Here is a 55543-nt window from a genome sequence, read left to right as displayed (position 1 = left end):
TAATTTTGTTCTCTTCTTCATCATTTTTTCCTCCTGTTTCTATAAACTTACTTGGCTGTATAGCTGTTTTCGCCATCTGCCAAATGGGCATTTACTAAATTAACCAATTCCGTTTTCGCTGTTGCTTCATCAACACCGGTTGCCTGCATCGCAAAGCCTTTTACAACAACTTCAAACTTTGGCAATGTAAAGACATCGGTTTTTACAAGATCACCTTGCTCATTAGCGATGTAATAATCAACGCTAGTATTAACTTCTTCATTTTTTACATCAATCGGATTCTTATCTTTATCATAAATAGTCGTCGTTTCATACTCTGTTTTAATTACTTCTTTAATGCCGGTATTTACCTTTAGGGCATCAAACACTGTAGGATTAGTTGTAGTATGAGGTGCTACCTGCTGTGAAAACATATACACATCACTTGTATTATTGCTTGCTATTTTGATCCAAGCAGGATTTACACCATTCTGATAATTACCTTCAGAACCATAGACAATGCTGGCATATTTTTCAAACTCTGCTGCCGATACTTTTTTCTTGTCGTTATCTACATAATCCAACTTCACAGCTACCCAAATGCTTTCTGTATCACTATTGTTTACCATGCCCGGATTTTTTGTGATAACCTGTCCAGGATAATAATTGCTTGCGATATCGTCATGGAATTCTGTTTCGGTAATCTCCGTTTGAATATCCTTGCTACTTGTAAATGTATTGACTTTATCTTCTGTCACATGGTTTAAATACGCAAGTGTTGCTCCAATGCCAACACCACATGCTAAGGCTAATGCCAATGCTGTACCGAAAAATTTTTTATTTGCTTTCATTTTACTTTCCTCCCAGGATTTCCTTATCCTTGTGCTAATTCAATTAATGCCTGCCTAGCTGCATCTTCGCTGACTCCATCGCTTTGTACCGCATAGCCAGTTACCTTGATACTAAAAGTCGGCCACATATTCTTACTGTTTGGTGTTAAATCTTTATTAACAATAACGGATGAGAATAACGGTTCGGTTATATTCTTACCAGCAGTTGTATCCAATGTTCTTGTATACATATATAACTCTTCGATAGCCGCATGATCTGAAATTTTCACGAAATTAGGATTAACTTCGTCGTTTTGATAAGCGGTTTTCGCATATTTTTTCTGGAAATCAGCTTTCCCAATTGCCTTACCATTTTCATCAAAGTACTGTACTTTCATGGCAACCCATTCACTTAGACCATCGCTTGTGTTTTTAACCATGGGATCTTTACTGATTACATTCCCCGGCAGATAGTTCTCAGCCATCTGTAATCCGCTGTTTTCCATGCCCGGTTTTACACTTGTACCCGGAAGGATATCCGTAGGGTAGGTATCATCAAATGTATAGCCATCCCACTGTGGTTCACGCAGTTCCAATGACAAATTCTTATCAGATGCAAATACATTCGTAACACTTTCGGTTACATGACTTAGTAATGCAAATGTCATTCCTGCGGATAACGCTATTATCATAATCGTTGCGATTGCTACTTTATGTATTGTTTTTTTCATGCCCATCCTGTGACCTCCTTTCTTTTGACACTCCTATTATCCATTTAGGTAGTCACATAATGGTAACAAGAAAAAAGATTTTTATATTTTTTTCTAGAAAAAAACCACATCTTCCTTAGATATGGCTTTCTTTCTTATCTTATTTATACACGAATAAGCGTGTTTAAGATTGCTTTGGTATTTGCATCTTTATAAGATCAAGGGTTGTCGGAAGCTTTTGCAAAGCATTAAAATCCTCCATGCCCCAAACCTTGTTCATGGTAGCCTGATCCGCTTCAATCGCATCTGCTAAGACCTTAATTTCCACCTGATATGCAGATGGAACATCCGTAACTTTCACGCTTTTTAACAAATCTTGCGTCTTGGCATCAGGTGCTACTTTTTCCGTGTAATAAAACGTTTTTGTGGCCTCATCATATTTCCACAAGGATGAATTACTGAATGTGGCAATGACCTTAACCTTATCATCGTAGGTATAAGTCGCATCGCTCGTATTTTTCAAAGCCGTCACAAAGCGTACTCTTATGTAGGCAGCCTTTGTCGGATACTCTGTAGTATTCACATTCTGAATGCTTACTGCCTTTTCATAAGAACCATTGCCAATGGTATGTAAATTATTTTCTTCACCATCTTCATAACGCGTTGTTGCGCCATTTTCAAGAATAGCGATATTCACTTTCTGTTCAATAGCCGCTCCCCCGGTAAAGTTATTTACCGATGTCTGCGATTTTTGCGAAAGAAGGGCAAACGTTATTCCACAACTTACACACAAAAGAATGAGAATACCAATCAACCATTGTGTTTTTTTATGTAGATTCTTCATGTTAATTTGCTCCTTTCTCCTTTTTATCAAACAGACTTCCTATATAAGACAATACAAAGACCAAGATGATTGCGCCTATCAACAGAATGATTCCTGTTTGACTGCTTATGTAAACAGCGAGATATCCTAAAACCGGTATGGAGAAGGAAAATGCTTTGCCGACAAGATTCGCTGATGTCACCAAGCCTCCATCCTCACTATGATTCGCATCGCCCTTAGTTTTCAATCCTTCTTTTGTCACTTGTGTCACTCGATGCGTTACCACAGTATCTCCATTGCCAATCTTAAATGTTACGATATCATCCTTTTCAAAATCTGTGATTTCGGCATCTTTTACAAAAACTAAGCTACCCACATGAAAATGAGGCTCCATGCTTCCGCTCAACACGGCCATTGTCTGTATACCAAATAGTCTTGGGACGAAGAAGATGCAGGCAAGAATTACGACGACAATCAGTAGAAGCGTAGATAATATATTCGATATCTTTTTCATAAGTTTCCCCTTTTCTAGTTCAGTAAGTTGATAGCCGCAGCTACATCGCCTATTACATCTTTTAAGGTGTTGTTAAGATTGTTTGTAAAATAAGATTTTCTTGGATTATCTTTGATATCCGCTATCTTCGTACCTTCTTCAACACCGTAATACATGCCATGTTCTTGACCAATAAACAGTAATTCATTATTCGTTATATTCTGTTCATCATTATCCGATTGGGCAACCAACTGATACTTCCAGGACCAGTTCGTTTCTTCTATCACCGTATAATAGCCTTTTTTCAGACCTTTCACGGATATGGTTTTACTAGTTTCGTTTGTATTGGCAGAAAAATTAATTGCCTGATAGAATACCTCTACCGGTTTTTCATCTTCTTTTTTCAATCTTCTTTCAATACGGAAAATAAAGCTTTGATTTGCCTTTATTTGTTTCTCTGATGTATAAGCTTCTTTGATGGTTTTCGTTATATCCAACTGCCCTTTTACCTTCTTAAGCGTATACACCCATTTCGCACTGACACGATTGGTCGTGTATTCTTCATCAGACTCTGTATTCGGTATATACGTACATAATATCGTCTTACTATCGCCCTTGGTTTCAACCGAATACAGAAAGATACCTGCTTTTCGGTCATCAAAACTATAGGTTTTTTCAATCTTTGTTGCATCATCACTTAACAGTTGTTTAAATTCATCAGAAGTTAACGGTGGAATCGTTACCTCACCTGATGCGGTAAAGGCAGGCCGTTTATTTTCAAATATAGCAGCATAATCTTCTTCTTCACCATAGAAAATAATTTCACTATTCTCCCCACCCGTCAGCGTTAGCTCTTTCACATTTACCACCGGTTTATCAAATTCGATAATTTTTGTAGTATCGCCATCAGGTATTTCAATCTGGGAGCCATTGCCATTTGTCGTGACTTCATTATTCCCCATAAATGCATCTTTCGCCTGTACCTTAATATTTACTGACCAGGTACTATCTCCGGTAGTAATCAACTGATTTTCCCATGTGACAAACCAGCCGTTTTCATCCTGTCCAACAGTTCCGATAATGCCTTCACCACCAAGGATCTTATCGCCGACATGTAATGGGTTGCCTTGCTCATCAATCAAAGTGAAATGAGGATCAATATAGTCCGTTATTTTCGCATGAATTGATGCAGCTCCCACTTCATCACTGATAATTTGTAATAAATCATAAATATCCGTCATATTATCTGTACTTAAAAATTGATCAGGACTGGAAGCTATCTTATTTTTCATAAAATCTTTATCCGCTTCACCCGCACAAACAGCATAGGTTAAGCTTACTTTTTTCAAAGCTTTGGCAGCATCCACAGCCGCCTGTTCTGCGATATCCTTTGGTAAACTTGGCGCACCATCGGAAAAGACAATGCTATAACAGTTATTAGAAGAAGGAGTATTGTCAATTTGCTTTTTTGCCATCGTTAATCCATCTGCCATATTGGTTCCTTGATATGGTGTACCAGAGCATTTTAATATCGTCTGCAACAATTCTTCTTTATTTTTTCCAACATTAACAAATCCCTTTGTTACATCTGTAGCATTATTGCCAAATGTGATAATAGATACATTGCTATCCGCATTCATCCCTTTCACAAAACTTGATACTGCATCTATTAGAACACTGGAACGATCACAATACACTACGGGATATTTAGCAACGATCTCATTTGTCAGCGTTTTTGCACCACTGGTACTAACCGTCCCATTCTTCTTAATGTCGATGTATTTCCATTCCTCACTGGTATTGTCATAAAATAAAAGTGTATTATTATCTGTACTGATAACCCCATAAACATTTCCATTTTGATAAAAATGTGATGCTAAACACTCTTTAATCTGTTTCGTATATTCCGCTTCATTATCAAATGCGGTAAAAGTTATTCCCTGAGAATATTGTATATCCTGTGTCAATTTATATGGTTTGGTAAAATAAATGGCCTTTTTATTTAATTTGTTTACATCATTAAGTGTATGGAGAGGAGTTGCGGCATCTGTCGATAACATACTTCCTGAAGTATCTAAAACAAATTGGACATCCATGTTTTCTACCGTCGTTACCTCATTATTTTTATATCCTGCGCTTAAATGAATATTATATGTACGCTTCTCCCAATCGACAATCGTCGATGTCTTATTGTGTTCAACTAAATCATCAATGTCCAATCGTTTGTTTTTATACGTTATCATCGTTGGTAAGGTTTCGCTAGCGACAAATACCGTTGATTTTTTATCAGATGAAACCTTAAAGTTCTCATCATTCATTTTTATGCTAGTTTCATATCGCGCACCGCTTAATTGCTTGATATATACCTCTTGGCCACTGAATTTCGTAACATCAATTTGAAGTTCTCGTCCAACTTTCGCCCGCAAGATTCCATCATCTAACGTCGTCAAGGAAGTAGCTTTACCATCAATGATCAAATCATATGAAAGCATTTGTTTGATAGGCTCATTTGTATGCGCATCGAACAATTGATATTTATAGGTCTTTTTCAATTCTGTCTCTTGTTCTGCAGCACTCAATCCTGTAGGGTCTAACGCATTTTTTAAAATTAATGTTTTCTTGCTTGGATTCTTAGGTTTTACATATATATCAATGAAATCAGCGCCTTTATTATCTCCTGTAAGGTGCAGCGTTACCTTCCCTTCATTTACAGGAAGTAATGTTCCATTTGCAACCGTATTTTTATCATAGTTCATAAACCCAAGTTTCTTTGTTACAACTTTTTCGATTTCATATGTATTGCTCAATAGTCCCATTTCTAAAGGTATTTGCATATTATACGTATTGAATCGATAAAAACTACCATTGTTTGCAGGATACGTTTTTGTATCTTCCAAGCCATATACATGAATCTTGATTGAATTCGCAAATCCATAAGCATATATTGTGTAAGGATAATTACGCATTTCTATCTGCAGTGTCTCGATATCTCCGATGGGATCGGTGACTCTTGGCATTGGCGTTCTTAAAACATAGGTACTAAAATGTGTTGTTTCAAATGAAAGCGAACCATCCTTAGCCTGTATGGCCTTCATATTTTCAACGTTCTTATGATCAGGATCAACATGATAGACATCGACCTCTTGTGTTTGTTCGATATTCACAAAAGAAACCTTTACTTCTCCCGCCGGCTGTATGATATTTCCTTTATCATCTTTTAAGGTGATATCATATGCTTGAATTTCGCTTTCTTCTTGCAAAACAGTTTCTAAAACCGTATTCACTTTCACAAGCTCTGCTTTTGGCAACTCTTCAACCAGCACCTTTTTACCATTTGCCAACGTCACACTGTCTCCTTGAACGACAACTTTTACACCATTATGTATTTCTGATGTCAGTGTTACAGGCACCATCTGATCTTCCATTTCTTTTTCTTCTGAAACCGGCGTTACTTCCTTTGCCGCTTCTTTTGTATTTTCAGAAAGCACGGTTTTATCATCTGAGGTTTCTTCTGTTGCATCCGTTTGATCATTTACCGTCTCTTCCACAACCTGGGCCATTGCTTCATTGGCAAACAAAAATCCTTCACGATTGCAAAAGGCACTTAATATCATGACACAACTCATACATATTGCGAAAGAGCACAACAGTTTCTTTTTCATATATTACATCCTCCTTGCCATTCTTTACTATATATTTTACAAATATGGATATGATACTTTCTTACGCTATCATATTATCAAAACAAAGTCACAGAGCGGTCACATATGAAAGAGTGTTATGATATAACATACGAAAATCAGATGGCTGGCATCTGATTTCGGGAGGTATCTTAACTAAGTTCTAATTCTTTTACTTCACAAAGCAACTTCACTTTACAAGTTGGATCATAGATATGAAAATTCTCATTAATACGATTCATGACCATAATGCCGGTATCATAATTACATGTAGGCAATAGGACAATAAACTGGGTCATGCTAAATCGTGATATTACATCGCCACTACGCAAAGAAATGCTTAAAATATGCTGCAAGTTTTTCATTGCGCGATCAATTAAATTTAAATACATCTTACTTCCTTTAGGAATGTTGAGCATTGGTTTCACCGTAATCAAACCGCAATAAACAGAAATACCTAACCTTTTCGCCTGACGCGCTTGTAAGCTATAAATATTTTGGAATACGCCATACTCACAATAATACGCACCATTGGGAGAGCCTTCTGCTTGGATGTTGCTTTGAATCTTTTGCAAATCCAGCTCCTGTTCCTTTTGGTCTTTCAACATCTCCTGATAAAGATTTTTTAATTCATTATCCGGTTGTATACCTAACTGTGAATAAAGCAAATCTACCGTCTGTTTGTAGTGATGCATCGCCAATTTCTTCTTACCTTGACAAAGATAAGACTTAATTAGGTAATAATGAATCTTTTCATCTAATGTTTCAAATTTCAATGCCCGATTACATAGTTTTTCAATCGTGTCATATAAATGCTCTTCATCATAAATAGCGGACAAATCTTTAATAATGGAATGATACAACGATTGAAAATATGTTGCTGATGTAAGAATCACATGATCGCCGCTTAATTTAGGCAAAAAAGGGCCCCGATATATATTCACACAGCGCTCTAGATACTCCTTTTTTTCATCTCTGTCTTTTGCTGCCTTAGCTTCATGAAAAGAAGCTTCAAAAATTTCAAAATCTAATTCACACAAGATATCCGGATTCCATCCATAAGCCCCGCGTTTGGTAACGATAAAGTCATCTCTTTTTAAAGTATCTTTGAGCGTAACTCTTAAACGATATACTAAATTTTTCAGCGCTCCGATTGGATTGTTACTTTCTCCTTTTTGCCAAAGAAAGTCACATAACTCACTACCCTCAATAATTCGTGTATGATTCATCAAAAAATATACCAGCAATTTCGCAATCTTGTCCGAATGAAAATCATGACTGCTGACAAGATTTTGTCGATAACGAAGTACCAAATCCTCAAACATTTGTACTTTCACGACCTCTGTTTCAGGCATACCCATAATCATCCTTCTTTCATACTCCTAGCATCTGAATCCTTTTTCCATCTCGTAATATTTTATCATATATTCGTCATATTTTGAAAAAATATCGATAACTTTTTTAATATCTCTTTTCACGTTTTTAATCTTACCCATTAATTTTTTTTAATCTTGTGCGAAATCACCTCATTTAGCTAAAAATGTTTTCTTTTTGGATATAATATGAAATCAATTGTATGAAAGAAAAAGATTTTGACAACTTGTGAATTGTAAGAAATACTTCATAAGTAATTACAAGGATTATGGTATAATTTGCTTACAAATTTGATGAGGAGGACAACTATGAAATTAGGGGAAAGTATTCGCAATACGAAAAAAACCATCACGAGTATTCTTTTTTTAATGCTCATCATCGCATTGATCTTCTTTGCGGGAATGAAATTTGCCGACCGTAACAGTGAACCTGAAATATCATCAACCGCGCTTGCCCAGCAACTGCAAGAGGTCAATGAACTAGCTGTTTTAGATTATAATTATACGAAAGTAGGAAAATTCGAGAATTCGTTAAAACTGAATGGCTGGAGCATTCCACTTACTAAGAAAAGCTTTTTATTAACGTACGCAGGTAGAATACAGGCCGGTGTTGATATGAGCGCTATGGAAGTAAATGTGAAAGGCAAGAAAATTCTTGTAACACTTCCCGAAGTTCGCATTCTCAATAATGTTTTAGATGAAAAAAGTATCGAAGTCTATGATGAAACTAAAAATATTTTCAATCCTATCAGTATCAACGATTATAAAACCTTTGCTACTAAACAAAAAGAGCGTGTTGAAGATGAAGCTATTGAAAATGGCTTATTGAGCGAGGCTGCCACCAAGGCCCAATCCACAATTCGTAAGTTCTTACAAATGATTCCGGAAATTAAAGATGATTATACCATTGAAGTTACCTTTAAAAAATAAAACGCGTTTTCCTATATTGCTAAAAAGGAGCCGAACAAGATGACACATCTTATTGACTCCTTTTTTCTATTACACTGTACCATATGCAACATCTAAAGCTTGTTTAATATCTTGTATCAACGTATCGGGATGTTCTAATCCGGCATACATGCGAACGTGTGTTAATTTTAAGCCACGTTTTACTATATCCTCTTGATTTTTCCCTTTATATACCGGCAATGCCAAACTTTCAAAACCACCCCAGCTTACACCTAATGTAAATACCTGCAACGCATTTACGAATGTCTTTAATTTTTCTAAATCATCATCTGCTAAATCGATTGCAAATAAACTTCCATATCCGGTTAAATATTTATCCGCCAACGCTTTTTGTTTCGCATCTCCGCAATATGGATGATGAATTTTCTCAATGCGCTTATCCTCGCGTAAAGCATCAATTACCTTTTGTATCGTTTCATGCACATTGCGCATACGTACAGGCAATGTACGCAAACCACGCAGGGCTAAGAAAGCATTCATTGGACTGCATGTTGCCCCCAGATATAAATATCCTTTTTCTTCAATTTGCGAAATGATTTCTTTCCGGCTGATAATCGCCCCACAGACAATATCGGAATGTCCGCCAACATATTTTGAACATGAATGAATCACCACATCAATGCCATGATCTAAGGGATGCTGATAAAGCGGTGATGCCCATGTATTATCAATTACGGTGACGATTTCTTTAGTTTTTGCAAAAGCAGCTAATTTCTGTAAATCAATCATTTCAAATTTTTGACTGGATGGACTTTCAAAGTAAATCATGCGGGTATGTTCTTGTACACGCTTTATAATCTCATCTACATCCGTTGTATTCACAACCTCACAACTTACGCCATACTTTTCAAAATAGCGTACCAATGACACGGTTGCCCCATACACCGTATTAACAAGCAACACATGATCTTGGGCTTTGAGCAATGTGATAATGGCAGCTGAAATGGCACCCATTCCTGATGCGAATACTTTACAGCGTTCCCCATGTTCCAAGACTGCCAGTTTTTCTTCCAACAATCCTACCGTTGGATTTGTGCCTCTGGTATATACATAAGAATCAAATTCATTGCTGCAGCCATAGGCAAAATCTTCAAAGTCTTCAAAGAAGAAAGAAGAAGTCATCACAATTTCCGGAGCCATTGCATGATATTGACGCTGACGCTTTTCTACTTCATTACATATATTTTCTATATATTCCATACTCTTACGCCCCTTCGATACGATACATGCGTTCATGCAGATGAATAAATTTTTCAGCTAAGATCTGCACGGTTTCTGCTGCCATCATCTGATCTTCTGCATGAATCAAAAGCAAGCGAATATCGATTTTTTCCTGATTGGCTTCTTTGGTAATGAGCTGCGCATGAATACGATGTCCCTCATGAAAACAAGAATCCCCTTCTGCCATCAAGGCTTTGGCTTTATCGTAATCATCTTGCTCTGCAGCTCCTATGGCTTCCATATAACAACTTTTCGCACTTCCGGCAAAACTGATGATTTGAAAACAGACGGCTTCAATTCCTTCCATATTAGCCAATCTCCTTTTTCACAACTTCCAGCACACCTTTGCCATCCATCATGCCATACATTGCCATATCGATGGTCATGACCTTACAGCTCGCCTCTTGTTTAACCTTTGCTTCCTGGAAACGAATCTGCGGTCCTAACAGGATGATATCTGCACTATCTTTTACTTGATTTAATTCATTGATTGAATAAGCATGAATATCACATGCATACTCCATCTGCGCAGCCGCCTTTTCCATAGCTTTTACTAAGATGCTTGTAGATGCTCCCTGAGAACATAATAAGACGATTTTTTTCATTTATGCCAACTCCTTTTTCTCTGCTTCTTCTTTTTCTGCTTCTTCTTTGATAAACTGATGATCTAACGCTTTGGTAAATGGCATGTAAATCAATACAGTCAATGCAACGATAACGATCTGTACAACTGCACCTTGCCATCCGCAAACTAAGAAACCACTGAATAAGAATGGTGTTGCCCATGGTGCCTGCACATTAGTAAATAATGGCATAAATCCGATATTCATAGCTAGATAGACAATCAGACAAGATAAGACCGGTGTAAGAATCATCGGAATCAGCATAAGGGGACTAAATACGGTTGGCGTGGCAAAAGTAACCGGTTCAGAAATATTGAATAAGGATGGTACAAAGGCCACTTTACTTACCGCCTTCATACGTTTACTGCGTGCGGCAATTAACATAGAAATTGTTAAACCGATCATCATACCGGCACCGCCAATTGTTAAGAATTGATCCAACATTTGTACCGTACCATAACTTCCGGTTGCACTTGTCAGATTTCCGGCATCTGCCAATACTTGATTGCTTGCAGCATTGGCATACAATAATGGATAAATCAAAGAGTTGATAACAGTAGGATGAATACCTGCCCACCATAATAAACCATTTAACAAGGCTACGATTACCATGGCCCATGGCTGTGAGATGATGACCTGCAATGGCAGCTGAATCAAGCTGAAGATAGCTTCCGGTAAGGATCCGGAAATAACCATACAAACACCATTGATGATCAGCATGACAGAAACAATCAATACGCCTGGAATTAATGCAGTAAACGCATTGATTACCATGGTTGGTACACTATCCGGCATTTTGATGGTCGCATTCTTTTTAATACAGAAACGGAAGATTTCCACCGTGATAAACGATGTGATAATAGCAGTCAGAATACCTTTTGTACCTAACCAGTCAAATTGCAAGATTCTTGTCGCAACTTCACCGGATTCTAAGGTTAATGTTTTCGGTGATACGACAACATAAGATACCAGCCCTAACACGGTGACCGTTAGTTTATCAAGTTCATAACTTTCAGATAATTTGTAAGATAAGGTACCAGCTAATAATAACCCCATTAAATTAAAGGTTGCACGATATGCTGGAGAAATAAAATCTGCCCAGTTTTCTCCAAAGATACCATTCATGAATTCCGCATAACCTGGAATTGGAAAGTCAGTAATCAACATGAATACCGTACCAATGATTGTTAACGGCATCAGTGCAAAGAAAGCACTTCGAAAAGCTTGGAAATATCGTGTATTTGTAATGACAGCTACTTTAGGGGTCAGCCATCCTTCTACCCATTTCAAAATCATATAATTTACCTCCATATGAGTTGTTAAGCGCTTCCAACTGCCTAATTTATACAATGGATATAACAAATTGTAAATAGGGTTGACAGTTTCTGTAAATTTGTTACTTTTTTTCTTATAGGATTCGTTTTAATTGCGTAATTTTGTTACGCAACCTACAATACATTCTGCTATTATACCAACATTCATGGTATAATATGAAAACGATCACGATACATATACATATTATGAAGAAAAGCGGAGGTCCCTATGAATTTATATGAGGAATTAAGAAAAAAAGATAGTTTCTCCAGTGTTGAAAAAGATGTAGCAGACTATATTGTAGAGAATGGGGAATCCATTTTGGATATGCCGATACAGCAGCTTGCAGCAAATACCTTTACTTCTACCACTACCATCATCCGCTTATGCAAAAAACTAGGCTTTAAAGGCTTTCGGGAGTTTAAGATTCGATATTCGAAAGATCTGTTATCATATATGAACAGAGATACTCATGTAGATGTCAATTCTCCCTTTTCAGAAGGCGATTCTGCTGCCAGCATTGCTCAAAAAATCGCTTTGCTGACAAAAGATACCATCGCCTCAACACAAGCTACTTTAGATATGGATATTTTGCATCAAGTGGTGCAGCAACTTTTGAAAGCACGTAATATTTTAGCTATTGGAGTCAGTGACAGTTTTGTCCGCATCATCGATTTCCAAAATAAAATGCTGAAGATCAACATGTTTGTTAAAATTTCATATCTTCAACCCGATCAAGCTTATTTATGCACCCATGCTACCAGTGAAGATGTGGCTTTGTTGATTTCTTATAGTGGCAGAACGGCTGAAGTTATCAATGAAGCACGTATCTTAAAACAAGGTTGTGTGAAAACCATTGCCATTACCTCGAATGCAGCAAGCCCTTTAGCCCAATTGTGTGATACATTGATCATGCTGCCAAATGAGGAAGATATTCAAATAGCGACCTATTCCTTTTCCTCACAGCTTGCAATCGAATATGTTTTAAATGTCATCTATTCTTGTATTTATAAATCAAATTATGAAAAAAACAAAGAGCATTTATATCACTCTCGTCAAAAATATCTACACTTGTAACAGCTATCTTTTTAATTATATGGAAAAGGTGATGAAACAAATCTTTCTCACATAATTGCTTAAAAATCCATCAGATAAGGTTTAAAATGCAAAAGAATATGCTATAATATTAACTGCGATTTAGCACGAAAGTATGTTTTGTTTTTAAAAAAGCCCTCTTGGTGGAATGGATATCACGCCACTCTCCTAAGAGTTTGTTCCACCTCTCGCCTTTCGCAAAAAGGCGGGAGGTGCGTAGAATAAAAATATCCACATATTGCTAAATGTCTCTGTACCTCAGCAGGATAGAGGGTCCGCCTCCTAAGGGCTAGTTGGAGCAATCGCCTTTTGATATGATAACCAGATAAATTTGAATAGATTTTTGAAAATGTCCCAGTACCTCAGCAGGATAGAGGGTCCGCCTCCTAAGGTTATGCTCTACCGGCCGCCTTACGATGAAAAGTGATTGTTACCATTTTTAATTGAATAGATGTCTCTGTAGCTCAGCAGGATAGAGCGTTCGCCTCCTAAGCGAAAGGCCGTGGGTTCGAATCCCGCCAGGGACGCCAGCAAACACGCCGAAAACCTTTGATTTATCAGGGTTTTCGGCTTTTCTTATTTCTGCGGCTTTTGTGGATTTTTTGCAAAAAACCTTGGTTTGCTAACATTTGCTAACGAGATTTGGCCTTTTGCTAAGAAAGGCGGTAAGTCAGAGGTTCGATTTTTACCAAAGGAACTTGCAAACATTTGTTAGCAGAAATTAGAGGAAGTTGCAAACAAAATCGCGAATTTGCTAACATCGCTCAAAAATGCTTTCAGAACCTTGCTAACAAAAAAAGTGTTTGGTCACTGTGCAAAGTGGTTCAAACGAAGAAAACCTCTCACAAAGTGAGAGGCGTTCTTCTGAGGGAGGGACTTTATAAAGCTTTTGCCAGCTGCTTGAGCAGTGCGGCAGTTTCGGGATTTTTAAGCAGTTCCAGTATCTTCGCTGCATCACTTTCAGTGACGGCAGTATCCGCAGTTTTAGGCTCTGTATCTTCAACAGGATCAGGAGTCTTGGATGAGTAAAATGCTTCCTCCAATCGCTGAGCGTTTATGCAGCGATCCTCGTCGATGATGTGAGAATAGACATCTGCAACCATTTTTACCTGAGCATGACCAGAGTCGCCCTGGACGGATTTCATATCGCCGCCATTGAGTTTCAGCTTGTAGGTGATGCTGGAGTGGCGGAGAGAATGGAATACAACATGAGGCAGTCCGTTTTCTTTGATAAGTTTATTGAAAGCACGGTTAATCACCTGGCTTTCCATCGGACGGCCATTGCTGGAGCAAAAGACCAGGTTATTGTCGATGTATTCGTCTCCAAACAGATCCATCAGCTCGTCGATTTCTTTTTTTCTCTCTACCAGCATATAGGCAACTGTTTTCGGCAGGTACACGCGGCGAATACTGGTTTTGGTTTTAGGCTCTTTCAGGACCAGAGCAGTATGGGTACTGGCTATGCAAGGTGGAAACTTCTTAATAACACCTTTGTCGCTCAAATCGTCCAATGCACCTCGTGTAACCCGTTGCAGCTCTTTGTTGACGAATATATAAGCTGAACCATTTTCTATGCTCTGTGGTGCAATATCAATGCAGTCCCAGGTAAGGCCCAGCATTTCGCCAATGCGTAAAGAGCAGGAAAACGCCAGATTTAAGGCAAGGGAGAGGATAGGATCATCACAGACTTCCATCGCCTTGCTCAGCGTTTCGGCAGTCCATATATCCCGTTCTTTATGTTCTTCTTTGGGAAGTGTCGCATTCAGGACAGGGTTACGGCTGATTAGTTCCCAACGCACCGCCTGATTAAAGGCACTGCGAAGTAGCTTGTGAATTTCTCTTACTGTATGCGGGGTCAGATATTCGCTTGTGGGTTTGCGGTTGTTGACGCTTACCGTTTTCACAGAGAGCAGATCACGGTAATACTTATCCATCATCCTTGGAGTGATGTCGGATAGTAACATATCTCCGATAATAGGAGTTATGTAGTTTCTCGCCAGACCACGGCGGCTTTCATATGTTGACATTGCCCAGGTATTTACACCATAGATGGACATATATTCATCGAGCAGATCGTTCAGGGTCTTTGCCGTAGGAATAAAGAAGGTTCCAGAGTCCTGCTCATACTCAATTTGCTTTTTTCGTTTTTTTGCTTCTGCATTTGTGCTGAAGGTTTCCCAACGCTGTCTGCGTTTTCCGTTTTCATCTGTGTAATCATACACCACAGAATATTTGCTTTTACGCTTCACGATAGATGCCATTTTCATTGCTCCTTTCTGAGATTTTCACATAATGAGTTTGCTTTTGATACCAGGCTTCAAAACTGCTGGTAATGATACGAATTCTTCGATCAATCAAGGTCGTCTCAAAATAGCCCCTTTTAACAAGGTCATAAGCTGTGCCAGATTTCAGCCCCAAAAGATCCGCCATTTCCGGAACTGACATCGTAGTATGCCTCCATTTCTCTCCGGGCGGTGTACCATCCACTTTTTTATAGTGGAACTGGCCGGCATACCAATCTTCAAAGCTATCCAGCATAACTCTCATTCGTCCGGCCACTTGAATTGTTTTGAAATAGTTCTTTTTAACCAACCAGTAGGATTCTACTTTACCAAGCCCAAGCATTTTGCCCATCTCTGGTACAGACATACTGGTCTTTACTCTTTGTTTTTGCATGGCTTTTGCCTCCTCTATAAAGTTTTTCTTGCTATGGCCTCATTGTAAGAGAAAGCAGAAAAAAAGTTAAGGATGTCGATTTGGAGATCGGCATCCTTGACAAATCATTCATCTGCGTGATCCAGCCAGTCATCAAAGCTCTTTTTGGAAATGCGGATATGACCGCCGACTCTGACGCTGTGGAATACACCCTGTTTTACCAGATTATATGCTGTGGGACGACTGATACCCAGAATGTCCTGAATCTCATCGACCGTATAGGTTCTTTTGTCATAGCTGACAGGATTTTGTTCATTAAAGCGGTTCAATTCCGCAATTCTTGCTTCAAACATAAAAACGCCTCCTTTATCCGGTAAGTGGCCTTACGGAGCCTCCATTTCCTCCGGAATATGAATATCTAAACTAACTTGCAGAGCATCATCAATCGCTCTCATTTCTTCGCGAGATACGCGCCCAATGTACGATAAAACACGCCTTTTATCAATCGTTTTAATTTGCTCCAGCAGAACAACAGATTTCAGTCCAAGCTCTGGAACGCTCTCCAGTGCATAGTGTGTGGGCAGCTCCTTTTTCTTAATCCATTTACTGGTGAGTGGAGCTACGATCAAAGTGGGGCAGAAAAAATTCCCCACATTGTTTTGAAGAACCAGGACAGGACGGGTGCCGCCTTGCTCTGATCCAAAATAAGGGTTCAAATTGGCATAATATAAATCCCCACGCTTATAAATCCAATCTTCTTTCATGTTCATCCTCCTATGTTTTGAGATTTGATTATGTAAGAAGGAGGCTCTGCAAATTACAGAGTCTCCTTCAATTTAGCGCCTGTTTTATCCCTTACTTGTCCACGACACCCCAGGGATTTGGGTAATCATTAAGCCGCAGGTGGCTGGCCTGCTTCTCAGGAGTTTCACCTCCACTTCGTTTGGTCTTACCCATGGCCTGCGACGGTTATTATCACGCTCGGACTATGGCTGTAAGAGAGCTTTCCTCCTTGTTATGCCATGACCGGATGCCATCCGATGTATTCCAGCCTGATATATTTCTGATAAACCGAAAACTCATCTATACAGCAAAAATGGGTTGGCCTGTTATGCGAGTGGCAGCTCTCAGAAAATATACCGCTGATGTAGCGGCTATTACGCCCAAAGAGGATCAAACTTAATGATTCGTATATGAGGTTGTCAAGGTGCAAGTGAAAGGATTTCCCTCTCACTTGCTACTGCCACTTTTTTTAGAAATCTATAACCAACTTTTTTATTTTTTCTTCAATTTTTTTCAGACGCTTATGAGCTGCGGGCTGACTAATGCCATATCTTTTGGCTAATTGCAGTGTACTTGGCTTTTCCATGCTGTAATAATCCAAGATAAAAGAGCGTTCTTTCTGACTCAGCTGCTGCAAGGCACGGTGCAGATCGGCCATAAGAAGATTACAAATTGCTTGTTCCGCAGTATCAACAGATTCATCCACAAACAAATCTGTATCCTGATAACCTTCCTCTGTGCCGTCACGATCTCCCACATGGGAAGCTGGGAATATAGAGCGGCTTTTCTCATGTTCTTGGAGATAGCGGCTGTGGCGGTCCTCCTGTTGGTATTTTTCAAAATCTTTGCGAGAACATTCCATGATAATGCGGTCATCTTCATCACGGAACATTTTGACTGTTTCAACAAAAAAGCGCCCAGTAAAGCAACCATTGCGGCGTGCCTTACTGAACGCTGAAAAACTGATTTCCTCCCATTCCTGTGGGCTGTTATTTTTCCAAATGAATACTCTCGTCATATCCTTTCCTCCGTTCAAATTCTTGGTAGTCAGCGAATTTGAACGGTGTCATGGATATTTTGCTATGTACGCCTCCCAGCGCATACCGGCCTCCTAATACCGGGCAAAGAAAAAGGCCGGAAGTGTTTTCACCTCCAGCCATGTTCCTGCCGCCATATTGCAGCAGGAATGAAAAAAGCCCGGTTAATGCCGGGCCTTATGTAGAAAAGTATTCAATTTAGCGCATTCCTGCCACTATAACAAGTATAGCAGGTCGGAAGTCGGAAGGGAGTAGGGATTAGGTCGGGGATTTGTCGGGATTTAGTCGGGATTTAGTCGGGGCAGCTCCTCCAGGACTTCTGGAATAGAATATCCAAACAAGCAAACAGAAAATAAATAGATGGCTTCTCGTTTTCGGTCATAAAAGACACTGCGCTCTATATTTAGTTCTTCCAGCAATTCTTTCTCTGTACTGTTGAACCGATAGATAAATTGCTTAGTCAAAATTTCATAGTAAAGTTCTCCTCGATCCGGATACCGTTTCAGACGAAGGAGTGCACGGTCAATAATATTGACTAGCATTTGATTTTGAACAAGGCAGCAAACTTTTTCTTCAAAGGCTTGCAGTTCAATATCTGGTGCAAAATTTTCAAGATAGCAGAGGCCAGACTCTATATCTTGTTCTCCCATAATCCAAGCAGTTTCTTGTAATTCTTCTGCCCGTTCACTCAGAACCCAGACTACATCACGGTAAATCTTTAGAATCAGCTTACTTCTATGAAACGCAGCGTCGCTGTTAAGCCCCAAAGCTGTTAGCCTGCTGTTACATTTTTGGATTGTTGTGCTTTCTTTTCTCATAGAACATCCCTCCTTGTTCGCAATATTGCGAACATATTAGGTACAAAATAGCATAGCAGAGGAGCGTGAGAGAGGGCAGTGCCTCTCTCTATTCCCCCATTTGGTTATATCAGGTTTCTGGATTTTAGACGAATCTGCATTGCTTGCTTGGAAACCTCAAAAATATTTGCCATTTCAGCAATGAGCTGTTCATCTGTCCGGCCTATTTTAAGCCGGTAAAAACATTTTTTGATCTGCGGTAAAGGCATCAGCAGAGCAGAAGCCAGAGTATCCGCCTGACGCTCAATTATGCCATGACTTTCGTCGGAAGAAACATTTCCGTTATAAGCAGCAACATCTCCAGTACCAGAGTACAACTTCTTATGTAGTACCCAATGAGCCAGCTCATGGGCACAGGTAAAACGGAGCCGCCCTAATTTTGACGGATCACAAAGCCGTTCATCAATTAAGATTGTACCGGCTCTTACTGCAATCATTCGATACTGTCTCTGTATCTGGTCATATAAGACAACAGCACCGTCATCGAAAATTGTTTCCCCTAATATCTTGGGGTTTTTTCTTAGTGTATGAAACTCCAGGATTAGATCAAACTTTGTCTCGATAATGGTTTCGATTGGCACAGGACATGGTTGCCCGGATAGCAGAGAGGGATCATATTCCATCAGGATTTTTCGCCCTACTGCCTCGATTGCTTCTGTACGGATTTGTGGAATTGACAAAGCTCTCCCCCCTATCGTTTACGCTCCTTTAGCATTTTCATAAATGTCTGCCATTCTTCATCGGTAGCATCTACTTCTTTTGCCACACGCAAGGCTGCCCGAACAATATCTTTTTCCATGATATAGTCTGGCAAATCAGCAGATACTGTATTGCGTGATTTTGCAGCCAGATCCAAAAGCAACTCATGTTCTGATTTATCCAAATTCAGAAAGGCAGAGATGCGTTCCACAAAATCTCCATTGGGTGCAGGACGGCGGCTTTGCTCAATATCACACAGATAACCGTAAGCAATATTCAAATGCTTGGCTGTATCGCGTAAATTGAATTTGTGCGCCTTGCGTTTCTCGGCTATAAATGATCCAAAAGTTATATTGCCCACAGCATTCACCTCTCATTTGTTCGACGAACTGCGAACATCTTGCTTATATTGTATATCGAACATCTGTTCACTTCAAGGATAAAAATTTCATTTGAAAAGAGGTGTTAAAAATCAATAACACCTCTTTTGCGCTATATAAATTCCTGAGCGATTTGCTGCATTTCCGTAATGCACTCTTTGGGAGAGAGAATTTTTATTTTCCCTTTGAATTTGAATATCCAGCCATAAAAAGTTCCACTGGGGTTCACTTCAATTTTGGCTGTGAAGTGTGTATCATCATACCTATCAACAGCAGCATCTTCTCCATAATGATCTATGATTACTCTCATCAATTCGTTTTCACATAGAAGGGTTACTTCCTTCGATGACTCCGATGTAAACATATCAACCATTTTATTTGTATAGGAGGCTACATCAAATCCCTCTATCGGCATAAAGCAAGTTTCAAGATTTTCTATGCTTGTTAGACGATCTACACGGAAGTGAGCAATTTTCTGATGCTTCAGAGAAAATCCAATCAAATAGTAATGGTCATTTTTCCATTCAAGCGCATAAGGATTTACGACATAATAATATCCATCATGCTTTAAGATTTTCTTTTTTTCCTGAGTGTATTCATAGTATTGGAACCGAATTTGCTGATGGTTTCCAATCGCTGTTTGGATATTATCAATGATATAGTAAACCTTTTCATTATGCGGTTTGACACGGCTGGATAAAGCAGCAAATTTTTGAAGTTGCTCTGCCTGATGTGTGCTGGTCAGACGGCATAATTTCTGTACTAGTTCCTCAGATTTCTTGGCAGAAATGATCTTCGAGGATGCTACTGCGTCTGTCAGCATTTTCAGTTCTGGATACTCAAACAGGCGGCTTCCCATAAAATATTGGTTTTGGGTACTCTTGACCACCACAATATCAATTCCTGCATCGATCAGTGCATTGGTATCCGCGTAAACAGTCTGCCGCACTGCCTGAATTCCTTTTCCATTCAGATGGGCAATGATGTCAGATACTGTGGCGGGATGGTTTTCATCGGTCTGCTCATAGAGAAACCGGAGTAATTCCAGTATCCGCATATTTGTTGAATTCTGCATACTTCACCTCCTCGATTTTTAAAATGGCCTATTTTGTATGATGTCCAGCCCCAAAGACCAGGAACAGGGCAACCGCACAGAGAAGCAGAACCATCCAATTCCGGTCTACGATCAGCTTGATCACCGCCACAAGCAGCATTCCGCCCACCAGGAGCACAACGCCGTTCATTCAACGCCCTCCCGCGGCATATTCGCCCATGTGGATGTCCAGCACCCCTCTGGGCGGCTGGATCAGGGCGTCCTCATACTGGCACTTCCACTGGATCTCCCGACACATCCGGCCATCCGCCACGCCGTCTATGGTTTCACCATCCTGAATGGGGTTATCATGTTCCAATATGTACGATGCCACATTGTAGGCGTGGTTTACCACCCAGTTGGGGTCCATGTCGTGGAAGTGGTACTGGAGGTCGGGCAGGAACAGGGTGCTCATGCCCACCGTGTCGATGAGCATATCCTCGGTGCCCTCAATGTTAAAGAAGCGGACATTGACGCCAAAGCGGATGAACCGATCCGAGCCTTCAATCTGGTGAGAACGCACATCCTCCGCCAGAAACAGTTTGCCGCAGTTCTGGAAATAGAATGCCTCACAGGTGGGGTACAGCTCCGCCAGAGCCTCCAAAAAGTCGGCATCCAGGTTGGCACGCTCCAGCGCCGGAAGCGCCGCGGCCAGCATATCGGTGGCTACCACCTGATATTTGCACTCCCGGAAGATCCGCTCCCGGTCCTCCTGGCAGTCCCACATCTGGCTCATCAGGAAGGCATCAAAGCCTTTGCCCTTGAACTTGTCGCATTTCATCACCATCAGCTGCACCGGGCATTTTCCGTCCTTGAACTCTGCAATATGCTCCTGTGCGGCAAAGCCGGCCATTTTCTTATCATAACAGAAGTATTCTGTTGATCCGATGTGCTTCTCCATTACGGCAGTCATTTTTTCTTTATCCGGCATTTCTACCGGCTCTTTGAACAGCATCTGAATGAGATAGGGACCTCCGGGTTGTGGGCCTTTTTTGTCATCCAGGTTTTGTTGGAAAAGTTGATTGCTCATTTGGCTTCCTCCTTCTTCTCCGGGAACAGTTTCCACCGAAACTCCAGCTCTTTCTGGACAAACTCTTTCGGCAGGCCGCGGGGGTTGGCGATGAGATACCATACCCGAAAGGTGCGCTTCTTCGGATCTGTTTCCTGCTGGTAGAGCTGATAGCCCGCCTCATCCTCCTGCGTCCACTGTCCTGTCTGCCGCTTGGCCTGCACAAAGGGTTCCACCACCTGGTCCAGTTCCTCTTTGGTGCGGCTTGAGGCCCAGGCGTGATCCACATCATTGGCGTGGGAGAGGTGGAACAACATCGAACCCATCCAGTTCTTTGCCTTGCACTCCGGCGTTCCGCGCAATTCTGCCTGACGGCGGTACTCCTCCATCTGCTCCGCCGTTCCGTACTGTTCCACCATCTGCTCATCCACATGGATGCACCAGCTGTAATCCTCTGGCTGGATAAAGGGGGCGCAGACCGGATGTAATGCCTCTGCTGGGTCCGTCTCAAAGCGGTCGATAAAGTCAAGGTAGTGGGCTTTGATCAGGGGCAGAAAGGTGTCCAGCAGCCCGGTGTTCAGCCGCAGGTCCTCTGTCAGCATCCGAAAGAATGAAACGCCTGTTGTCGGTTCTATTTTGAAAGAGTAGAGCCGGTCATCTCCCTGCTTTATGATACAGGTGAAGCCCACCTCCACATTTCCATGGCCGATTTCGTAGTCTATGTAGTTGTAGCGCCTCCGGTCAAACCAGATCTGATAGGTCAGCCCGTTTTTCATTTTCTTTTTGAAGTCGCCCTTTTTCAGACGCTTCCAGCCCTTTTCCTCCAGGCCCAGGCCGTTCCACAGGTAGTCCAGAAGTTCCTGAATTATATCTGCCGGCCGTTTTTGTTCCACGGTCTCCACCCCCTGACGAATTCTCTTTAATAGTCAAGCAGGATAGGCACCTGCTGCTCCTCGGCAAACCGCATGGCCCGCCAGAACATGGAGAAGGCAAACTTGGCAAGGGATTGAGTGTCATACTGGGTGTGTTCCGGGATGTCTGCCTTGCTGTACTGTCCATCTGAGTCTACGGTTCCGTCTACCGGGTATCCCTCCGTGTCTGCCCAGCCAAGGATAGTGTCCTCATCGGCCTGCCACGCCAGCTGGTTCAGCTTTTCCAGCTCCTTCCGCAGTCCGCCCAAGGTGGCGATAGCGGCGGTGTCATCGGTAGGCAAGGACCCTTGGAACAGAAAGCTGTCAGAAAGAGGGAGCCACCAGGTAGCCCCACGAAACAGGGACCACACCCGCTCCTCATCTGATGCAAGGCGGGCGACCAGAGGATGCTCCCCGAAGATCCAGTCCTTCTCCACGGTGGAAGGCACCGGTTCCTCGTATGTACGACAGGCGGCCACCAGCAGCATAGCGCCGAAGGCATCCCAATCCGGCTTGTCGGTGTAATAAGGTTTCTCATTATCTTCAAGCCAGGGAGCGTAGGGGGGCTGGCCCGGCTGAGAAATGGCGCTCAAGATCTGATCCCGCCAGTTCTCCACCGCCGCCTGGACCTCAGCCGGGGACATTTCTTCCTCGTTATCAGCAGGTTCCCCGTCCGGGGTGATGCGGTTGAAAGAGTATCCGTTTTCCTCCGCCCACTGCTGCACAACAGTTTTCCAGTTGTGAGAATAGTACCGGGTCAGCGTCCCGGCGTAGATGTCAAGTCCCATAGTAATGTCTCCTTTTCAATCAAAATCCATCCAGACCAGGTGTTTTCCGCAGTGGAGGCACTGGAACAGATAGCATTGCAGATGCCCGCCATTGACAGATTCCCGGATCATTTCTTTTTGCTCATCGTCCCACATCGGGTCGTCCAGCACCTCCTCCAGCACACCCAGTGCCCGCAGTTCTCTGGCTCCCACATTACCCAAATAGGCGCAATAGTCACCACAATGGGCGCGCCAGTATTCCTGCTGCCAGCCGGAGTAGCCTGGGGTGCGGTGGATCAGCTCGTCCAGCTTCTCCGGATCGTCTACACCATCGTCCACAGAGAAATCATCTTGAAAACTACCGTCATATTTCCGGGCTGCTTCGCCGTTGGCGATGCACTCTGGGCACAGATATGCAATATCCTCCACTGAAAAGAACGGATTGGTATAGAAAATATGGGTCGTCTTGCCACAGCAGTCGCAGACAACGCCGTCTGCGGATTCCTCAAAAGCCCCAGTTTCCAGAGGGTTTGGGTGATACCGGAAGGCGGGCAGGCCCAGCTGGGCCTGCCGTTCCTTCTCTTTCTGCTTTTCCTCCGGCGTTTTGGGCTTGGGGAGAGCATAATGATTGCCCCAGTTTTCCGCATAGTCCTTCAGCGTGCCCAGCCGCTTGAGGGTCTTTTTATCGGAACGATTTCCGATTTGGCAGAGCAGTTCATAGGCATCCTTCTTGAAGTCCAGTAGATCATACACATCCACCAGCACTTCCTTGGCCTGCTGATCCTCACTCTGCTCAAGTTCTTCCTTGAAGGTATATAGAGCGCGGACACTGTCCGGACCTTCATTTGTCGCAACAAACTGTTTTTTTAGTTCGATATAGGTTTTTTGATATTCTGTCATTGGTCGCACCTCCCATCAATCCCACCAGAAATACCAGACGGTGGACTGCCACAGGACAGCTGCCAAGGAGCCAATGCTTCCATCCTCATTCTGATCCAGATCTGGGCAGAAACCATATTGCTCCACAGCCACCTCCATAGCTCTTTCCTTGGAAATCGGAGTTGGAAGTTCAAACTCCAATTCATCGTGGCTCATGGCGGCAGGCACCGCGTCATACTGCTCGAACCAGTATTTCGCCACTGCCATCAGGTCCGGTGTGTCGGGACACTCATTCCAATTTCCAAAGGGCAGGTAGGCGAAGATCTCCCAGGGGTTCTTTACCGGAATTTTAGCCAGAATGAGCGGATATGTCATTCCGGTATCATCGTTCCAATAGTTTGCGAAGCGGTCGTTGGGTTCTCCGCCCTCCATCTCGCCCAGGACTTCCTCATCCCAGTCCAGATCATCGTCCTCGGCTTCTTCCTTGCGCTGACCGGTCAATTCCTCCAAAATCGCCTTTCCGTCCTTGATGGGAGCGGAGAGCATCTTCTTTCGATACTCCTCCACGGTTTTGAGGTCAAATTCATAGAAGTCCGCATCATGCTCCGGGTCAGCGTTCATCACCAGACACTCCAACTGCGTTTCATCATCCGCCTGGATAAGTACGGGAACAAAGCCCTCCCGTACCCCCAGCCGCCGGGCGTAGCTGTATGCTGACATGATGGGATCATCATCTGCCATAGACGGGAAATAGGTACACTCACAGTCCAGATACTCCATAATGGCCTGCGCCACCTCGGAAGGCTCCAGCGTATCCTCGTCAAAGTCCTGTCCCTGCCAGTTGGTGAAGCGTTCCTCAATTACCTCTGCCATAGCCTGATAGTAGTCCTCGTCAAAGGGGATGAATAAGTATGCCTCCTGTTGAAATTCATTGGAGTGGTATCGGGACGGACCAAAATATTTCAGGGCATAGTCATCAATGTCGGCAGGATAATAGGGCGCATCAATTTCTCCATAGTAATAATGGGCAAAGGCACGGCCTTTCTGATTGAACAGAGCCGAGAATAGACAGCCGAACAGCTCCTCCCGGATGAATGTTCGTAGGTCTGTGTTGCCTGGATCGGCTTTGACCTGATTTACCACTTCGCCATGCTCCGCCAGGAATTTCCCGCCCATCAAGTCATGCTCCATGCACCAGCGCAAATAAATCGCCATGTGATTGTAGGCGTTGATGGGGTCAATGGGAAGCTCTTTTTCCTCAATGCTCTCAATATGATAGGAAACATCATCCATTCCTATGCTGTCATCGTCAGTCTCTGGCTCTACTTCTGTGGGCTCATAGGAGATTTTCAGAGTCATCTGCTCCTCCGGCAGAGAGACACCGGGGCTGCGGGTGATGGTGTGCTTATCATCCGCAGAAAAACCGATGGTTTCGCCGTCTTGCAGCGTCACATCACACGCCAGCACATAGGAGGCAAGGCTGGCCAAAAAGTCCCGCAGATCCTCCGGCTCGGCGTCAGTGTTCAGCACTTCCATTTCCTCCTTGCCGAACACATCCATGCCGTAGGTGTAGCCGTTTAGGCCCCCCTCGCTCCGGTACAGGCCGAACCAGACCCAGTTGAAGATGGGCAGCTCGTCCTCTTTTATCATATCGGCAAGGCCCTCATAGAAACGAGGCTCAAATACCACGCCGCTGGTGTAGACACCGGTGGCGTATTTCTGCTTGCAGCACACTGCCATCGCCTTGGTGAACAGCTTACCGCGTTCCAGCAGTTTTTCCTCCTCGCCCAACACAGCCACCATGATATGGGCCTTGTGCGCTTTGGTCACTTCTACGGCCTCTGGCCACATATAGTTGTTTTCGGCGTTGATCTCAGCTTCATTGTCCGGGATGTGACCGTGGAAGAGTGTCACGATCAGCATCATTCCGCCGACCCGCATTACCACAGCGTCATCGCTGTTCTCATCGTCTTCGTCGCCCTCATCCGGCTCCTCATCTACGATGCCCCATTCTTCCCGTAGATCCCGAATCAACTGCTCCTTGTCCCACTCTACTTTGGAGAGGAGCACAGACCCGGCAAAGGAGCCCTTATGGTCGGTTTCTTCCTCGTCAGCATCAACATCTTCGTTAAGATCCTCTACATCTTCATCCGGATCATAGAGGGATTCATGCTCCAGTCCGCGGATAAATTCCTCAAAGCTATCTGCCAGATGGGTGATTTTATAGTCATTTTCCTGATCCACATGGACTACCGCAGGCTCTCCCTGGGGACCGCAAGCCCGGTAGTCCAGGAAAATCATATCGTGTCCGGCGCTTGGACAGTCGCAGATGGCCACGCCGATGGCAGGATACTCCCACTCATCGATCATAAACTGACTGCCCATCTCTCCACAGAGGGAGCAGTTCTTTTCCCGTCCGATTCCGAAAATGCCGGTGATGGCCACATGATCATCTGCCCAACAGGTAGGCTCATCGCAGGGATAGCAGGTGTTCATCGGAATGCCACCGTTGTGCTGCTTCATCAGCCAGATATAGGCGGCGGGCAGCTTGTAGCCCAGTTCCTCCTCCACGCTGGCAATCAGCTCATCGGAAGGCGGATCACTGACATATTCTTTCAGTGCATACCAATTATCATCCCAGAAGTTGGTGAGGTCGAAACCCTCAAATGGGGTATCACCGGGCACGAATTTGGCCTTCTTCTTCCGGCTGCGCTGGCGTTTCCGGATCTCCGCCTTACACTCCCGAATTACCGCCGGGGCATTTTCATCCTCCGGGTCCAGCTCTGCCCACCGCTGGGCGTAGGGAATGGCCTTTTCCTCCTGACCATAGAGATACTGATAGCCGTAGGCCATCCGCATATTCCACTCCGCCTTGTCCTGACCTTCCTCCCGGACGGACTCCAGCACCTCAATGGCCCTCTGGAGGGCTTTGTCTCCCTTGAATTTCAAAGTACCCTCATCATGGTCCCCGATGATGGCGTAGTTCTCCAGCGCCCGTGCCAGGGCGTAGGCGGTGCGATAGTTCCTCCAGTCCTCTGGGATGGCATTGAGTGCCTGGATGCAGCGGGTGTACTCGTCCTCGTCGTTCCACTGCTCCAGCTGAGCGAAGAATGCTTCGGCGTCCTGTTGGGTATAAGGAATATAGTCCATGCCCGTAAGCGTTTCATCCAACTCGTCATCCTGATTTTCAGTTTCTGTCCCATCATCTTGTTGCTTTAGAGGTACAGAACCGGCTTCACGGCGGAAGGTGTGGAAGATGGCCCATGGGATATCCGTGCCTTCAAAGAACTCTTTCGCCATGTTCAGCGCCTCTCGGATGTCCCAGGCGATGAAGTCCACATAGCCACAGTAGAGGCCGGTAGCCCCGCCGGTGAGAGTGAGCACTTCCGAACCATCCCCGCCGGTGAGCACTTCCTCCAGTTTGTCCCGGAAGTCGAAAATTTTCTGACTGCCTTCCTCCTCCCGCAGGGTATCCAGGGGATAGCAGAAGAAGCCCGCCACCGCGCCGTCGGCATGGAGATCGTCCATAAAATCATTGTCGGCATTCAGATAGCCGTTGATGAGCGGCACACAGCAGGTGGAACCGGCCATTACATCCAGCCGCCAATCGGCGTCCGGGTCCTGTTTGGGTTCCATTTTGTAACCAAGGTAGCTCTCCAGATAGGCTTCCGGGTCGGTGGAGAGCTCCAGGCCCTGCTCCCGCAGTTTGTCGGGCAGCTGGGACAGGAGGAAGGACGGCTCTGCCTTGGGTTCCTCCAGCACATCAAAGCTGTCTATGTATCTCATGTGGGAGATCTCGCCCAGCACTTGGTCGGTGAGGGTAGTGAGCATCCACCAGGCCCGGCCTTCTTCCTCTTGAAGCTTAGGCAGCAGCTTTTCACAGTAAGCGGAGATGGCAAAGCTGTTTTCACCCTGTTCCTCCAGCCAGATCTGCACATCATCCCCGGAAATCTCCCAGCCATCATTGGTTCGCAGACCGATGTTTTGAACAGGTTGACGGCCCACCAGGATGTTCCAGTGCTCCAGCACCTCCTTTGGGGCGTGTTTCTGGAAGTAGACCAGCTCAAACAGCTTGACCTTATTACCCTCCGGGGTGAGGATCAGTTCATGCTTTTCGCCGCCCACGCCCAGCTCAAAGGAGATTTCATCAAAGGCCAGATTCAGGGTTTCCTCCATTTGGGCCACGAGTTCTGCACCGCGGGTGTGATCCTTGTCGTCATCCATCATCTGGCGCAATTCTGCTTCCATCTCGGCAAAGGTTTCCCACCAGTTCTCTGTCCGATCCCGGAAGCACTCCCAGAACTGCGGCAGAGAAATACCCTGCTTGCACCGGTCGATAAACTCTTTGGTGTCATCGTCACCAGGGCGGACTTCCAATGCCTTTTCAAAATATCGCAGAGCCCGGCCCTCCTGATCCAGATAAAAGTAGGAGTAACCCATGCGGAAGTTCCAGTAATAATCGTCCTCGAAGTATTCCTCATGGGGCTTTAGCAGAGCGAGGGCCTTTTTGAGCATTTCTTTGCAAGTTGGCTTATGTGGGTCTGCCAGATTGTTATAGGCACGGGCTAACTCACTGTCCATCTCAGGGGTACGCTCCTCGGCGGGGATGGCCTCCAGCGCATCAATAATTTTATGTTGTTTGCTCTCCTCATGCCACTTCTGGCACTGCTTCAAAATGTCCATATCAGGGTCCTCCTCGTCCTCATCCGGTTTCCAGTCTTTGATCTGCTGGAACACACCGTTCTCATCCCGCTCAAAGGCGCAGGGGGCGGGGGTGTTCAGCAGAGAAATGATGTCGGGATCGTCGTTGCAAATTGTGTTCAGCTTGTAAATCCCGGCATTGTTGGGGTCGTCCATGTACTCATCGCTCTCGTCACCGGCAGTGAAGCGCCAGCCGCTGTCCCAGTTACCGTCTGGAATCTCACGATAGCAGTAACCCACCTTGCGGCCCTCCACCGTGATGCGGTTGGTGGCGATACAGCCATCGGCACCCTCCCAGTCAGCAAGCAGATGTTTCACATCCTCCGCTTTCACCTGGTAGTTGCGGTTGCGGCCAGCGGCCTCGTACAGTTCCTTCCGCAGCGCCTCCACATGATGTGCCATCTCCTGAATCTCCTCGTCGTCCATCATTTCATGGAGGTCATAGGTCAGGGGGGATTGGGCAAAGTCCGCCAGGGCCTTGTTCATGGCGTCATGCTCCTCTGGCGTAGCAGTGATGCGGATACGGCGGGCGGGGGTGTTGTACTCGTCCAGATCCTGAAGGTTTACACTGCCACTGACGCTGCACTCCAGCAGGATGGCGGCCAGGTCGGTGACCACATCAATGGCGAAGTGAAAGTCCATCTCCACACCATCGGAATGTGTAAACTCCAGGTACTCCACGGTTTGGCGAAAGTCCCAGTTCTGCTTGTCCAGACCGATCTTGGAGAAAATCTCGCTGAGGGGGATCTCCTCCTTTTTCTGATCCTCTAAAAATGCCACAAGGTTCAGACTGTCATCGGAACCGCCAATAAAGTTGCCCCAGTATTTTTTGATATACATTTGTCGTGCCTCCTGTTCTGAATCCAGTCGATCAATGAGCTGATTCAAGTGTTCCAACCACGCAGGAGCGATCTCACCGCTATCCTCGTTCTTCCAAAGATCCATAATCTCACGGATGCCGTCCTCGTCCGGCACCTCGTTTTTGATGTCGGTGAGCTGCCGCAGCAGGAAAGCAAGTGCTTCTTTGGATGCTGTGAAACCGGTGACTTTATCCCATATAGCTTCTTCATGATCGTAGTCCAGCTTGCCGTTATCCTTCCATTGAAAATACAGCTCCGCCAGAGCCATCGCAGTATTGTCAAAGAGAAAGTCGATTTGTGAGAAGTCAGATCCCAGCATGACTTCCTCTTTCATCAGTTCAATCATCTCGCCCAGATCCATTACCGGATGCTCCGGTACATATTCATTTTTGAGGATGTCCAGTACATCCAGCCCTTCGTCACGCTCTAATGCTTTTATGCCCCATACTCCCATGTCGGCACCTCTCTTTCTTTATTTCGTATCAAGCTTCTATTGTCAATCATGGTTCTCCACCCGGATAATGGGCCGGTAGAAGTCATAATCTCCGTTTAGTTCCTTGTCCTCCTGCACTTCCGGCTTACAGTGGGGCGAACAGGGTAGGAAACCGAGAAATGGGCCCAGCCCGCCGCAGATATTGCACCCGCCGTCACCGCCGCAGGTGGTAAGTCTATCAGCCTGCACCACTTCCCGCATATAGGGGTCGTAGGCGATGGACAGGCCGAAGAAGTTGGGTTCCTCCATATCATAGGGCCGGTTCTCATCCTCATCCATGTCCTCAAACCAGCGTAGACGCATGGAGTAGTCTAACCCATCTCCCCATGGGAACAGGGTCCGACATCCGCCGCCACACAGGTAGGCCCACTCGTCCGCCGTGGGCAGGGAGAAGCCCCTGTTTTCCAGCATGGCAAGAAGCGCATCGTAGTCTGTGTGGTTATAGATACAGATCTGAAAGCCCTTTTCCGTCCGCTCAATGCGGGCCGACTGATGCAAGGTAAGACTGCTGCTGTCACTCCAGGCAAAATCACGGAATTCCTTCAGCCAGTCAGGGTGGACAGTCAGTCTGGGATCATCCATTTTGACTGGCTCCCAGTTAATTTCCTCCAGCTCCCGGCCCACCAGCATGGGTCCAATGGCCGCCTGCCGAACAGGAGCCATGCTTTCCCGAATCATCTCCTCCGGGTCCCGCTCCATTTCCCATTCTCGGAACAGATACTCCAATTCCTCCCGGCTCTCCTGATTCAGTCCCACGGCAAACTGCTCCCAGCCCAGGGTGACGGTATCGCCGGGGACAAAGACGAACTCCCGGCCATCTTTCTCGAAGATGCCGGTGGTGTAGCTCTGGCCCCAACGGTCAAAGGTATGTAGACCGAGAAAGGTCATATCATAACGATCAGCCAAGCTTTCCATCAGCGTTTGCTTCTCGGTTGTATCCATTTGATTGAATTGGGGACGGGACAGTTTTTCGTTCATGGCAAGTCCTCCTTCGATTCGTTTTGCGTGTTCCAGCAGATAGCTCCGACCATCCTGCTTGGCCCGTTCCAAGTATTGTGGAAGCAGGTCGGAATGGATGGCGTCCAGTGAGACCAGAACGGCGATCCGCTGGTATTCCGGAAGTTCAGGAGAGTAACAGTTGCGCTCCCAGAACAGCGGAGCGAACTGCTCCACACAGTCAGGACGCAGAGCGGGCATCGCCAAAAGTGCCCGCCGGCTTACATATTCATTGGGGTCCTTTGCGAAGTCCAGGATCATGTCTTTGACTTCCTGGCTGCACGGACATTCTGACAGATATGCGGCAAACTGCCACTTGGCCTCACTCTCATTGGAGGCTGCGGCCCTGCGGCAGAGGCGCTCGAACCATTGGGGATGGGAAGTGGTCTCCTGTATAAACCCCTCCGCTTCGTTGTCCCTGGCGATCAGATAGACCATCTCATCCAGTAGGACGCTGTCTGCTGTTTCTGCATCCATTTGGGTCAACACATGGCAAAAGGCATCAAATATATCATTCCACGCAGGGTAATCGACCTCCCATGCACCGCCGATCTCCTCGGTGGTTTTTCCGGGATAAGTGATTTCCTGCCACTGATGAAATTTTCCTACCTGCTCCAGCAGGCACTCCCTGATGTCCTTTGCCATACGCTTACCTCACAATTCTTTGCACAGGTTTCCCAGTTCCAATGCCTGTTCCACAAGGCCCAGGAGCAGGCTGGAAAAATTCTCGGCAATCTCCTCCAGATCGGCATAGTCACGGTTATAGCCCCGGACTCTGCCGCTCTCCAAGTCGATAAATACGATACTCCCGTCACCCAAGCCTCCGATTGGAAAGGTGGGGCCGTGGTCATATTCGCTCATGTAATCCTCATAAGCCTCTTGAAAAATCGGGTAGGCTTCTTCCAACTCTTTCAGTGTGAAGATCCACGGCTCCGCCAAATAGCAGCCGCCGAAGTTCAAAAGCAGCCAGCGGTACTCTGCTGGGATGGGAGTATACCTGCTTTCAAATCGTTTCACAGCATCCTCCGGTTCTGGGCGGGTACCCTTTGTGAAGGCACTTGCTTCATAAGCGGCCTTGATTTTGTCACGGTATCCCTCCAATTTTCTTACCTGCATCATGTTCACCTCTGATTTCTCCCGTTCGGCAGTCCGCGATTTCTTTTCTACAAAGCGAACTGCCTCTGTCAACAGCGCGGGAAGCTGATTTCCGTCTGCCGTTTCATACCGCTTGACTGGATGCGTCCAATCAAAATTATGAATGATAGAAATGATGTATCTGTCCTGATACCAGCCCATATCCAACAAAAATCCGTTTGGATATTCCACTTGCAGCATATCTTCTTTTTGTGTGTCATCCAAAAAGGTGACTGTTCCAGTGCCAAAATCCACCTTGCGCCACGCTTGAACCATCGTTTGTCCTCCTACAGCCGATCCAGATTCTCTTGCAAATCGCCCTGCATCAAGTGCTGGGCAATGGCTTGGTTCAGTGCCTTATATGAGTGATAGGCTGCCTGCTCTACATCGTGCAGGCACTCCTCCATCAGTGCCTCCGGAGAAATGCCTTCCCGTTTGCCATAAAGATGGCCGAAGGCATAGCACACGGACTTGAGAAAGCCGAAAATGTAGTCGTGATTTCCACGCATACTGGGCAGGTCATTGAACGAGCCCATGCCGCCATAAGCCCGAAGGTGGTGGGCGACCTCCCGCCGCTGGGTCCAGTCCTCAATATCCCGTTCCAGCCAGTCAATCCAGTTTTGGAACTCTGGATGGTCTGCCAGAAGGATGGAGCGCAGACAGGTCAGAGCTTCGGTATAAATATCTGTCTGTTTCATCCAATTTCTCCCGTCCCCTTTAATTCTTCATTATAGGCGTGGCTCTCCCAGATGGCCTCAAATTCCGCCTGCTCTATGATGCAGGCGTGGAATTCCTCGCCCCAGACATGGGCGTTCAACTCCTCCACAGTGGGGATCGGCGTAATCTCGATGGCACCGTCGTAAAGGTCAGGGTTGTTGTGGGTGCGGCCATCTGCAAAAATGTCGATGGAGCGATGGGCCAGCCGCTCATTTTCGGTATCCACTTCATAGAGGATGACCGCTGGTTCACCCTCCGGTGCGCCCTCCCAAAAGAGCTTGATGTACTCGATCTTGCCAAGATAAGTCCGCATCGCTTTTTCATCGGCACAGGCTACTCGGATCATTTTTGCCAGCAGCATCAGGTCATCGATGTATTGGGAGTACACGCAGAACACATCTTCGTCGGAGTCGAAGTGAAACAGATCCACGCCGCTGTTGTTTTCCTCGAACTCCTGGATCACGCCCCGGACAAGCCGCTCCCAATCCTCGCTGCTGCCGATCAGTCCCAGCCGTCGGAATTCCTCTGTCCGGAATCCGTCACTGATTTTCAGCAGAAGGGAGATCGCATAGGGGTGGTGGGGAATGAGAAAGAATGGCGCGATCTGCTCCGGCTTCGCCCAAATTTTGAAGGGCGGGCGCGGGTCAGGTATCCAGGGCAAGATTTCCCATTCGTCCTCCGGTCGGTTTCCGTATTGGCAAAGGTCTTTCATAGTGTTCTCCTCATTCGATGTCGTTTCGTTCTTCTTTTACATCCAGTGGAGCACCGTCCAGAGATGTGATCTGTGACAGTTCTGTTTCAGTCAGATTCTTCAGGAAAATGCAGTATTCGTCCGGGTGGCCTCCCACAAATTCCATTTTAGGCATTCCGATCTGCTGTGGGTCGGTGATCCACAGGCAAGGCTCTCCTGTTGCCCAAAACCGAGTCAGAGTAAGAATTTGGCCGTTGTAAATCACTTTCTGTTCCATCTTCATTTCTCCTGCATTTGCCTCAGTAGCTTCACGATCCGCTCCCGGTTCTTTGCGGTTTTCATAAAGGTGGGGAGATGGTCGGCCTGGGTCATTTTCGCTCTTCCCGGCGGCTTTTCCCGCAGGTCGGCGCTGAGATAGCCGATCAGATAGGCAAGATGTTCTCGGTTGAGTGCCCATACAGGTTTTCCCTGAAATGAAGTCAAAAACCATAGTTCCAACCCGAAATAAGGTTCTCGTCCATCCCTGATTTCGCCAATATATGAAAACGCCTCCGCTGTTTTATGGACTTCTCCCGGCATGGTTGTCCCACAATAGGGGCAGGCCACATGGAGAACGGAAAAGTGCTGCCTTTCCTCATCTTCAATATCCACCCGGTAGTACCTGCCGCAGTTTTTGCACTGGTTATGGACATCGTAGCGGTAGATCGTCCGATCACGGGCCACCTGATGGCCGCAGCTCAGGCAGCGGAAATAGGCATTATCCTCATCCGCGGTCACCACGCCCGTGCCATGACACTTGGGGCATTTCACCTGAATGCCGGAGGTGAGGGCGTCGTATGCACTGTATGTAAAGTAGGGTTCATCAACAATTCGGCTCATACGCCCACACGCTCCTTTCAAGAAATTGCTTTCACAGCCGAAATCGGAATGGTTTCAAATCCTTTGCTTTGATTGTCAGATCCGCAACGATCTTTTGCAGGAATTTTACCTGTTCCAGATACTCCGCAGGCGCGTGGATCTGCTCCAGATAGCCTATATAGCGGATGATCTGATCCAGTGCCCGTTTCCTGTATTTTGCGATTTCCCCCAAATGGGAATAACTGCGGCCTGCCACATAGCTTGGAACATCTATGTTCCGAATGGTTTCTATATCAAGCGACCCGTGCTCCTCTTTCTCAGATTGAATGGTGGACAGCATATCTTCCGCAGAAAAACGGATGCCGCGCTCGCAGAGAAACCGCAGTTCATCAAACAGGTGGTTCGCCACAAAGTGTTCAGCCAAGGGCTCAAAAATTACATCATCCTGATACCAGCCTCCGTGGGCGCAGGAGATCAGTTCACGGTAACGCTTTTCTGTGATCCACTGGCGCAGTATCTCTTTGATCCCGCGCATCCATGCGTCCAGCCGGGCCTTTGTTTCTTCGGGGCTATCGTTGGCTGTCCCATAGCAGGGCAGACCATTGTCTTTCAGCCACTTGGTTACTTCTTTGCTGAATTTTGTGTAGCTCAATGTGACACCCCTTTCAAAAATCCCTCAACTGCTCAAACTTCTCCATCAGGGCATCCTTCTGGAGCGTGCCATCCGGCAGGGCATCCAGGATACCCCGCAGAGCCATGTAAATTTCATCCCGCTCCTCGGTTTCGATAAAGCCCATCTTGTTGAAAGTCTGGGTGTAGGCTGTCACCGCATCCATCGCCTGGGCCTGGGCGTCCTCGCCCGGTTCAGTGGCCAGCTTCATCAGCAGGGAGCGAGTCTTGCGGTATTGGTTGGCTGCTTTTTTTGCAGCGGCGGCAGGGATATGCTCCGCGCCGTCCCAGCCCCGGAAGGGGTTGTCCAGGTTTTGCGCCAGCCACTCCGGTTTCCGGGGCTTGGTGATCCGCAGATCCATTCCCGGCTTGCTTTTCCAGAGCTGCTTTGCCGCTTTTGCCGCATCTTCCGGCAGGCTGGTCATCCAGAACCAGCGAAGCTCCGGCATCTGCTCCGGGGTGGGGATGTCGTCCGCCCCGAAGCCGAACAGATCAAAGGTGGAGAGGTTCGTCAGTTCCCGGAACGCTCCCACAGCGGAGAAGTTTTGCAGGTTTCCCGGCGCGCCCCAGAGCCGCAGCTCCTTCAGATGGGGATGGACAGCAGCCAGCCCGGTCAGATCAAAGTCCTTCAGCTCGATGCCATGCAGCCCCCGTAAGTTCGGCAGTTCCGTGTGCGGGCAGTATTCCCCGATAAATTGGAGGGTCAAGCCGCTGCCATCTTCGGGGGCATGGATGGTACAGGCGTCCAGCCCCTTGTTCTGGAACAGGAGCTGCTCCGTTCCCTCACACAGCCATAGCTCCTCCAGCCCGGTCATGTCCAGCATCAGCTTTCTGATGCTGGTGCCCCGCAGATCAAGTGTCCTCTGACCGTGGTTCAGCAGGGTCAGCTCACTGATAAAGGGATTCCCCCTCAGAAATTCCAGCAGATCCGGGTGCCACCGCTGGCAGATGAGTTCGGAGAGGCAGGGCAGAGCCTTTAGTTCCAGTGCCGAATCGAATGGTGCGTACTGGTCCATCACCCGATGGCTGCTGACCTTCACCGGGATACCGCCGATCTCCGTTTTCTCTTCGCTCTCCATGGCCTCCTTGAAGGCCCGCCGCCGTTCCTCCGGAATGGCCTGCCACCGGATCTGGAGGTACACATCATAGCCGTCACTCCAGCCTCCATAGGAGCGGCAGGGCTGGTCGGTGAAGGGCGGCAGTGTGCCAACCAGCGTGTACTGGGGCGGGACCTCCAACGGCACCCGCAGCAGGTGGAGGTCGCGGGACCAGTACATGAAGTCCTTGTAGAGCGGGCGGAGATGGGGCAGTTCCTCCGCAGTCAGAGGGGCGTCGCCCACCCAATCCAGAGAGAGGACCACCGCCCAAGATTCTTTGCTCACCGTGTCCGGCGGCGCAATATAGGCCACCTGGCAGGCGGTGTAGCGTTTCAGATATTGGTTATAGACTGTATAGACCTCTCCGGCGTTGGCTTTCATGGCGCTCTCCTTTGTTCTGTCACATTTTTAATCCTGCTCTCGATAACTGGCTTCAATGTCGATGAAGCGCACATACACGGCGCAGACTTCGCCCTTTGCGTCATAGCCGAAGTAGACGGGATAGTAACCGTCACCCCAGCCAGAGGAGAAGATGGGCAGGTTGCAGTCCGTGTCCGGCACGGTCCAGTTGAGCCAGTCGCCGCAGTCCCCCTGATATTTGGGGTGGGCTTGGGCGTTTTCCTCCAGTAAGTCGCAGAACAGGTCGTTGTAGGGGTCGATGTCCGGGTCCTCCTCCAGCCGCTTGGCCCAGTATGTTTTGAAAGCCGCCTGGGTCTGGATGTCTGCAATACACCCCATTCCGGCATCTACGCCGAAACCGAAGTAGTCATCATCTCCCAGTGCCGCGTCCAGATTCTCGTTGCCCACCATGCCCAGCTCATAGCGGACAGGCTTTTCCCGGCTGACCTCCACCTTGACGCAGGCGTAGCGGTCGCCGTATTGTTCGCTGGGCACCACGCAGATTTTCACGGGATAAGTTCCGGCGGGGATCGTTTGAAGGAAGGGCAGAGTGTCCTCCAGCTCCACCAGCGGATCACAGGCGAAGATTTGCCCGGTGGGGAAATGGACGGTGCCGATGTCCAGCACATCCACCGCCATATTCCCAATCACTTTTTCTGTAAAATGGGCCTCCAAGTCAACTTTGCAGGTCAGTTTATCCTTGATGGATTCGTATTTGTTCAGCCATTCGGTCGTAGGCATATCAGTTTCCTCCTGTTGATTCAGTTTCTTGATGTACACACTCTCCGAGCCGTCCCAATAGCAGTTCACACACCGGCCATCCTGAAAATGATGGTCACAATTCGGGTAGCCATAGAGAATATGGGCACATTCCGGGCACAGCCCCATCATCTGTGAGGAGCCTTTGAAAAACAGGCTGCCGCACTCATCACAAAGGGCCAGTTCTTTTTCTGCCATAGGGCTCACCAGTCCCGTTCCCGGATGGCCTCCTCAGTGTCAATGGGGATGCCAAACCACTCCAGAATGTAGGCCACGGTTGCCGCAATACATTCCCGCGCCACCGTTTCGATCTCGCTGTCGTTCTCGTCAAATTCCTCCTGAAGATCGTTGATGCCGCAGACCGCCTCGTCCAGCGTTTCCTGCACCGCATCGGTGTCGGTTTCGCCGCTCTCCAACAGGTCGATGACCTTCTGAAGCTCGTCCTTTACCTTGTTCACCAGAAAAGCAGGATAGTAATCGTCCTGATACATTTCGTCCAGCAGTTTGTAATTCGGGTCAAATGCTTTCATCGTGATTTCTCCTTTCTCATTCAAACATCAAACCGTATGATTCAGTCAGGCTTCCATCGTCCTCGTGAAATATACACTGGTACACAGGCTCACGCTGGGTTGCTTTGCGGAACCGCTCCAGAACCGGAGCCAGCGGCTCACCAGTAGGGATACCGAGGGCATCAGACACCCGTTGCAAACTGTCCATATCCATATCTTCCAAGTTACAGTTGCGCTGCCTCTGCCCATACTCCTCCAGTGTTTTGGAATCTACATACTGCTTTGTGTCACAGCAGTCGTGCCAGCAGATACAGCTCACAAGCAGGGAAAAAAGGTCATCCATGCTCTCGGCCAGACGGCCTGCCTCCCCTTCGCTGCTGTAATAGCCGATGGAGCCATCTTCCAACAGGTGGTATTCTCCGCCGGAGCCATCTCTGGCAAAGGCCATACCGGGTAGGGAGAAGGTGCATCGGCCTTCTGCGTCATCCCGCGGGGACAACTCATCCAGCAGGAAGAAGTCAAACAGCGAATCAAATTCATCCGCCAAATCAGGCTTTTCATGCAGTATTTTCAAATAATCCATAGCTGTTTTCCTCCGTTTACGGTTCTTGGGTCATTTTGCGCAGCTGTTCCAGCCACTGTGTTTCTTCCATTATCTCATCATTTTGGTAAAAATGGTCTTTATCGCGGGCCAGATGATCGGCAAGTAGAGCCGCGTCCACAGGAGTGCAAACTGTAAAACTGTCCCGATCCGCGCCCTTGATCTCCCGGTTGAGGTAGTACACCCGCCTGGCATCGCGGGAATACCAGTGACTGAGCAATTCCCATGCGGTCAGATCCGCTTTTGAGAGTTGCTTCCCGTAGGCATAGATCCGTTTCTCATCCCTGGCAAAATAGGTATCACCCAACGAGCGGAAAGAGGAGACCTCCGCGCCCTTGATGATCTTCACCTTGCCGTCCCCGTTGTGGAAGTAGACCTGCCGGCTGTCCTTTGCATATCCCTGGGGCGCGCCTGAATCGTTCTGGCCCTTGTCCAACACCTGGAAGGCTGCCAGCTCTGCATCTGGGATTCTCCCGCTGGTGGTGTAGACGGCTGTTTTGTCCATCGCATAGGCATAGTTTAACACCCGAAACGATGCCGGATCTGCTCCACGAAGGCGAATCCCGCCAAGAAAGCAGGCCGTAGAGGATTTGCCCCAGTAATGCCAGCAGCAAAAGTCTTTGGGCGCAACACCTTTGAGCAGACCGTTTTCATATAAGCCGGAGAAATAGACCGCTCCATCTTGAAAGAAAAACTCATTGTCCACCGGCTCTGTGTTGGTGATTGGTTGCAGCGTTTCTTCGTGCTCGGCTGTGATGCTCAACTCGATCTCATCGTCGCTGTAAACTAAGTAGAGCCCATGAGGGGCTTTTCTATCGAAATGCAGTTCAATGTCACAATATTTGAGTATCAAAGGCTTTCCGCCGCTTCTCATGGTGGAAACGGCATCGGGCTTGCCAAATACCTCCATGATCTCATCCTGTGACATTCCGAATTTCAGCGGTGAAATGTCCCACGGATTCTGCAATATTTGATTGCGCCAAATCGTAAAGTCCTGTTTCATAGTTTTCCGTCCAGTGCCTCCACTGTTTTCATGGCAGCGGAATCAAATTTGTACTGCCGCAGTTCCCGTTCGATCAGGGCAAACACATCCGGAAAGCACTCGATCTCATCCTGGTACTCATATTTCGCATACAGTTTCCCGTACTCGGAGATCCAGACCTCCGCCGGGTAGTAGTAGCCGATATGACCGATGGGCTGGCACTTCTGACCGGCAGCCTGTTCGATCTCCGCCAGCTCACAGCCGGACATATCCCGGAAATAGGCTCCTCCAAATGGTTTTTGATCCCGTTGACCAGGTAGGGAAACAAAGCAAATTGAAAGTCCGCTGCCCAGTTCATCTTTTTCTGTTCCAAGTACCACTCGCAGCACAGGCCGAAATACTTGCGGTAAAACCGCTGAGTGGTCTTCATCATCGGGACGCCATGATTGGCGTAATACTGCTCCGCAATGGAAATATCCACACTGCGGCCTTCGTACCATCCGGCGTACTCCATCAGCTGCTTGACCTTGCTTTTGAGATCGCCGGAGATGGGGATGCGTTCTTTGATCACTCGAATCCTCTCCTGTCGGCTGCGAATTAAAGTTCATTTGGATATCCGATCTTATCAAGGCCCGTCTTGATTTCTTCCCATTCGCTGCGTTTCGGGTTCAGCGCAGCGACCAGTTCTTTTGTCACCGGAACCCCATCAGCAAGCTGGCGCACAGCCTCCAAAGGCAGGTCTGCTGGGTAAAACCACTTCCCGTAATCCACATAGCTCTGTGGATTACCATCAATCGTGGAGAGCAGATCTTTGGATGCGTCCTCGCCGTCCATGGGATTGCAGTGCCAGGTGGTGCCATCTTCCGTCCAGACGCAGAAGGTGCTTTTCATCTTTTTGACTTCACGGCTGCCCATGAGCTTTTGCAACGCAGGGGGCATCCCATCCGTCAGGTATTCGATACGGGGAAGTTTTTCCTCCCAGTCGTAGAGTTCGGAATCCACACCGTTGATTACACAGCCTTCCGGCGCAAACATGACGATCATGCTCTGGTCACTGCCATCAGTGGCAAAGAATGCCTCTTTGCCTTTTCGCCATGCGGGGTTGTATGTATAGTGGCGGATGAAGCTCCATTCCTCCTCCACCATGATGATGTCCAGAGTTGCCAGCCCTTTGCAGAAGTTTTTCAGGCGCTCCGCATTGGGAAGGCCAGATAAATCTTTTGTGGAAATCATGTGGTTATCCTCCTGTCTTTCGTCACCACAGTCGGTCAATCTGGGTATATATCTTATTAGGCTCTCTGTCCGTAAAACTGGTCAATGAGTCAGTGGGTTCTGTAAGCGGCATTACATTCAAAATATCCAGTACATAATACCAGATTCCTGTATCCCAGTCCCGGAACCGCCCATTGCAGACAGCTCTCCCATACTCACCGGGAGCCAAATCCAATGCCAGCTCATTGAGAGGCTGTTTCTGCCCGGTCTTATCGTAGGTATATCGCTCCGGCATCGCACCGATGTGCCAATCATTGCGGTAACGCACATGGATTCCGGACTCCTGCTGAATCAGTTCAAAAGGGTGAAGTCGCATTGTGCCATTCGGCTTCCACTCCATCAGCCTGCGACAGTCCCTATCGATCTGAAATCCATCGGGCCTCTGTATGATAGATGCAAAGTGAGTAGGCAGACCAAAAGGATAATAGGAGAAGAAGTCTTTAGGCAGCCGCATGGCTCTGGGATACTGGTTCCGCTGTGCGGCCGCATTTCCGCCTCGGCAGTCTTTATACCATTGCAGGCGGATCTGCTGGATCAGAAGTGTGGGCAGATATTTTTCTCTTTTTTGTTCCTCAGCTTTCATGGGTAATACAGAAAATCTCCTGGTTTAAGTCAAAGTAGATTACCATCAGCTCGTCGGTGATCTCCGGGTTGAAGGACAAATCCATGATGAACACTTGTTGATCCATCTCGTCATCCACCAGACTACCAAACCGCTTGAGCTTCAAAAAGTCCACCATCTCGGCAAAGGACAGCTTGGCCGGGTCGGTTCCCGGAAACAGTTCCGCCGCAATATCCGGGCCTACATCGTCCCGGTGGAACTCCATGAAAAATGTCACAACGCTATGGTAGCGGCTGTCCTCGTCCGCCAGCGCCGCTTTGATGGCGGTTTTGGCCTTCTCCGCCAATTTCTCCGCCTCATCCAGCATTTTTCCCACCGCATCCATGGCAGCAGGATCGCCGGTCAGTTCTTCCTCTACATCGAAGAGAAAGGGTAGTCCCGATTCCTCGGGAAAGTTGAAGATTTCCTCGCCGGGTATATATGTAAAATCAATGCGTTTACAGTTCAGTTTCATAATGTTATCCTCCTTACCCCTCAATGTTGGCAGTTTTGAGGCCCTTTTTCAAAGAGCCGTAGACCGTCACCGCATGGTCGGTGAAGATCTCGTCGCAGTCAAACCAGGCGGTGAAGCTGCCGCCGGAGGTGACGGACAGGCTGGTCATACTGATCCGCCGGGCAAGTTCTTCCTCTGTGATGGGGTCGGTTTCCGGGTTGCGGGGATTTTCCTCATCCTGGGAGAGCCAGTTGTTGGCCAGCTCGGTCAGGTTCTTGGCTGCAAGGTCCCGCATGGCCTTATCCCAAGTTTCACAGTCGGCCAGCAGCTTCTTGGCGGCGCTGCGGGCGCGGGTCCAGGATGGCTTGCTCTCAGCATTGACCTCCAGAGAAAGGCTCACATCCTTTCCGCACCACTGGATTTCGCCCTCGAAGGCATCATAGTCCTTGTCCAGTGTCAGTTCTCCCAGCACCTGGTCCTGGATCACCACCGGCTTGTGGTACTCGTCCAGAACGGCCTGGAGTTCCGGGCAGTCCTCGTGGGCCTTGACCACCTGGGAGATACACCAGGGCTGCACCACCAGATCCTTTGCCCATTCTTCCTTCATCCGGCGGATCTTCAGGCGGCAGATCTGCTCCTTGCCAAAGCGTCCCCAGCCCTTTTCGCCGTTACGCTCCTCCTCGGTGACCGGCCAATCCAGCCGCTCCTCTTTGGTGCTGACCTTGCCGGTGTCACAAAACACTATGCCCAGCGTCACAACGGTCATTTCCCAAAAGTTGCCTTTCCAGTTAAATCCGCCCCCAATGCAGCGATTGATCAGAGCGACCACTTCCTGCTCCTCGGGCTCGTACATCTCATAGAATTCTTCAAACATTGCGTATCCTCCTTTACAGCAGTTTCAGCACTGCGGCGGCAGGCCCGGCAAACTCCTCCGAAACCTGCTCCAATATATCCCGGTAGGCCAGCACCGCCTGCCAGGAATAGTAATAGAAGCTGTAAAATAGGTCATCCGGGAAAACCTCGTCCTCCTCGTAGCGCATCTCATCTTCTTCCTCGTCGTATTCCTCCGACCACAGGTATTCTTCCTTCAGCAGATCGGAGAACAGCGGCAGCGCCTCGGCGTGCTCCATCTCGTCCCCGTCGTGGAAGCACTGGAGGATGCAGGAGAAGAAGTCCAGCAGCTCCCCGGCCAGGAAATGGGCTGCGGGGTTCTGCCCGCTGTCTGCGAGGGCCTTCTCCAGAATTCGGCTCAGGAACACCATACCAAAGGGGGTGGCGTGCCAAAGGGTACTCTGGTGCTCCATGTTGGTGGTGAGCTCGTAGAGGGACTCTTTGACGGACGCCAAATCACGCATCTGCTCCAGCACTGTCAGGTGTGCGGGAAAATCCGTCCCCCGGCCATAGGCGGTGGTGAGCCGGTGCCACGGGACATCCGTGACCTTGAGATGGGTGATATAGGTTCTGTTTTCTTCTGTCATGTTGTTGCCACCTTATCCCGTTATCTGGCTGCGGTACTCCTTCTCCAGAGCGGTGTACCACCGTTGCAGCATGGTTTCCAGACTGGTTTTTCCTTTGCGATCTGTAAAAACAAGGAACTTTTGCAGCAGTCTGGGGAACAGATATTTGCCCGCTTCTGTCAGGTCCTGATTGAGATAGACCATCCGCAGGATACGGCCCTGCCGGTCCAGAGGGTTCTTTTTCAGCAGTTCCTTTTCAAAGCAGAAGCGCAGGAATACCACATTCTCGTCATAGAAGTCCTCCACCACAGCCGCGCCAATGCTGGTGTAGGTGATGTCGTACACCAAACGGCTCCAGTCAAATTTCTCAGCATAGAGCAGTTTCAGCGCCTTCGCCCAGTGTTCCTCCGGGATTACCAGCATCCTGTGCTGGGCGGTACTGGAGTAGCCACGGTAGACGGGTTCCGGCTGCCCCAGCAGCTCACTCACGCTGTCGGCGTAGACGAAGCACAGCTCCTCATCGAACAGGCCGCCGATGAAGTTGCCGTTGCAGTACAGCATATAATTCTTGGACTTCGCCGGAGAATAAGAGAGGCTGTATTCCTGCGAGTCCAGGCTTTTATGTACCTTGTTCAGAAAGTCTATTGATGTCATGGCTTTACTCCTCAAACTCACCCTCGATCATCCCGTTCAGATACCGGCCGGGATCTGCGATGAAGTCATCCCATTTGGCCAGAGGGTGGAATTCCTCATGCTCGATGTCCAGATACCACAGCTTTTTGTCCCTGGGGCTCCACAGCAGCAGATAGTCGCTGTAGTTGTCCATCTGCACCATCAGGGAGAGCAGCTTCTTCCGTTTCCAGGTCATCTCCTGCACATCCATGAAGGAGTAGAGCTCCGCCCACTTCACCCATTCCTGATCCGGGAACTCCAGCCGCAGGGGGCCGGTCTTCAAGTATTCCACCAGCTTGGCGGGCAGCTTGTAGGGCATGAGCTGCCGGATCTTTTCCTGCTCGTTGTGCCATTCCTCCGGCTCCAGGGCTTTCAGGTAGTCGGCCAGCTCTTGATTTTTGTTCTGCACCGCCACGGTGTAAGGCCGGTCGCCGTATTTGTCAGCAATGGTGATGTCGGCTCCTTGCTCAATGAGCCAGCGCACCATAGGGAAATTGTTGGAGCGGGCGGCCTCGGTGACAGGGGTGGAGGCGTAAGGGAACACCATGTCCGGCTTGTGATAATTGATGTCTGCCCCTTTTTCCAGAAGCAGCCGGGCAAGTTTGGTATTGCCCTCGGACACAGCGGCCCGGAATGCCTCGCCGCCAAACTTCTCCACTGTAATCCCGGCTTGCTCCAGCACCTGGATATTCTCCGGGCGCTTGCCCCAGCGCACCTCCTGGAAGGCCCGCTCTTTCTGCTTCGAGCTGAGCTTTGCGGCCTGTCCAGCAAAGAGCGCCACCACCTCCGGCCCACAACAGCGGGCGGCGGTGAGCAGCAGGGGCTGTTCCTCTGCCAGACTGGAATCAGCTCCATGCTCCAGCAGGAAGTGGATCATAGGCACATCGTTCCGAAAAACCGCAATCTCCAATGGCATCAGCTTGATGTATTCGCTGAGCTGGATGGGAACATCTAAATCCAGACCGCCTTGAAGCAGCGCCTCCAGCTTGGGCGTGTCATGGTCACAGATGGCGGCAGCCGTTTCCGGGAGGGTCTCCCAGCGGCCAATATATGCAATTTGGTACATAAGGCACCTACTTTCGTTGTTGTTTCACTTGATAGGGAACGGTCCGGCCCAGCACCCGGCCTTTGCCAACGGCATTGGCTCCCTCATAGATTAAAAATTCCGCATTGTTTTCCAGCGGAGCATAGTCAATGGTATCTGGATAGAGGGGCTGGGCATTTCCCAAGGCCGGTGTATCAAATGTACACTCGGTTCCGTCCAGAAAGCATACACCCAGATATTCCGTAGTTCCAATAACCACAAAATGGGGACAATACTTTCCACTGACCAGGCTGGGTGGTATTTTTCGTTTGCCGCTCCAGAAGATGACCTCCACATGAAGCGCCGCCCGGTTTTCATCTGTTCCAATCATGCCGCATTCTCCTTTTATCCCACAATGGTGGTTTCCTGGATAGCCAGATTATCGTAATCCATGGCGATCAGCTTTTCAGCGGCCTGTGGGGTACACATGAACCAGGTGCTCACGCCCCAGGCATCCATCCTTGTGACGGTGAAGAAGTCGGTTTCGGCGGGAGAGGGATTTCTGGCGTCAAGATAGCGGTCAGAATAGAGGTAGACCAGATCCACCTCCCGGTCCGGTAGCCACTTGGCCCGGCGCGCACGGGGCTTTCCGTTTTTCAGAGTCTTTTCTCTGGGGTTCTCAAACCACGCCAGTTCCTTGAGCTTCAGACCGGTAAAGGTATCCATGAGCCGCTGGGCGATCTCCCGGTGGGTAAATACTCCGCAGTCCCAGGAGCCTATCAGCCATGTCTGTATAAAGTCGCCCACCTTGCTGCCAGGAGCAGGCGGCCCGTAGACGCTCTCATCCGCCCACATGACCTCTATCTTTTCACATTGATCTGGCCGAGGACAGGACTGCTTGTTGCCATAGCGGTACATGATATTTACATAGCCATAATCTTCGCCGGTTCGGTCATGGCCGACGACTTCTATTTTATAAGCAGTGATTGACATTGCAGTTCCACCTCCTGAGCCAGCACAAAACTTATGCCAATTCCGCGTCCAAAATCTGGACTGGTTTTCCTTTCTCGTTCACATAGTAAAGGGCAATATAGTCGATGCCGTCCCGCTTGACTTGCTCCCAGGGCATCCGCTCGCCGTTGATCAGTTCCACAGTATCCGACTCATCCGGTTCGAAGTCTTCTTTTTCGTCCTCATAGTCGATGTTGTACCCCAGCTCCAGCACCAACTTGGAGGCAGGGATCTCATATTGCTTGAGGGGACGGTGTTCCAATTCAGATGGATCGTGTTCATCGCAGAACAGATGGTCGTAGCCATGCCGTCCACCGTCAAAGATAACGAACTCCTCACCGCTCTCTGGGTCACGGGCTGCCACCAGTCCGGGGGCCTCATCGCTATCTACAATATAGGATTGGGGCTCTCCCTTCACAGTGAGCAGATCTCCGTAATACCAAACTTCCAGCAGTTCATTGCCGGCGGTGGAACAGAGTGTCACGGTAGGCAAACGCTTTTCCGCCCACTCTTTCACATGGCCGGTGAGCCAGGTGGGATATTTCTCAGTCATCATAGTCTTTCTCCTTCTATTTCAATTTCAGCACAAATCCCCAGATACTCACCACAATCAGGAGGACACCCAACAGAAAGAAAACCACACGCCGGTATCCTCTGCTGTGTCGATGGGCATCTCGCGTACCAGTGGGGTCGCAGAGCCAGTTCCAGTTGCGGATCGCTCCAATTAAAATCACGGCTCCGATGAGCACCGATGCAATGTGCCAATGCTCTTGCAAAAATGCTGTGGTCTGTTCGCTGTTCATTCTACTTCCTCCTCACGCAAATACCTGCTGGTATTTCTCTTTTCATACTGTGCGACTTTTTTAGGTCTGCTGGTGCTGCATGGACACGATATGACAGTCCGGGCAGAATTCCACATAGAGCGTGCCCTCCGCACAGTCAAACACCATATCCCACTGGATTTGGGCCAGATACTTCATGGGCTTGCCGCAGTGAGGACAGGTCGTATATTCCGCGTCCTGCACCCAATTGGCAAAGCCGCCGATGGTATTCACATCCTGGCAGGCCGCACCGTAAAACAGGGACACAGGCGCTTCGCCCAGCACAAAGGGATTTTCCGTGAGGGCCTTGTACTCCTCGGGACTGACATAGCAATCCGTCTTCTCCGCGCCGTCAAATAGCTCAGAGGGAAAGACCTCCACGCCGCCATCCAGGGTAAACCGGTTGAAGGCGGGGCCTTTGAGGAATCCCACGCAGCTGGGGCAGCAGGTGGCAGTCAGGATACCATCCAACCCCAGAAATTTCAGACGCTCATCCCGGCCGTCCAGCACCAATATATCCACCATCCGCCCGCCGCAGTGGGGACAGGTGTCCTCCCGTGCTCGGCCAATGCGGACGGGAGATTTCTCGCCAGTGGTTCCCTTGACCATAGGATAGCAGGTATCGAAGCCCAGTCGGATTCTCTGGCCCTCCTTGTCGAAGGTCCAGCCTCCGATCTGCGCATAGCTGGATGGATCTACATAGAGACCCTTACGCCAGGGCCGGGGATTTCGCTCCAGCTCCAGCAGAGTCTCCATTGCCTTGTCATCTCCTTGCATAGCAAGGCAACTCATCAGGTTGGAGGCCGCGCTGGAATATTCTGCGGACAACAGCGCATGGATCAGACCATCCCGCACATCGGCGGGAGCATGATAATAGATCTCACAGGGCCAGAACACCTCTGCGGCCAGTGCCACTCGCTGAATCTCCGGGGTGATGGCATCATGGTAGCCAAGCAGCTGCCAAAAGTCGGCGAACTCTGGGTCCTCCATATCAGCCAGCCTCTGGATGTTCTGTATCAAGTTTCTTTGTTTTTCGACAATTTGTTCCGGCATCCAGGCCAGAGCAGCTTGCCGTTCTTGCTCGCACTTACATTTCCAACACAATCCCTCATAACCCAATGGGGTTCCACAGCTGGGGCAGGTATATTTCAGACTCATGTTCTCATACTCCTTTCAGGCAATAAAAAAGCCCCACGCCGCACTGTCATAAAGACAGGCTGACGCAGGACATGAAGAAGCCGCGTTGAAGGAGCCGCATCCACCAGCAGATGTAGTTTCTTCAACAACCAAAATATTTTTTTCGTATCTTAAAGCAGCAAATTGCTGTCCAATATATTTGTTCATAGCGGCACCATTTGTTCTGAGCGTAGTTTTATATCTTATTATATCACAGCACCCCTTCAATGAAAATATTTTGTTGGAAATGCTAATGAAAAATTTTTGTGAATTTGTTAAGGCGCAGGGGCTGTTATCTCCATAGTGTCTGGATGGATCAGAGTGATTACTTTTCCCTGATGCAAGGCATAGTTGACTGTCTGTGCTGTACCTGAGCGCAGCTTTTTCTGATTATCAAACACACCGATGATGTACTCTGCATGATCGACCATATAATAATTTCTTTTTTTATAACTGGAAACATCCGCAGAATGTGAAATAACAATAGAATCGTTTGAGTTTTGGATCAGCTTTTTCAATCTATGTTTACTCTGATCCGGCCATTTAGAGTCATAGCCGATGAAGGGAACTACAACGATAATTTTAATATCCTCGTATCCTGTTTGTGCTCTCAATGTCAGCAGCTGTTCTCCAGCCCACATATCTACACCAAGAGCACCGCCGACAAAAAAAGTACGGACAAATTTCTCGTCATGGAGTATGCGAAACTGCTCCAGGAGACATTCTTTCAGCTTTTGGCATAGAGGATCTTCCTCATTATATCCAAAGCAAAATCTTGTTGGTCTGTGGCCGGTAATGGCACAGGCATACTGATTCATACAAATCACCCTTGATAACTGCCTTGATTACGCATATAAAGCAAAAATAACGCAAATAATAATGCGTATAAAGGTTATATTACAAAATTATAACACAACACATACGAAGTATCAAGAATTGCTTTCTGCTATGCTAAAAGAGCAGAGAGGTGAGCGTATGGACGAAGAATTTATCCGCAATCGAATCACAGAATTACGATTGAAAAAAGGCGTTTCAGAATATCAGATGAGCATGGAGTTAGGGCAGAACAGAAGCTATATTCAGGCGATTTCTTCCGGGCGTTCTATGCCGTCTATGAAGCAGTTTCTCAACATCTGTGAGTATTTTGAAATCACACCGCTTCAATTTTTTGATGCACAGGAAAATAACCCTCAGCTTATCAAGAAGGCTTTGGACGGAATGAGAAAGATGTCAGATGACGATTTGATTATGCTGATTGGTTTTATAAATCGCTTAAACACAGAAAACTAATGATAGGAGGCAGTAAGCGTCCCATCATTAGTTTTTTTATTTTATGCGCAGCATATTGTGGCAAGCAATGCTTGTGGCTATCCATTTCGCCACAAACTGCTTGTTGAGGGCAGTGCCCCCAAGCCCCTTTGAACACAGAATTTCATTCTGTGGCTGCGCGTTCTGCGAACGCTTTTGACCAGGACCAGCTTATCGCTGGCCGTGGTCTTTTTCTTTTTCAACATCCTGTTCTACCTCCATTTTCAGCACCCGATCCACATTGGCCTTTGCAGTTAAAAGCTCCCGCATTTCCTCACGAGAACGCCGGTACTTGGCATAGGTCTTTTTCTTTTCTTCCAGCAATTTCGCATACTCCGTCTGCAACTCTTTGACCTTAGGCAGCTTCTTGACTCCCATTTCATCAAAGGCATTCTTGGCAGCCTGGTGGAGCAGAATTTCTTCCTCATGTTCTTCCCGGAATTTCTTAGAGTAGCCGGCCTTGCGGTATGCCACATAGACCTCACGGGTCTTGGCATAATTTACAATGTGAGTACGCAGAACAGCAATCTCTGCCATGCGCTTTTCAGCCGCTTTGATCTGCGCCGAAAGCTCATTGTGATGTGCCGTGGCAGCCGCAGCCTTTTCTTCTAAAATCGCATACTCCAACAGGTTATTCTCTGACAGGTAATTCATGGTCTGTGCCATTTGTTTCAGATTGAAAACCTTAGCCCATCGAGCATAGCCAGCACCTTTTCCTGCCTGCAATTTTGCCTGAATGTCCACCAGCAGATTGACCTTCGGCGGCTCTGCCTGTGCGACCACTTTCTTTCGTGGGGTATGTGCTTTCTTCCCGGAGAGAACCGCCTGCAAATCATCTAATCCATATCCTTCGCCCAGGCTGTCCATACGGGCGGCTTTCTCCCAACCGGGGAGCTTCAAGCGATATGATTTCCCGCGTTTTGATACTTCACAGCCGGACTCTTGCAGCAGCTTCAGCAACGCCTCAAAGTCAGTAGGACTTTGTGATAATGCGTTGTCAATCGCTACACGCAGCAGCTCTCGGTGAGAGGGCTTTGCCTGATCGCCCAGCCACTTGTTATAGCTCTTTCCGTGAGGTTTCGGATTCTCCACAATGGACAGTCCGTTTTCGACGCAGATGGTGTCACTTAACTGTCGGACTGCCTTGGTGCTGCCCCAAAAGTTTCGGAATTTCCGGTCATATTCTAAGCTGACCGATGACCAGATAATGTGATTGTGAATGTGCGACTTGTCTATGTGAGTGCAGACCACAAAGGCATGATTACCCTTGGTAAAGCGCTTGGCAAATTCTACGCCCAGCCGGTTGGCTTCTTCCGGAGTGATCTCACCGGGGCAGAAAGACTGGCGCACATGATAGGCAATCACATCGTCCGCACCTCGCACTCGTCCGGTCGCGGCAAGGTACTGTCGCTTTGCCAGAAGGAACTCTGCATCCGCAGTCCGACTGTCACACGCATAGCCGGTAATGAGCCTGCCGTTATCTGTTTTTTGGGGATTGGCCACATAGTCGATGATGTCACTGATCGCCCGACTTTCTGTGCGGCCCTTGCCGACATGAAGCGGCATGATTCTCGTGGTTGCCATAGGTCAGACCTCCTTCCCGAAAAGAAAACGGCCTGCCATAGCAGACCGCTTTCACTATTCTATAAAACTTTCTTCATCGAAAAAATTGAACTCATCATCTTCTAAGTGTCTTGGTGGAAATCTCATTTCATATTGCTCTTGCGCCAATGCACGGACATCAGGCCGCCTATCCTTTAGTCGATTTTTCAGCCAGGACAACTGCTCTTTCGATAGCCTCCATGGAAGATTCAAAAGACGATTCAGTGTCATCAGTTCAGCCTGCTTTTCTGCTGGTAGCGAAGCACAGGATTTACAAATGTGGGATGCATGACCTTTGCCTGAAAATTTTTCGTTGGCTTTGTATTCACAACAAACTTTACAATAGTGTCCATGCTTTTTCATAAGCTGATGCCCTTCTCGCAAAGAACATATAACCTGCGAATTGCTTTCATAATCACATCCCATTCCAAATCAGAAGCATAAGAAAACTTTTTACGGTATGCCTCCCAAAGTTTTTGCATAACCGAATCATTTTCCACTTCGTCAAAAACTTCTTCAGCCTGGTTAAGATACTTCTCCGATCCCCGTTTATGAGCAGTTGCCAGAAGCGCATCATGTAAAATTTTCGGGTTCAGCGTGGTTCCATGCAGCTGTTCTAAAATGTAAATATCGTAGAAATCTCTCATGCGGGTATTGGTTGTGGTTCTGGTAATAATGGTTTCCAGTTTTTCTGCCAGCACAGTTTCTAAATTATAAGCCCAAATATCAATGGAGCGATCTTCCAGCATAAGTTTGAATGAATACCGAACCTCTCTTGGAGTGATTGCATCTCCCGTAGAAATATCAATTTTCAAAGGGGTCACTACACCATCGAATGTTGTACTCATGCTGACACGAATCCCCGGATACTCTGCTTCATCCATAATCTCCGAAATACTTTTCAGCTGAAATTTAACACCATCATCAATCGGAACAGTTACGATTGATGAAATTAGATTCTCAATATCCTCCACATTAACATTAGCTCCTTTTATGGTTGCATCCAAATCCATCGTAGAGCGGGCATCCAATCCAACCATAGCCGCTACCAACATACCACCCTTTAAGATAAACTTATCACGATACTCAGAAAGAGAAATACGCTCCAAAAAACGCTCCATCATGTAGTTCCTCATTAAAATCTGAGCATCTGCGGATTTTTCTCTGGAAAGGTTTCGTATTAAATCTTTAAGCTGCCTTGCTGTTTTTATCATAAAAGTACCTCCAAATACTGTCGTAAAATTTTTTCCACCTTGAACATCCCGGCATATTGCATTAAAGCTCGCAGGTTCTTATCTTTTCTACGGGCATACGCTTTCAGTGCTCCCTGAAAGGTCTGAATTTCAATTCTGCTACGGCTTCTGAGCAAATCACAGATCGTTCGCTCCATATCATAAACCGGCACAGTATGCCCGAACGGAGTTTTCGCTGTTGTAAGTCCTACATCATGTAAGTCTGCTTTAATCGTAAAAACTTGAATGCCTTCTGCTTTCATTTTGCTTGGATTGCATCCAGTTTTGACCGTAACTGTATATTCTATTGGTTCACGGTCTGTCAGATCGTGAAAAAATAAAGCTGTTTCATGTGAAAATACTGCTTGTTCAAATCGCAAATGAAGCAGATACATGGCATCCACCCAGGAATCTTTGGACAGATAAATCCCATGTGCAACTCTATCCAAATCTCGTGAACGCACATAATCATAAAATACCGGCTTTGAAATTCCAGAGGATACGACCTGTGATGTTCGCAGCATTCCTTCTTGTGCTGTTAGCATCTGATCCAGCTGTTCAAATTGTCCCATCATGTCACTTCCTTTCGTACTAATATTATATTCAATATTAGTTCAAAAGTAAAGTCGTGGATATATAGTTTCTCTTTCCAAATTTAACAGACGGTGTTTGGCATTTTGTGGCTTTGCGTATTTTTTATCCATAAACCCAATCCTGAATGGCAAATTTCAAACTCTGCACCTTACCCATCAGCCAGATTGCAGCCAACGGCAGCCCCATAGGGCTAATCAAAAATGCCATAACCAGCAAAATCACACCATTTTGCGGGGAATAGGTAATAAGCACAGCCACGCCAAGCAGAGCAATTACAGTGCTGAGCAGACCAAGCACCAGACCGGATATGTAGATCAGCCCCGTGCAGAGCCAGACAAAAAGCGTCAGCACCAAAATGACCGGTGCAGTTATAATCATCAAAAGCCCTTTCAAAATCTTCATGTCATTTCCTCCTTGCAGCGTTCTTGGTATCTTTTCTAATCATATTATCCGGCATGGGCAGGCAAAAGACAAGGATACCGATAAAAAGAAAAAGCGGAGAGAGGAGCAGCGAAGTAATGCCGTTCCTCCCTCCGCAAATGGAGTATCTATCCCTGTTATAAAAGTTCGGAAAGCTGGGTAAGGATTTCCTCTACGCCCTCCCATAACTGTTCCTGCCGCTGGGATATATCCTCCAAGTCAGCATCATAAACCCGCCCAGTCTCATGCACTTTACGGGTCAGCTGGTTTAAGTTGTTGCTGTTTCGGCGCATCAGGGAAACAAGCTCCTTCAGCTCCGGCAGCTCCAGCTTGACTACATACCCATCCAGCGCCATTTTTCTTAGATAGGCTTCACGGTTGGAGGTTCCAAACTGAGACATTTTTTGCTCAATCACAGCAAGCTCCTCCGCTGAAACTCTAAAGTTTAATTGCATATCCCGCTTACGCTTTGCCATGGTTATCTCTCCGGTCCCTGTTTCTTCGGGGCGGCAGGCTTATGGGCAGGCAGTTCCTGCTTGAGCTTATCCCGTACAGAGGGGCGGGACGGTTGTATCTTTTCTCCCTGAGTACGGCTGCGCTGCTGTTCTTCTCGCACCAGATCAATAAAGCCATCCAGCACAGCAGGGTGGCTGTTTAAGGCATAACCACAACGGACGGTTTCGGTATTATCGTTAGGAATGGTCTTGGCCCATTCTTTGTTGCGTCGGGAGTAACGCCCATCCCAGTCCTGAAGCTGGACCGTGTTAGACAGAACCATGGACACACGCTCCATGCCATAGGTCTCGATCACACCCTTTGCCGCATCGTGGCTGAGATACATTCCGTCGAAGTGCTCCCGCACCGCCGCTTCAATAGATTCCTTGCATTGGCGATTTACATTGTTGGAAGCTCGGTACTGCTCCAGCTCCCCATGTTCTCTCGCATAGGCAGCTGAATGGGGATAGATCGGTGTTGTTCGCAGTTCCTCTTTAGCTCTGCACACATCGTCGGCACGGTTCTCAATGCTGTCCCGGATCACATCCATGTGACCGGTCTCCAGCTTTTCAAAGTAGCGGTACACATCCGCCAGCGGCGAAGAAGATTCCAAAAGTGCCTTGGCCTGGGCGTCGGTCAGCTCCAGCTCCTCCATTGCCATCACAATATCCTCACGGACAGTATATTCATAGGTGTGGTGCAGGATTTCTTCCGGGGGGCGGCTTTTCAGCCAGTCCCTGTATTTTTCCTGCTCAGCAGCCATCTTTTCATAAAGAGCCGTATTCAGATCGTTGGTATTCATGTTATCGCACCTCCTCATGCTGTTTTGGTTTCTTGTCTGTACTGCGGGGCGGCACCGGGCGTTTCAGATGATCCAGCACCGAAGGCCGTGTGCTTTTGGCAACAACAGCCTCGGCGTGTGCCTGTCCCTTTCCGTCGATGTTGAGCAAAGTATCCAGCTCCACCAGACGGGCGTTTTTGCTTCTCAGTTCTTCTTCATAAAGGAATGGCTTTCCGACTTCCTCCTTTGCCGCAGCCTGCTGCTGATAGAGGTTATCCAGCTGGGCCTTTGCCGCCTCTAGACGCTGAGGCATCTGGGCGAGGGCATTGTCGATACGGGTAAGATTTCCGCGAGGGTCTGTACCAAGGGTTGCCCGGTGGGTCATCTGTCCTTTTAGCAGGAGCGTATATTCCTGTTTCCAAGCGGAAAATTCCACAGACATGGCATAGCCCCGGTAGCTGCCGATCTGCACCGGATCGGAGGTTTTGACCTCCTTGCAGGCATCCAAAAGGGCAGCACCGGCGTTCTCCTTATCGGTCAGCAGATCTCCACGAATCTCCATACCGGCAAAGCCGTCCTCCGGGTGCGGGTGAGCTGCCAAAACCTCCAGGTCAGATTCAAAGCCTTTGATAAAGCCCTTGTGCTTTTCAATCTCCTCCGGGAAATATTTGAGCAACTGATCCTCCAAGCGGTACTGCTTACTCTGGTGGTCGGCTTTCATCAGCTTCAGGCGGGATACCTCCACATCCAGATCCATACGCTCTTTGATACGGGGGTCTCCGGCGCACAGAGCCTTGATCTCGGCAAAGGAAAGCGCCGTTTCATCCACATCATCGCAGGAGCGCACCGGCGATTTAGAAGTCATGATCTGGCTGATGAATTTCTGCTTATTTTCCACGGTCTGGTCGGGTAAGAGATGGACATTGCTGCCCATCCCTCCCCTAAGAACCGTACGTGAGAGTTTCCCCTCATACGGC

General features: G+C 47.5%; 63 protein-coding genes, 1 tRNA gene and 2 pseudogenes (1 of these 66 cut by a window edge). 4 read left to right on the top strand and 62 right to left on the bottom strand.

The genetic code is table 11. The annotated features are described in order from the left end of the window. From ACESSZ_RS08010 to ACESSZ_RS07980, 7 genes are all read right to left on the bottom strand, one after another. Positions 1–21 carry the 5' portion of a hypothetical protein gene (locus ACESSZ_RS08010; RefSeq protein WP_120136659.1) on the bottom strand. 654 nt of this gene lie to the left of the window's left edge, so only the first 21 of its 675 coding nucleotides appear in the window; it begins with the start codon at positions 19–21; its stop codon lies off the left edge, out of view. A 26-nt stretch (positions 22–47) separates the two neighbouring features. Further along, complete coding sequence (locus ACESSZ_RS08005; RefSeq protein ID WP_120136660.1) at positions 48–830, bottom strand: SipW-dependent-type signal peptide-containing protein; 783 nt, start codon at positions 828–830, stop codon at positions 48–50. Positions 831–853: 23 nt separating this feature from the next. After that, the gene (locus tag ACESSZ_RS08000) at positions 854–1546 is read right to left on the bottom strand and encodes a hypothetical protein (protein WP_120136661.1); all 693 of its coding nucleotides are present in this window, start codon (positions 1544–1546) and stop codon (positions 854–856) included. A 157-nt stretch (positions 1547–1703) separates the two neighbouring features. Further along, a complete protein-coding gene (locus tag ACESSZ_RS07995; protein WP_120136662.1) occupies positions 1704–2363 on the bottom strand; it encodes a hypothetical protein in 660 nt (219 codons plus the stop codon). Position 2364: 1 nt separating this feature from the next. After that, a complete protein-coding gene (locus ACESSZ_RS07990; RefSeq protein WP_120136663.1) occupies positions 2365–2856 on the bottom strand; it encodes a signal peptidase I in 492 nt (163 codons plus the stop codon). Between the two features lie 14 nt (positions 2857–2870). Further along, positions 2871–6497, bottom strand: a complete 3627-nt coding sequence (locus tag ACESSZ_RS07985) for a vWA domain-containing protein (RefSeq protein WP_120136664.1) — start codon at positions 6495–6497, stop codon at positions 2871–2873. Between the two features lie 170 nt (positions 6498–6667). Further along, a complete protein-coding gene (locus tag ACESSZ_RS07980) occupies positions 6668–7876 on the bottom strand; it encodes an AfsR/SARP family transcriptional regulator (RefSeq protein WP_196028867.1) in 1209 nt (402 codons plus the stop codon). Between the two features lie 321 nt (positions 7877–8197). Here ACESSZ_RS07980 and ACESSZ_RS07975 point away from each other — a divergent pair, with 321 nt between their 5' ends. Continuing rightward, positions 8198–8818 (top strand): DUF4230 domain-containing protein, encoded by a 621-nt coding sequence (locus ACESSZ_RS07975; protein WP_008979782.1) that lies wholly within the window; start codon positions 8198–8200, stop codon positions 8816–8818. Between the two features lie 69 nt (positions 8819–8887). On the opposite strand, the gene ACESSZ_RS07970 is transcribed toward ACESSZ_RS07975, so the two are convergent. The 4 genes from ACESSZ_RS07970 to ACESSZ_RS07955 are packed head-to-tail and all read right to left on the bottom strand — an operon-like array spanning position 8888 to position 11997. Then, entirely contained in the window at positions 8888–10057 is a 1170-nt protein-coding gene (locus ACESSZ_RS07970) for a trans-sulfuration enzyme family protein (RefSeq protein WP_119983271.1), read from the bottom strand. 4 nt (positions 10058–10061) lie between these two features. Beyond that, on the bottom strand, positions 10062–10385 hold the full coding sequence (locus ACESSZ_RS07965) for a PTS sugar transporter subunit IIA (protein WP_008979784.1): 324 nt from the start codon (positions 10383–10385) through the stop codon (positions 10062–10064). 1 nt (position 10386) lies between these two features. Further along, on the bottom strand, positions 10387–10683 hold the full coding sequence (locus ACESSZ_RS07960; protein ID WP_008690671.1) for a PTS sugar transporter subunit IIB: 297 nt from the start codon (positions 10681–10683) through the stop codon (positions 10387–10389). After that, complete coding sequence (locus tag ACESSZ_RS07955) at positions 10684–11997, bottom strand: PTS sugar transporter subunit IIC (RefSeq protein ID WP_119983270.1); 1314 nt, start codon at positions 11995–11997, stop codon at positions 10684–10686. It abuts the gene before it with no gap. 246 nt (positions 11998–12243) lie between these two features. On the opposite strand from ACESSZ_RS07955, the gene ACESSZ_RS07950 reads away from it, so the two are divergent. Both ACESSZ_RS07950 and ACESSZ_RS07945 read left to right on the top strand, forming a co-directional pair. Then, the gene (locus ACESSZ_RS07950; protein WP_119983269.1) at positions 12244–13092 is read left to right on the top strand and encodes a MurR/RpiR family transcriptional regulator; all 849 of its coding nucleotides are present in this window, start codon (positions 12244–12246) and stop codon (positions 13090–13092) included. A 471-nt stretch (positions 13093–13563) separates the two neighbouring features. Beyond that, a tRNA-Arg gene (locus ACESSZ_RS07945) sits at positions 13564–13640 on the top strand. 348 nt (positions 13641–13988) lie between these two features. Here the strand turns inward: ACESSZ_RS07945 and ACESSZ_RS07940 are convergent. The 43 genes and pseudogenes from ACESSZ_RS07940 to ACESSZ_RS07730 form a co-directional block, all read right to left on the bottom strand. Further along, positions 13989–15371, bottom strand: a complete 1383-nt coding sequence (locus ACESSZ_RS07940) for a tyrosine-type recombinase/integrase (RefSeq protein WP_002569112.1) — start codon at positions 15369–15371, stop codon at positions 13989–13991. Further along, the gene (locus ACESSZ_RS07935; RefSeq protein WP_002569113.1) at positions 15349–15786 is read right to left on the bottom strand and encodes a helix-turn-helix domain-containing protein; all 438 of its coding nucleotides are present in this window, start codon (positions 15784–15786) and stop codon (positions 15349–15351) included. Before ACESSZ_RS07935 ends, ACESSZ_RS07940 begins: the two co-directional genes overlap by 23 nt. 104 nt (positions 15787–15890) lie before the next feature. Beyond that, positions 15891–16118, bottom strand: a complete 228-nt coding sequence (locus ACESSZ_RS07930; RefSeq protein ID WP_002569114.1) for a helix-turn-helix domain-containing protein — start codon at positions 16116–16118, stop codon at positions 15891–15893. A gap of 30 nt (positions 16119–16148) precedes the next feature. Further along, positions 16149–16529, bottom strand: a complete 381-nt coding sequence (locus ACESSZ_RS07925; RefSeq protein ID WP_002569115.1) for a type II toxin-antitoxin system PemK/MazF family toxin — start codon at positions 16527–16529, stop codon at positions 16149–16151. 488 nt (positions 16530–17017) lie between these two features. Further along, on the bottom strand, positions 17018–17566 hold the full coding sequence (locus tag ACESSZ_RS07920) for a sigma-70 family RNA polymerase sigma factor (RefSeq protein WP_002569116.1): 549 nt from the start codon (positions 17564–17566) through the stop codon (positions 17018–17020). After that, on the bottom strand, positions 17538–17708 hold the full coding sequence (locus ACESSZ_RS07915; RefSeq protein ID WP_006059622.1) for a hypothetical protein: 171 nt from the start codon (positions 17706–17708) through the stop codon (positions 17538–17540). Before ACESSZ_RS07915 ends, ACESSZ_RS07920 begins: the two co-directional genes overlap by 29 nt. Positions 17709–17866: 158 nt before the next feature. Continuing rightward, entirely contained in the window at positions 17867–18403 is a 537-nt protein-coding gene (locus ACESSZ_RS07910; RefSeq protein ID WP_002592913.1) for a hypothetical protein, read from the bottom strand. Positions 18404–18507: 104 nt separating this feature from the next. Continuing rightward, complete coding sequence (locus ACESSZ_RS07905; RefSeq protein ID WP_006059621.1) at positions 18508–19065, bottom strand: ImmA/IrrE family metallo-endopeptidase; 558 nt, start codon at positions 19063–19065, stop codon at positions 18508–18510. A 68-nt stretch (positions 19066–19133) separates the two neighbouring features. Continuing rightward, entirely contained in the window at positions 19134–19502 is a 369-nt protein-coding gene (locus ACESSZ_RS07900; RefSeq protein WP_002569119.1) for a helix-turn-helix domain-containing protein, read from the bottom strand. A 131-nt stretch (positions 19503–19633) separates the two neighbouring features. Beyond that, the gene (locus ACESSZ_RS07895) at positions 19634–20596 is read right to left on the bottom strand and encodes a helix-turn-helix transcriptional regulator (protein WP_002569120.1); all 963 of its coding nucleotides are present in this window, start codon (positions 20594–20596) and stop codon (positions 19634–19636) included. 28 nt (positions 20597–20624) lie between these two features. Further along, positions 20625–20765 carry a hypothetical protein gene (locus ACESSZ_RS07890; protein WP_002569121.1) on the bottom strand — a complete coding sequence of 47 codons (141 nt, stop codon included), beginning with the start codon at positions 20763–20765 and terminating at the stop codon, positions 20625–20627. After that, a complete protein-coding gene (locus tag ACESSZ_RS07885; RefSeq protein WP_499842734.1) occupies positions 20766–21644 on the bottom strand; it encodes a DUF4261 domain-containing protein in 879 nt (292 codons plus the stop codon). Continuing rightward, positions 21641–22525 (bottom strand): spondin, encoded by an 885-nt coding sequence (locus ACESSZ_RS07880; RefSeq protein WP_499842733.1) that lies wholly within the window; start codon positions 22523–22525, stop codon positions 21641–21643. Before ACESSZ_RS07880 ends, ACESSZ_RS07885 begins: the two co-directional genes overlap by 4 nt. Positions 22526–22542: 17 nt before the next feature. Beyond that, positions 22543–23322, bottom strand: a complete 780-nt coding sequence (locus ACESSZ_RS07875; protein ID WP_002576912.1) for a hypothetical protein — start codon at positions 23320–23322, stop codon at positions 22543–22545. A gap of 15 nt (positions 23323–23337) precedes the next feature. Further along, positions 23338–24201 (bottom strand): CbrC family protein, encoded by an 864-nt coding sequence (locus ACESSZ_RS07870; protein ID WP_007862360.1) that lies wholly within the window; start codon positions 24199–24201, stop codon positions 23338–23340. Positions 24202–24216: 15 nt separating this feature from the next. Beyond that, positions 24217–30195, bottom strand: coding sequence for an immunity protein Imm33 domain-containing protein (locus ACESSZ_RS07865; RefSeq protein ID WP_499842732.1), 5979 nt, complete (start codon positions 30193–30195; stop codon positions 24217–24219). 42 nt (positions 30196–30237) lie between these two features. Further along, on the bottom strand, positions 30238–31212 hold the full coding sequence (locus ACESSZ_RS07860) for a hypothetical protein (protein ID WP_038286094.1): 975 nt from the start codon (positions 31210–31212) through the stop codon (positions 30238–30240). 672 nt (positions 31213–31884) lie between these two features. Next, positions 31885–32640, bottom strand: a complete 756-nt coding sequence (locus ACESSZ_RS07855; protein WP_002569129.1) for an SMI1/KNR4 family protein — start codon at positions 32638–32640, stop codon at positions 31885–31887. Between the two features lie 11 nt (positions 32641–32651). Then, entirely contained in the window at positions 32652–33062 is a 411-nt protein-coding gene (locus ACESSZ_RS07850) for a DUF6966 domain-containing protein (protein ID WP_002569130.1), read from the bottom strand. Beyond that, a complete protein-coding gene (locus ACESSZ_RS07845; protein WP_002569131.1) occupies positions 33059–33793 on the bottom strand; it encodes an Imm51 family immunity protein in 735 nt (244 codons plus the stop codon). Before ACESSZ_RS07845 ends, ACESSZ_RS07850 begins: the two co-directional genes overlap by 4 nt. A gap of 10 nt (positions 33794–33803) precedes the next feature. Next, complete coding sequence (locus ACESSZ_RS07840) at positions 33804–34049, bottom strand: hypothetical protein (RefSeq protein ID WP_002569132.1); 246 nt, start codon at positions 34047–34049, stop codon at positions 33804–33806. A gap of 2 nt (positions 34050–34051) precedes the next feature. Next, a complete protein-coding gene (locus tag ACESSZ_RS07835; protein WP_002569133.1) occupies positions 34052–34651 on the bottom strand; it encodes a hypothetical protein in 600 nt (199 codons plus the stop codon). A 31-nt stretch (positions 34652–34682) separates the two neighbouring features. After that, on the bottom strand, positions 34683–35282 hold the full coding sequence (locus tag ACESSZ_RS07830) for a hypothetical protein (protein WP_002569134.1): 600 nt from the start codon (positions 35280–35282) through the stop codon (positions 34683–34685). Between the two features lie 13 nt (positions 35283–35295). Beyond that, on the bottom strand, positions 35296–36777 hold the full coding sequence (locus ACESSZ_RS07825; RefSeq protein WP_002569135.1) for a hypothetical protein: 1482 nt from the start codon (positions 36775–36777) through the stop codon (positions 35296–35298). Positions 36778–36804: 27 nt separating this feature from the next. Then, positions 36805–37752 (bottom strand): DUF4241 domain-containing protein, encoded by a 948-nt coding sequence (locus tag ACESSZ_RS07820; protein WP_002569136.1) that lies wholly within the window; start codon positions 37750–37752, stop codon positions 36805–36807. 5 nt (positions 37753–37757) lie between these two features. Next, complete coding sequence (locus ACESSZ_RS07815) at positions 37758–38084, bottom strand: DUF5713 family protein (RefSeq protein WP_002569137.1); 327 nt, start codon at positions 38082–38084, stop codon at positions 37758–37760. 16 nt (positions 38085–38100) lie between these two features. Then, entirely contained in the window at positions 38101–38646 is a 546-nt protein-coding gene (locus ACESSZ_RS07810) for a hypothetical protein (RefSeq protein WP_002569138.1), read from the bottom strand. Positions 38647–38662: 16 nt separating this feature from the next. Next, positions 38663–39667, bottom strand: coding sequence for a DKNYY domain-containing protein (locus ACESSZ_RS07805; RefSeq protein WP_002569139.1), 1005 nt, complete (start codon positions 39665–39667; stop codon positions 38663–38665). Then, positions 39664–40217: pseudogene (locus ACESSZ_RS07800) on the bottom strand (SUKH-3 domain-containing protein). The gene ACESSZ_RS07805 and the pseudogene ACESSZ_RS07800 overlap by 4 nt, the downstream one beginning before the upstream one ends. A 26-nt stretch (positions 40218–40243) precedes the next feature. Continuing rightward, positions 40244–40879, bottom strand: a complete 636-nt coding sequence (locus ACESSZ_RS07795; RefSeq protein WP_002592902.1) for a hypothetical protein — start codon at positions 40877–40879, stop codon at positions 40244–40246. Between the two features lie 22 nt (positions 40880–40901). Next, positions 40902–41372, bottom strand: coding sequence for a hypothetical protein (locus ACESSZ_RS07790; protein WP_499842731.1), 471 nt, complete (start codon positions 41370–41372; stop codon positions 40902–40904). Between the two features lie 118 nt (positions 41373–41490). After that, entirely contained in the window at positions 41491–41994 is a 504-nt protein-coding gene (locus tag ACESSZ_RS07785) for a DUF2004 domain-containing protein (RefSeq protein WP_002569143.1), read from the bottom strand. Positions 41995–42007: 13 nt separating this feature from the next. Next, positions 42008–42847 (bottom strand): DUF2262 domain-containing protein, encoded by an 840-nt coding sequence (locus ACESSZ_RS07780; RefSeq protein ID WP_002569144.1) that lies wholly within the window; start codon positions 42845–42847, stop codon positions 42008–42010. 13 nt (positions 42848–42860) lie between these two features. Further along, complete coding sequence (locus ACESSZ_RS07775) at positions 42861–43451, bottom strand: hypothetical protein (RefSeq protein ID WP_002569145.1); 591 nt, start codon at positions 43449–43451, stop codon at positions 42861–42863. Between the two features lie 12 nt (positions 43452–43463). Further along, positions 43464–44084 carry a hypothetical protein gene (locus ACESSZ_RS07770; RefSeq protein ID WP_002569146.1) on the bottom strand — a complete coding sequence of 207 codons (621 nt, stop codon included), beginning with the start codon at positions 44082–44084 and terminating at the stop codon, positions 43464–43466. A 4-nt stretch (positions 44085–44088) separates the two neighbouring features. Next, positions 44089–45168: an ankyrin repeat domain-containing protein gene (locus ACESSZ_RS07765; protein ID WP_002569147.1), complete on the bottom strand. Its 1080-nt coding sequence runs from the start codon at positions 45166–45168 to the stop codon at positions 44089–44091. Positions 45169–45175: 7 nt separating this feature from the next. Beyond that, on the bottom strand, positions 45176–45517 hold the full coding sequence (locus ACESSZ_RS07760) for a hypothetical protein (protein WP_002569148.1): 342 nt from the start codon (positions 45515–45517) through the stop codon (positions 45176–45178). Positions 45518–45531: 14 nt separating this feature from the next. Next, positions 45532–46119, bottom strand: a complete 588-nt coding sequence (locus ACESSZ_RS07755) for a hypothetical protein (RefSeq protein ID WP_002569149.1) — start codon at positions 46117–46119, stop codon at positions 45532–45534. A 31-nt stretch (positions 46120–46150) separates the two neighbouring features. Next, a complete protein-coding gene (locus ACESSZ_RS07750; protein ID WP_002569150.1) occupies positions 46151–46693 on the bottom strand; it encodes a hypothetical protein in 543 nt (180 codons plus the stop codon). A 13-nt stretch (positions 46694–46706) separates the two neighbouring features. Further along, positions 46707–46940, bottom strand: coding sequence for an immunity 17 family protein (locus ACESSZ_RS07745; protein WP_002569151.1), 234 nt, complete (start codon positions 46938–46940; stop codon positions 46707–46709). 60 nt (positions 46941–47000) lie between these two features. Further along, complete coding sequence (locus ACESSZ_RS07740) at positions 47001–48116, bottom strand: hypothetical protein (protein WP_499842730.1); 1116 nt, start codon at positions 48114–48116, stop codon at positions 47001–47003. Between the two features lie 15 nt (positions 48117–48131). After that, complete coding sequence (locus ACESSZ_RS07735; protein ID WP_008723379.1) at positions 48132–48302, bottom strand: hypothetical protein; 171 nt, start codon at positions 48300–48302, stop codon at positions 48132–48134. 107 nt (positions 48303–48409) lie between these two features. Then, on the bottom strand, positions 48410–48952 hold the full coding sequence (locus tag ACESSZ_RS07730) for an SLOG family protein (RefSeq protein ID WP_117623987.1): 543 nt from the start codon (positions 48950–48952) through the stop codon (positions 48410–48412). Positions 48953–49082: 130 nt separating this feature from the next. Between ACESSZ_RS07730 and ACESSZ_RS07725 the strand changes: the two genes are divergently transcribed. Then, entirely contained in the window at positions 49083–49424 is a 342-nt protein-coding gene (locus tag ACESSZ_RS07725; protein WP_430537805.1) for a helix-turn-helix domain-containing protein, read from the top strand. A 189-nt stretch (positions 49425–49613) separates the two neighbouring features. Here the strand turns inward: ACESSZ_RS07725 and ACESSZ_RS07720 are convergent, their stop codons facing one another. From ACESSZ_RS07720 to ACESSZ_RS07685, 8 genes and pseudogenes are all read right to left on the bottom strand, one after another. Then, positions 49614–51026: a relaxase/mobilization nuclease domain-containing protein gene (locus tag ACESSZ_RS07720; protein WP_283676510.1), complete on the bottom strand. Its 1413-nt coding sequence runs from the start codon at positions 51024–51026 to the stop codon at positions 49614–49616. A gap of 54 nt (positions 51027–51080) precedes the next feature. Beyond that, the gene (locus ACESSZ_RS07715; protein ID WP_499842729.1) at positions 51081–51407 is read right to left on the bottom strand and encodes a hypothetical protein; all 327 of its coding nucleotides are present in this window, start codon (positions 51405–51407) and stop codon (positions 51081–51083) included. Further along, the gene (locus ACESSZ_RS07710; protein ID WP_002595844.1) at positions 51404–52258 is read right to left on the bottom strand and encodes a nucleotidyl transferase AbiEii/AbiGii toxin family protein; all 855 of its coding nucleotides are present in this window, start codon (positions 52256–52258) and stop codon (positions 51404–51406) included. Before ACESSZ_RS07710 ends, ACESSZ_RS07715 begins: the two co-directional genes overlap by 4 nt. Continuing rightward, complete coding sequence (locus ACESSZ_RS07705; RefSeq protein WP_425516120.1) at positions 52255–52848, bottom strand: type IV toxin-antitoxin system AbiEi family antitoxin domain-containing protein; 594 nt, start codon at positions 52846–52848, stop codon at positions 52255–52257. The genes ACESSZ_RS07710 and ACESSZ_RS07705 overlap by 4 nt, the downstream gene beginning before the upstream one ends. Before the next feature lie 124 nt (positions 52849–52972). After that, a complete protein-coding gene (locus ACESSZ_RS07700) occupies positions 52973–53272 on the bottom strand; it encodes a CD1845 family protein (RefSeq protein ID WP_008816745.1) in 300 nt (99 codons plus the stop codon). Between the two features lie 155 nt (positions 53273–53427). Next, on the bottom strand, positions 53428–53772 hold the full coding sequence (locus tag ACESSZ_RS07695) for a plasmid mobilization protein (protein ID WP_024739418.1): 345 nt from the start codon (positions 53770–53772) through the stop codon (positions 53428–53430). Continuing rightward, positions 53769–54587, bottom strand: a complete 819-nt coding sequence (locus tag ACESSZ_RS07690; protein WP_195481434.1) for a DUF3848 domain-containing protein — start codon at positions 54585–54587, stop codon at positions 53769–53771. Before ACESSZ_RS07690 ends, ACESSZ_RS07695 begins: the two co-directional genes overlap by 4 nt. Position 54588: 1 nt before the next feature. Beyond that, a pseudogene (locus ACESSZ_RS07685) lies at positions 54589–55543 on the bottom strand (SNF2-related protein); the annotation flags it as partial.

This window comes from Eubacterium sp. 3_1_31, from assembly GCF_964249515.1.
Taxonomy (GTDB): domain Bacteria; phylum Bacillota_I; class Bacilli_A; order Erysipelotrichales; family Erysipelotrichaceae; genus Longicatena; species Longicatena caecimuris.
Note: the sequence above shows the minus strand (reverse complement) of the source record. Positions and strands in the feature narration are given on the sequence as shown.

Excerpts from the sequence above, each read along its gene's own strand:
- ACESSZ_RS08005 (WP_120136660.1), bottom strand. The coding sequence starts at position 830 with ATGAAAGCAAATAAAAAATTTTTCGGTACAGCATTGGCATTAGCCTTA.
- ACESSZ_RS07905 (WP_006059621.1), bottom strand. The coding sequence starts at position 19,065 with ATGGAATATGATCCCTCTCTGCTATCCGGGCAACCATGTCCTGTGCCA.
- ACESSZ_RS07715 (WP_499842729.1), bottom strand. The coding sequence starts at position 51,407 with ATGAAAAAGCATGGACACTATTGTAAAGTTTGTTGTGAATACAAAGCC.
- ACESSZ_RS07850 (WP_002569130.1), bottom strand. The coding sequence starts at position 33,062 with ATGAAACAGACAGATATTTATACCGAAGCTCTGACCTGTCTGCGCTCC.
- ACESSZ_RS07710 (WP_002595844.1), bottom strand. The coding sequence starts at position 52,258 with ATGATAAAAACAGCAAGGCAGCTTAAAGATTTAATACGAAACCTTTCC.
- ACESSZ_RS07935 (WP_002569113.1), bottom strand. The coding sequence starts at position 15,786 with ATGCAAAAACAAAGAGTAAAGACCAGTATGTCTGTACCAGAGATGGGC.
- ACESSZ_RS07755 (WP_002569149.1), bottom strand. The coding sequence starts at position 46,119 with ATGTCAATCACTGCTTATAAAATAGAAGTCGTCGGCCATGACCGAACC.
- ACESSZ_RS07865 (WP_499842732.1), bottom strand. The coding sequence starts at position 30,195 with ATGGGAGTATGGGGCATAAAAGCATTAGAGCGTGACGAAGGGCTGGAT.
- ACESSZ_RS07910 (WP_002592913.1), bottom strand. The coding sequence starts at position 18,403 with ATGAGAAAAGAAAGCACAACAATCCAAAAATGTAACAGCAGGCTAACA.
- ACESSZ_RS07740 (WP_499842730.1), bottom strand. The coding sequence starts at position 48,116 with ATGAGTCTGAAATATACCTGCCCCAGCTGTGGAACCCCATTGGGTTAT.
- ACESSZ_RS07855 (WP_002569129.1), bottom strand. The coding sequence starts at position 32,640 with ATGGTTCAAGCGTGGCGCAAGGTGGATTTTGGCACTGGAACAGTCACC.
- ACESSZ_RS07785 (WP_002569143.1), bottom strand. The coding sequence starts at position 41,994 with ATGAAACTGAACTGTAAACGCATTGATTTTACATATATACCCGGCGAG.
- ACESSZ_RS07820 (WP_002569136.1), bottom strand. The coding sequence starts at position 37,752 with ATGGCAGAAAAAGAACTGGCCCTTTGTGATGAGTGCGGCAGCCTGTTT.
- ACESSZ_RS07895 (WP_002569120.1), bottom strand. The coding sequence starts at position 20,596 with ATGCAGAATTCAACAAATATGCGGATACTGGAATTACTCCGGTTTCTC.
- ACESSZ_RS07690 (WP_195481434.1), bottom strand. The coding sequence starts at position 54,587 with ATGAATACCAACGATCTGAATACGGCTCTTTATGAAAAGATGGCTGCT.
- ACESSZ_RS07845 (WP_002569131.1), bottom strand. The coding sequence starts at position 33,793 with ATGAAAGACCTTTGCCAATACGGAAACCGACCGGAGGACGAATGGGAA.
- ACESSZ_RS07770 (WP_002569146.1), bottom strand. The coding sequence starts at position 44,084 with ATGACATCAATAGACTTTCTGAACAAGGTACATAAAAGCCTGGACTCG.
- ACESSZ_RS07960 (WP_008690671.1), bottom strand. The coding sequence starts at position 10,683 with ATGAAAAAAATCGTCTTATTATGTTCTCAGGGAGCATCTACAAGCATC.
- ACESSZ_RS07725 (WP_430537805.1), top strand. The coding sequence starts at position 49,083 with ATGCTAAAAGAGCAGAGAGGTGAGCGTATGGACGAAGAATTTATCCGC.
- ACESSZ_RS07780 (WP_002569144.1), bottom strand. The coding sequence starts at position 42,847 with ATGTTTGAAGAATTCTATGAGATGTACGAGCCCGAGGAGCAGGAAGTG.
- ACESSZ_RS07700 (WP_008816745.1), bottom strand. The coding sequence starts at position 53,272 with ATGAAGATTTTGAAAGGGCTTTTGATGATTATAACTGCACCGGTCATT.
- ACESSZ_RS07795 (WP_002592902.1), bottom strand. The coding sequence starts at position 40,879 with ATGATTTCCACAAAAGATTTATCTGGCCTTCCCAATGCGGAGCGCCTG.
- ACESSZ_RS07980 (WP_196028867.1), bottom strand. The coding sequence starts at position 7,876 with ATGGGTATGCCTGAAACAGAGGTCGTGAAAGTACAAATGTTTGAGGAT.
- ACESSZ_RS07775 (WP_002569145.1), bottom strand. The coding sequence starts at position 43,451 with ATGACAGAAGAAAACAGAACCTATATCACCCATCTCAAGGTCACGGAT.
- ACESSZ_RS07940 (WP_002569112.1), bottom strand. The coding sequence starts at position 15,371 with ATGGCATCTATCGTGAAGCGTAAAAGCAAATATTCTGTGGTGTATGAT.
- ACESSZ_RS07805 (WP_002569139.1), bottom strand. The coding sequence starts at position 39,667 with ATGAAACAGGACTTTACGATTTGGCGCAATCAAATATTGCAGAATCCG.
- ACESSZ_RS07840 (WP_002569132.1), bottom strand. The coding sequence starts at position 34,049 with ATGGAACAGAAAGTGATTTACAACGGCCAAATTCTTACTCTGACTCGG.
- ACESSZ_RS07750 (WP_002569150.1), bottom strand. The coding sequence starts at position 46,693 with ATGATGACTGAGAAATATCCCACCTGGCTCACCGGCCATGTGAAAGAG.
- ACESSZ_RS07760 (WP_002569148.1), bottom strand. The coding sequence starts at position 45,517 with ATGATTGGAACAGATGAAAACCGGGCGGCGCTTCATGTGGAGGTCATC.
- ACESSZ_RS07965 (WP_008979784.1), bottom strand. The coding sequence starts at position 10,385 with ATGGAAGGAATTGAAGCCGTCTGTTTTCAAATCATCAGTTTTGCCGGA.
- ACESSZ_RS07730 (WP_117623987.1), bottom strand. The coding sequence starts at position 48,952 with ATGAATCAGTATGCCTGTGCCATTACCGGCCACAGACCAACAAGATTT.
- ACESSZ_RS07920 (WP_002569116.1), bottom strand. The coding sequence starts at position 17,566 with ATGACGAGAGTATTCATTTGGAAAAATAACAGCCCACAGGAATGGGAG.
- ACESSZ_RS07765 (WP_002569147.1), bottom strand. The coding sequence starts at position 45,168 with ATGTACCAAATTGCATATATTGGCCGCTGGGAGACCCTCCCGGAAACG.
- ACESSZ_RS07735 (WP_008723379.1), bottom strand. The coding sequence starts at position 48,302 with ATGAACAAATATATTGGACAGCAATTTGCTGCTTTAAGATACGAAAAA.
- ACESSZ_RS07835 (WP_002569133.1), bottom strand. The coding sequence starts at position 34,651 with ATGAGCCGAATTGTTGATGAACCCTACTTTACATACAGTGCATACGAC.
- ACESSZ_RS07990 (WP_120136663.1), bottom strand. The coding sequence starts at position 2,856 with ATGAAAAAGATATCGAATATATTATCTACGCTTCTACTGATTGTCGTC.
- ACESSZ_RS07705 (WP_425516120.1), bottom strand. The coding sequence starts at position 52,848 with ATGGGACAATTTGAACAGCTGGATCAGATGCTAACAGCACAAGAAGGA.
- ACESSZ_RS07955 (WP_119983270.1), bottom strand. The coding sequence starts at position 11,997 with ATGATTTTGAAATGGGTAGAAGGATGGCTGACCCCTAAAGTAGCTGTC.
- ACESSZ_RS07890 (WP_002569121.1), bottom strand. The coding sequence starts at position 20,765 with ATGAACGGCGTTGTGCTCCTGGTGGGCGGAATGCTGCTTGTGGCGGTG.
- ACESSZ_RS07790 (WP_499842731.1), bottom strand. The coding sequence starts at position 41,372 with ATGCGGCTGCCTAAAGACTTCTTCTCCTATTATCCTTTTGGTCTGCCT.
- ACESSZ_RS07875 (WP_002576912.1), bottom strand. The coding sequence starts at position 23,322 with ATGGGACTTGACATCTACGCCGGGACGCTGACCCGGTACTATTCTCAC.
- ACESSZ_RS07970 (WP_119983271.1), bottom strand. The coding sequence starts at position 10,057 with ATGGAATATATAGAAAATATATGTAATGAAGTAGAAAAGCGTCAGCGT.
- ACESSZ_RS08000 (WP_120136661.1), bottom strand. The coding sequence starts at position 1,546 with ATGGGCATGAAAAAAACAATACATAAAGTAGCAATCGCAACGATTATG.
- ACESSZ_RS07870 (WP_007862360.1), bottom strand. The coding sequence starts at position 24,201 with ATGACAGAATATCAAAAAACCTATATCGAACTAAAAAAACAGTTTGTT.
- ACESSZ_RS07720 (WP_283676510.1), bottom strand. The coding sequence starts at position 51,026 with ATGGCAACCACGAGAATCATGCCGCTTCATGTCGGCAAGGGCCGCACA.
- ACESSZ_RS07915 (WP_006059622.1), bottom strand. The coding sequence starts at position 17,708 with ATGGCTGGAGGTGAAAACACTTCCGGCCTTTTTCTTTGCCCGGTATTA.
- ACESSZ_RS07885 (WP_499842734.1), bottom strand. The coding sequence starts at position 21,644 with ATGAGCAATCAACTTTTCCAACAAAACCTGGATGACAAAAAAGGCCCA.
- ACESSZ_RS07995 (WP_120136662.1), bottom strand. The coding sequence starts at position 2,363 with ATGAAGAATCTACATAAAAAAACACAATGGTTGATTGGTATTCTCATT.
- ACESSZ_RS07930 (WP_002569114.1), bottom strand. The coding sequence starts at position 16,118 with ATGTTTGAAGCAAGAATTGCGGAATTGAACCGCTTTAATGAACAAAAT.
- ACESSZ_RS07810 (WP_002569138.1), bottom strand. The coding sequence starts at position 38,646 with ATGGATTATTTGAAAATACTGCATGAAAAGCCTGATTTGGCGGATGAA.
- ACESSZ_RS07825 (WP_002569135.1), bottom strand. The coding sequence starts at position 36,777 with ATGAAAGCCAACGCCGGAGAGGTCTATACAGTCTATAACCAATATCTG.
- ACESSZ_RS07925 (WP_002569115.1), bottom strand. The coding sequence starts at position 16,529 with ATGAAAGAAGATTGGATTTATAAGCGTGGGGATTTATATTATGCCAAT.
- ACESSZ_RS07975 (WP_008979782.1), top strand. The coding sequence starts at position 8,198 with ATGAAATTAGGGGAAAGTATTCGCAATACGAAAAAAACCATCACGAGT.
- ACESSZ_RS07950 (WP_119983269.1), top strand. The coding sequence starts at position 12,244 with ATGAATTTATATGAGGAATTAAGAAAAAAAGATAGTTTCTCCAGTGTT.
- ACESSZ_RS07815 (WP_002569137.1), bottom strand. The coding sequence starts at position 38,084 with ATGAAAGCATTTGACCCGAATTACAAACTGCTGGACGAAATGTATCAG.
- ACESSZ_RS07860 (WP_038286094.1), bottom strand. The coding sequence starts at position 31,212 with ATGAACGAAAAACTGTCCCGTCCCCAATTCAATCAAATGGATACAACC.
- ACESSZ_RS07745 (WP_002569151.1), bottom strand. The coding sequence starts at position 46,940 with ATGAACAGCGAACAGACCACAGCATTTTTGCAAGAGCATTGGCACATT.
- ACESSZ_RS07985 (WP_120136664.1), bottom strand. The coding sequence starts at position 6,497 with ATGAAAAAGAAACTGTTGTGCTCTTTCGCAATATGTATGAGTTGTGTC.